57 protein-coding genes and 1 tRNA gene (1 of these 58 cut by a window edge) are annotated in these 56164 nt (G+C 62.6%); 37 read left to right on the top strand and 21 right to left on the bottom strand.

Annotated features, from left to right (window positions below; genetic code table 11):
* The 3 genes from FJ546_RS19805 to FJ546_RS19795 all read left to right on the top strand — a co-directional run.
* Positions 1 to 151, top strand: the 3' portion of a protein-coding gene (locus FJ546_RS19805; RefSeq protein ID WP_140890863.1) for a GNAT family N-acetyltransferase. 413 nt of this gene lie to the left of the window's left edge; 151 of the gene's 564 nt are visible here — the last part of the coding sequence; the start codon falls outside the window, past its left edge; the stop codon is at positions 149 to 151.
* A 99-nt stretch (positions 152 to 250) separates the two neighbouring features.
* Complete coding sequence (locus FJ546_RS19800; protein ID WP_140890862.1) at positions 251 to 808, top strand: OmpA family protein; 558 nt, start codon at positions 251 to 253, stop codon at positions 806 to 808.
* Between the two features lie 182 nt (positions 809 to 990).
* Entirely contained in the window at positions 991 to 1458 is a 468-nt protein-coding gene (locus tag FJ546_RS19795; protein ID WP_140890861.1) for a DUF1203 domain-containing protein, read from the top strand.
* 239 nt (positions 1459 to 1697) lie between these two features.
* Here the strand turns inward: FJ546_RS19795 and ald are convergent, their stop codons facing one another.
* Positions 1698 to 2813 (bottom strand): alanine dehydrogenase, encoded by a 1116-nt coding sequence (gene ald / locus FJ546_RS19790; RefSeq protein ID WP_010909316.1) that lies wholly within the window; start codon positions 2811 to 2813, stop codon positions 1698 to 1700.
* Between the two features lie 157 nt (positions 2814 to 2970).
* Between ald and FJ546_RS19785 the strand changes: the two genes are divergently transcribed.
* Positions 2971 to 3444, top strand: coding sequence for an Lrp/AsnC family transcriptional regulator (locus tag FJ546_RS19785; protein WP_010909317.1), 474 nt, complete (start codon positions 2971 to 2973; stop codon positions 3442 to 3444).
* 15 nt (positions 3445 to 3459) lie between these two features.
* Here the strand turns inward: FJ546_RS19785 and FJ546_RS19780 are convergent, their stop codons facing one another.
* Complete coding sequence (locus tag FJ546_RS19780) at positions 3460 to 4110, bottom strand: 5-formyltetrahydrofolate cyclo-ligase (RefSeq protein WP_140890860.1); 651 nt, start codon at positions 4108 to 4110, stop codon at positions 3460 to 3462.
* Between the two features lie 162 nt (positions 4111 to 4272).
* Here FJ546_RS19780 and FJ546_RS19775 point away from each other — a divergent pair, with 162 nt between their 5' ends.
* Complete coding sequence (locus FJ546_RS19775) at positions 4273 to 5538, top strand: NAD(P)/FAD-dependent oxidoreductase (protein WP_140890859.1); 1266 nt, start codon at positions 4273 to 4275, stop codon at positions 5536 to 5538.
* 150 nt (positions 5539 to 5688) lie between these two features.
* Positions 5689 to 7668, top strand: coding sequence for a bifunctional 2',3'-cyclic-nucleotide 2'-phosphodiesterase/3'-nucleotidase (locus FJ546_RS19770; protein WP_140890858.1), 1980 nt, complete (start codon positions 5689 to 5691; stop codon positions 7666 to 7668).
* 30 nt (positions 7669 to 7698) lie between these two features.
* On the opposite strand, the gene FJ546_RS19765 is transcribed toward FJ546_RS19770, so the two are convergent.
* Positions 7699 to 8505 carry a DUF1353 domain-containing protein gene (locus FJ546_RS19765; protein ID WP_140890857.1) on the bottom strand — a complete coding sequence of 269 codons (807 nt, stop codon included), beginning with the start codon at positions 8503 to 8505 and terminating at the stop codon, positions 7699 to 7701.
* A 92-nt stretch (positions 8506 to 8597) separates the two neighbouring features.
* A complete protein-coding gene (locus tag FJ546_RS19760; protein WP_140890856.1) occupies positions 8598 to 9854 on the bottom strand; it encodes a cyclopropane-fatty-acyl-phospholipid synthase family protein in 1257 nt (418 codons plus the stop codon).
* Between the two features lie 282 nt (positions 9855 to 10136).
* Between FJ546_RS19760 and FJ546_RS31925 the strand changes: the two genes are divergently transcribed.
* From FJ546_RS31925 to FJ546_RS19735, 6 genes are all read left to right on the top strand, one after another.
* Entirely contained in the window at positions 10137 to 10271 is a 135-nt protein-coding gene (locus tag FJ546_RS31925; protein ID WP_281405653.1) for a hypothetical protein, read from the top strand.
* A gap of 169 nt (positions 10272 to 10440) precedes the next feature.
* On the top strand, positions 10441 to 10731 hold the full coding sequence (locus FJ546_RS19755) for a Dabb family protein (protein ID WP_140890855.1): 291 nt from the start codon (positions 10441 to 10443) through the stop codon (positions 10729 to 10731).
* A 93-nt stretch (positions 10732 to 10824) separates the two neighbouring features.
* Positions 10825 to 11715, top strand: coding sequence for a VOC family protein (locus FJ546_RS19750; protein ID WP_140890854.1), 891 nt, complete (start codon positions 10825 to 10827; stop codon positions 11713 to 11715).
* Positions 11712 to 12587, top strand: coding sequence for a 3-deoxy-8-phosphooctulonate synthase (gene kdsA / locus FJ546_RS19745; RefSeq protein ID WP_140890853.1), 876 nt, complete (start codon positions 11712 to 11714; stop codon positions 12585 to 12587). Before FJ546_RS19750 ends, kdsA begins: the two co-directional genes overlap by 4 nt.
* Positions 12588 to 12673: 86 nt before the next feature.
* Positions 12674 to 12877, top strand: a complete 204-nt coding sequence (locus FJ546_RS19740) for a dodecin family protein (protein ID WP_095775775.1) — start codon at positions 12674 to 12676, stop codon at positions 12875 to 12877.
* Positions 12878 to 12960: 83 nt separating this feature from the next.
* Positions 12961 to 13326 carry a PRC-barrel domain-containing protein gene (locus FJ546_RS19735; protein WP_032933411.1) on the top strand — a complete coding sequence of 122 codons (366 nt, stop codon included), beginning with the start codon at positions 12961 to 12963 and terminating at the stop codon, positions 13324 to 13326.
* Between the two features lie 61 nt (positions 13327 to 13387).
* Here the strand turns inward: FJ546_RS19735 and FJ546_RS31920 are convergent, their stop codons facing one another.
* Entirely contained in the window at positions 13388 to 13513 is a 126-nt protein-coding gene (locus FJ546_RS31920) for a hypothetical protein (protein ID WP_140890852.1), read from the bottom strand.
* Positions 13514 to 13712: 199 nt separating this feature from the next.
* Here FJ546_RS31920 and eno point away from each other — a divergent pair, with 199 nt between their 5' ends.
* From eno to FJ546_RS19675, 10 genes are all read left to right on the top strand, one after another.
* Positions 13713 to 14987 carry a phosphopyruvate hydratase gene (gene eno / locus FJ546_RS19725; protein WP_140890851.1) on the top strand — a complete coding sequence of 425 codons (1275 nt, stop codon included), beginning with the start codon at positions 13713 to 13715 and terminating at the stop codon, positions 14985 to 14987.
* Positions 14988 to 15307: 320 nt separating this feature from the next.
* Positions 15308 to 15631, top strand: coding sequence for a septum formation initiator family protein (locus FJ546_RS19720; protein ID WP_140890850.1), 324 nt, complete (start codon positions 15308 to 15310; stop codon positions 15629 to 15631).
* Between the two features lie 193 nt (positions 15632 to 15824).
* On the top strand, positions 15825 to 16862 hold the full coding sequence (gene pdhA / locus FJ546_RS19715; protein WP_140890849.1) for a pyruvate dehydrogenase (acetyl-transferring) E1 component subunit alpha: 1038 nt from the start codon (positions 15825 to 15827) through the stop codon (positions 16860 to 16862).
* 14 nt (positions 16863 to 16876) lie between these two features.
* The gene (locus FJ546_RS19710; protein WP_140890848.1) at positions 16877 to 18274 is read left to right on the top strand and encodes a pyruvate dehydrogenase complex E1 component subunit beta; all 1398 of its coding nucleotides are present in this window, start codon (positions 16877 to 16879) and stop codon (positions 18272 to 18274) included.
* Positions 18275 to 18292: 18 nt separating this feature from the next.
* Positions 18293 to 19669, top strand: coding sequence for a pyruvate dehydrogenase complex dihydrolipoamide acetyltransferase (locus FJ546_RS19705; protein WP_140890847.1), 1377 nt, complete (start codon positions 18293 to 18295; stop codon positions 19667 to 19669).
* Between the two features lie 263 nt (positions 19670 to 19932).
* The gene (locus FJ546_RS19695; RefSeq protein ID WP_140890846.1) at positions 19933 to 20568 is read left to right on the top strand and encodes an SGNH/GDSL hydrolase family protein; all 636 of its coding nucleotides are present in this window, start codon (positions 19933 to 19935) and stop codon (positions 20566 to 20568) included.
* A gap of 16 nt (positions 20569 to 20584) precedes the next feature.
* Positions 20585 to 22030, top strand: a complete 1446-nt coding sequence (lpdA, locus tag FJ546_RS19690; protein ID WP_140890845.1) for a dihydrolipoyl dehydrogenase — start codon at positions 20585 to 20587, stop codon at positions 22028 to 22030.
* A 99-nt stretch (positions 22031 to 22129) separates the two neighbouring features.
* Positions 22130 to 22387, top strand: a complete 258-nt coding sequence (locus FJ546_RS19685) for a GlsB/YeaQ/YmgE family stress response membrane protein (protein WP_140890844.1) — start codon at positions 22130 to 22132, stop codon at positions 22385 to 22387.
* 137 nt (positions 22388 to 22524) lie between these two features.
* Positions 22525 to 23490, top strand: a complete 966-nt coding sequence (gene lipA / locus FJ546_RS19680) for a lipoyl synthase (protein ID WP_140890843.1) — start codon at positions 22525 to 22527, stop codon at positions 23488 to 23490.
* Between the two features lie 10 nt (positions 23491 to 23500).
* Positions 23501 to 23959 (top strand): type II toxin-antitoxin system RatA family toxin, encoded by a 459-nt coding sequence (locus FJ546_RS19675; RefSeq protein WP_140890842.1) that lies wholly within the window; start codon positions 23501 to 23503, stop codon positions 23957 to 23959.
* On the opposite strand, the gene FJ546_RS19670 is transcribed toward FJ546_RS19675, so the two are convergent.
* Together FJ546_RS19670 and FJ546_RS19665 are read right to left on the bottom strand one after the other, a co-directional pair.
* Positions 23956 to 24444: a CinA family protein gene (locus FJ546_RS19670; RefSeq protein ID WP_140890841.1), complete on the bottom strand. Its 489-nt coding sequence runs from the start codon at positions 24442 to 24444 to the stop codon at positions 23956 to 23958. The genes FJ546_RS19675 and FJ546_RS19670 overlap by 4 nt on opposite strands.
* A complete protein-coding gene (locus FJ546_RS19665; RefSeq protein ID WP_140890840.1) occupies positions 24441 to 25664 on the bottom strand; it encodes a bifunctional 2-C-methyl-D-erythritol 4-phosphate cytidylyltransferase/2-C-methyl-D-erythritol 2,4-cyclodiphosphate synthase in 1224 nt (407 codons plus the stop codon). Before FJ546_RS19665 ends, FJ546_RS19670 begins: the two co-directional genes overlap by 4 nt.
* Before the next feature lie 243 nt (positions 25665 to 25907).
* Between FJ546_RS19665 and dusB the strand changes: the two genes are divergently transcribed.
* The 8 genes from dusB (at position 25908) to hflX (ending at position 36044) form a co-directional block, all read left to right on the top strand.
* Positions 25908 to 26936 (top strand): tRNA dihydrouridine synthase DusB, encoded by a 1029-nt coding sequence (gene dusB / locus FJ546_RS19660; protein WP_140890839.1) that lies wholly within the window; start codon positions 25908 to 25910, stop codon positions 26934 to 26936.
* Positions 26933 to 28075 carry a nitrogen regulation protein NR(II) gene (locus FJ546_RS19655; protein ID WP_140890838.1) on the top strand — a complete coding sequence of 381 codons (1143 nt, stop codon included), beginning with the start codon at positions 26933 to 26935 and terminating at the stop codon, positions 28073 to 28075. The genes dusB and FJ546_RS19655 overlap by 4 nt, the downstream gene beginning before the upstream one ends.
* Entirely contained in the window at positions 28072 to 29532 is a 1461-nt protein-coding gene (gene ntrC / locus FJ546_RS19650) for a nitrogen regulation protein NR(I) (RefSeq protein ID WP_010909344.1), read from the top strand. Before FJ546_RS19655 ends, ntrC begins: the two co-directional genes overlap by 4 nt.
* 128 nt (positions 29533 to 29660) lie before the next feature.
* Positions 29661 to 31946, top strand: coding sequence for a PAS domain-containing sensor histidine kinase (locus tag FJ546_RS19645; protein ID WP_140890837.1), 2286 nt, complete (start codon positions 29661 to 29663; stop codon positions 31944 to 31946).
* On the top strand, positions 31936 to 33297 hold the full coding sequence (locus FJ546_RS19640; RefSeq protein WP_010909346.1) for a sigma-54 dependent transcriptional regulator: 1362 nt from the start codon (positions 31936 to 31938) through the stop codon (positions 33295 to 33297). The genes FJ546_RS19645 and FJ546_RS19640 overlap by 11 nt, the downstream gene beginning before the upstream one ends.
* 100 nt (positions 33298 to 33397) lie before the next feature.
* Entirely contained in the window at positions 33398 to 34261 is an 864-nt protein-coding gene (locus FJ546_RS19635) for a D-amino-acid transaminase (RefSeq protein WP_140890836.1), read from the top strand.
* 145 nt (positions 34262 to 34406) lie between these two features.
* Complete coding sequence (gene hfq, locus FJ546_RS19630) at positions 34407 to 34652, top strand: RNA chaperone Hfq (RefSeq protein ID WP_006202172.1); 246 nt, start codon at positions 34407 to 34409, stop codon at positions 34650 to 34652.
* Positions 34653 to 36044, top strand: coding sequence for a GTPase HflX (gene hflX, locus FJ546_RS19625; protein WP_140890835.1), 1392 nt, complete (start codon positions 34653 to 34655; stop codon positions 36042 to 36044).
* A gap of 61 nt (positions 36045 to 36105) precedes the next feature.
* Here hflX and mazG read toward each other — a convergent pair whose 3' ends face one another.
* Together mazG and FJ546_RS19615 are read right to left on the bottom strand one after the other, a co-directional pair.
* Positions 36106 to 36930, bottom strand: coding sequence for a nucleoside triphosphate pyrophosphohydrolase (gene mazG, locus FJ546_RS19620; protein WP_140890834.1), 825 nt, complete (start codon positions 36928 to 36930; stop codon positions 36106 to 36108).
* An 80-nt stretch (positions 36931 to 37010) separates the two neighbouring features.
* Positions 37011 to 38195, bottom strand: a complete 1185-nt coding sequence (locus tag FJ546_RS19615; RefSeq protein ID WP_140890833.1) for an amino acid aminotransferase — start codon at positions 38193 to 38195, stop codon at positions 37011 to 37013.
* Between the two features lie 177 nt (positions 38196 to 38372).
* Here FJ546_RS19615 and FJ546_RS19610 point away from each other — a divergent pair, with 177 nt between their 5' ends.
* From FJ546_RS19610 to FJ546_RS19590, 5 genes are all read left to right on the top strand, one after another.
* Entirely contained in the window at positions 38373 to 38966 is a 594-nt protein-coding gene (locus FJ546_RS19610; protein ID WP_140890832.1) for a histidine phosphatase family protein, read from the top strand.
* An 87-nt stretch (positions 38967 to 39053) separates the two neighbouring features.
* Positions 39054 to 39605 (top strand): sigma-70 family RNA polymerase sigma factor, encoded by a 552-nt coding sequence (locus FJ546_RS19605; RefSeq protein WP_140890831.1) that lies wholly within the window; start codon positions 39054 to 39056, stop codon positions 39603 to 39605.
* Positions 39602 to 40375, top strand: coding sequence for an anti-sigma factor (locus tag FJ546_RS19600; RefSeq protein WP_095775750.1), 774 nt, complete (start codon positions 39602 to 39604; stop codon positions 40373 to 40375). The genes FJ546_RS19605 and FJ546_RS19600 overlap by 4 nt, the downstream gene beginning before the upstream one ends.
* 23 nt (positions 40376 to 40398) lie before the next feature.
* Complete coding sequence (locus FJ546_RS19595) at positions 40399 to 41115, top strand: Bax inhibitor-1/YccA family protein (protein WP_140890830.1); 717 nt, start codon at positions 40399 to 40401, stop codon at positions 41113 to 41115.
* A 164-nt stretch (positions 41116 to 41279) separates the two neighbouring features.
* Positions 41280 to 42164, top strand: a complete 885-nt coding sequence (locus tag FJ546_RS19590) for an aldose 1-epimerase family protein (RefSeq protein ID WP_140890829.1) — start codon at positions 41280 to 41282, stop codon at positions 42162 to 42164.
* 82 nt (positions 42165 to 42246) lie between these two features.
* On the opposite strand, the gene FJ546_RS19585 is transcribed toward FJ546_RS19590, so the two are convergent.
* The 8 genes from FJ546_RS19585 to FJ546_RS19550 all read right to left on the bottom strand — a co-directional run bounded on the left by FJ546_RS19585 (position 42247) and on the right by FJ546_RS19550 (position 51100).
* Positions 42247 to 43158 carry an agmatinase gene (locus tag FJ546_RS19585; protein ID WP_140890828.1) on the bottom strand — a complete coding sequence of 304 codons (912 nt, stop codon included), beginning with the start codon at positions 43156 to 43158 and terminating at the stop codon, positions 42247 to 42249.
* Between the two features lie 405 nt (positions 43159 to 43563).
* Positions 43564 to 44382 carry an MBL fold metallo-hydrolase gene (locus FJ546_RS19580; RefSeq protein WP_140890827.1) on the bottom strand — a complete coding sequence of 273 codons (819 nt, stop codon included), beginning with the start codon at positions 44380 to 44382 and terminating at the stop codon, positions 43564 to 43566.
* Between the two features lie 3 nt (positions 44383 to 44385).
* Positions 44386 to 45180 carry a TatD family hydrolase gene (locus FJ546_RS19575; RefSeq protein WP_140890826.1) on the bottom strand — a complete coding sequence of 265 codons (795 nt, stop codon included), beginning with the start codon at positions 45178 to 45180 and terminating at the stop codon, positions 44386 to 44388.
* Complete coding sequence (gene metG / locus FJ546_RS19570; protein ID WP_140890825.1) at positions 45180 to 46733, bottom strand: methionine--tRNA ligase; 1554 nt, start codon at positions 46731 to 46733, stop codon at positions 45180 to 45182. Before metG ends, FJ546_RS19575 begins: the two co-directional genes overlap by 1 nt.
* 90 nt (positions 46734 to 46823) lie before the next feature.
* A complete protein-coding gene (locus FJ546_RS19565; RefSeq protein WP_140890824.1) occupies positions 46824 to 47879 on the bottom strand; it encodes a DNA polymerase III subunit delta' in 1056 nt (351 codons plus the stop codon).
* Positions 47876 to 48550 carry a dTMP kinase gene (gene tmk, locus FJ546_RS19560; protein ID WP_181167999.1) on the bottom strand — a complete coding sequence of 225 codons (675 nt, stop codon included), beginning with the start codon at positions 48548 to 48550 and terminating at the stop codon, positions 47876 to 47878. Before tmk ends, FJ546_RS19565 begins: the two co-directional genes overlap by 4 nt.
* Before the next feature lie 76 nt (positions 48551 to 48626).
* Complete coding sequence (locus FJ546_RS19555) at positions 48627 to 49793, bottom strand: D-alanyl-D-alanine carboxypeptidase family protein (RefSeq protein ID WP_140890822.1); 1167 nt, start codon at positions 49791 to 49793, stop codon at positions 48627 to 48629.
* An 83-nt stretch (positions 49794 to 49876) separates the two neighbouring features.
* The gene (locus FJ546_RS19550) at positions 49877 to 51100 is read right to left on the bottom strand and encodes a septal ring lytic transglycosylase RlpA family protein (protein ID WP_140890821.1); all 1224 of its coding nucleotides are present in this window, start codon (positions 51098 to 51100) and stop codon (positions 49877 to 49879) included.
* A gap of 276 nt (positions 51101 to 51376) precedes the next feature.
* On the opposite strand from FJ546_RS19550, the gene FJ546_RS19545 reads away from it, so the two are divergent.
* A tRNA-Ser gene (locus FJ546_RS19545) sits at positions 51377 to 51466 on the top strand.
* A 173-nt stretch (positions 51467 to 51639) separates the two neighbouring features.
* On the opposite strand, the gene dcm is transcribed toward FJ546_RS19545, so the two are convergent.
* Positions 51640 to 52845, bottom strand: a complete 1206-nt coding sequence (dcm, locus tag FJ546_RS19540) for a DNA (cytosine-5-)-methyltransferase (RefSeq protein ID WP_140890820.1) — start codon at positions 52843 to 52845, stop codon at positions 51640 to 51642.
* Position 52846: 1 nt separating this feature from the next.
* Positions 52847 to 54001, bottom strand: a complete 1155-nt coding sequence (locus FJ546_RS19535) for an HNH endonuclease (RefSeq protein ID WP_140890819.1) — start codon at positions 53999 to 54001, stop codon at positions 52847 to 52849.
* A gap of 63 nt (positions 54002 to 54064) precedes the next feature.
* Here FJ546_RS19535 and FJ546_RS19530 point away from each other — a divergent pair, with 63 nt between their 5' ends.
* On the top strand, positions 54065 to 54511 hold the full coding sequence (locus tag FJ546_RS19530) for a very short patch repair endonuclease (protein ID WP_140890818.1): 447 nt from the start codon (positions 54065 to 54067) through the stop codon (positions 54509 to 54511).
* 762 nt (positions 54512 to 55273) lie between these two features.
* Here the strand turns inward: FJ546_RS19530 and FJ546_RS31280 are convergent.
* Together FJ546_RS31280 and FJ546_RS19520 are read right to left on the bottom strand one after the other, a co-directional pair.
* Positions 55274 to 55639 carry a hypothetical protein gene (locus FJ546_RS31280; RefSeq protein WP_181167998.1) on the bottom strand — a complete coding sequence of 122 codons (366 nt, stop codon included), beginning with the start codon at positions 55637 to 55639 and terminating at the stop codon, positions 55274 to 55276.
* 24 nt (positions 55640 to 55663) lie between these two features.
* A complete protein-coding gene (locus FJ546_RS19520) occupies positions 55664 to 55897 on the bottom strand; it encodes a hypothetical protein (RefSeq protein ID WP_010909424.1) in 234 nt (77 codons plus the stop codon).
* Positions 55898 to 56164: the final 267 nt, after the last annotated feature.

Raw genomic sequence — 56164 nt, 5'->3', positions numbered from 1 at the left:
AAAACGGGTGACGGTGCAGACCTGCACGCTGGACCATCCGGCAGCTCTGCCGCTTTACCAGAAGCTCGGCTTCAAGCCGGTCGCGCAGAAGAAGGAGGTCGTGCATCCGCTGCCTTTCGCCGAGCGCTCGGCCAGCGTCATGCGCCCGTGACATTGGCCGGAACCTGAACCGGCCGTTCATCGGCGCTTCAGCCTGCCTTTGGCATCTTGCCCGCATCATCAATGCGGCCGAGGCCGAAGGAGAATAGATATGCTGACACGCCGTACAGTCGTCGCCGCGCTGATCGCAGCGATTGCCATGCCGAGCCTTGCCGCCGCCCAGGCGACGACGCCTTCGGCCGCGACGATCGAGCGCAAGCTCGAGGCGGCGCCCCGGGTGAAGCTGCGGCCGAACGAGCGTGTCACCATCCGTGAATTCAAGCGCCGGCCGGATTTGCGCCGCATGGCGCGCTCGATCGACATCCAGTCGATCAATTTCGCCTTCGGCTCGGCGGCTATTTCCAGTTCGCAATACGACAAGATCGAGAATATCGCCGACGCGCTGCAGCGCATCCTGCGCCGCGATCCCGGCGCCCGCGTGCTGATCGAAGGGCATACCGATGCCGTCGGTTCCTTCCAGTCGAACCAGATCCTGTCCGAACAACGGGCTGCTTCGTTGAAACGTACGCTGGTGCGCGAATTCGGCGTGCCCGGCTATGCCCTGGAAACCGTGGGCTACGGCGAGGAGTTCCTGCTCGTGCCGACGCAGAACGAAAACTGGCAGAATCGCAGGGTGACATTGCGGCGCTTCGACGATTTCATTCGGTGAACCAGGGTTCGATCAGCTTTAATTGGCTGGCTTACTTTAATCGGGTGGGCGCTATCGATGATGCTTTTTGATCTATGGGAGGGACCGACATCGGATCGGTCCCTCGATCGCTTGGCAAGAATCGGGTGGGAAGCATTGGCCCGAACACATAATTTCCGGTCAGCAAACCGGAGGTTTTCACCATGGCCATTCAGTTCAAAGCGCTGCCCAGCGAACAAGTCAGGACGCTGCAACGCGGCGGTCCCAATGCTTACGGCCAGACGCCAGGGCGGAGGATTTCCGACGGCGACGGCATGCCTTGCCGGCATTGCCTGAAGAACATCGCCGCCGGCGATGCCTATCTCATCCTTGCCTACCGCCCCTTTCCGGAGCTTCAGCCCTATGCTGAAACCGGGCCGATCTTTCTGCATGCGGAAGAGTGCGAGCGTGCGGCCGAGACCGAATTGCTTCCCGAGGTCCTCGAAAGCCCGGACTACATCGTGCGCGGCTATGGCAGGGATGATCGAATCGTCTACGGCAGTGGCGGGGTCATTCCTACCGACGCAATTGCGGCACGCGCCGCGACTTTGTTCGAGCGCGACGACATAGCCTACGTGCATGTCCGCTCGGCGCGTAACAACTGCTACCAGTGCCGGATTGAGCGGGCCTGAAACGCAAAGGATTGCGCTCGGGAAGCCTGTCGTACTCCCGTCGCATAGATGCGATAGAACGCGGGTGTCGATCGATTGGCCGACCGCGGATGAACCGGCGGCAATCTCGATATCGAGGAAGCGGGGCTTTGGCTCCGCTTTTTTGTTGCCTTGGGTCCGGCACAAAAGCCTTCAGCGCAAAAAAACCCGCCGGCGAGGACCGGCGGGCAACAATAGCAAGTTGACTTTTTCTGGGTGTATCAGGCGGCCAGAACAGCTTTCGGCTCGACCAGCTCGTAGCCGAGCGCTTCGGCGACCGCCCGGTTGGTGATCTTGCCCTTGTGGACATTGAGGCCGTTGCGCAGGTGATGGTCGTCGACCAGCGCCTTCAGGCCCTTGTCGGCGAGCTGCAGGCCGTAGTGCAGCGTCGCATTGTTGAGGGCGTGGGCCGAGGTGACTGGCACCGCACCTGGCATGTTGGCGACGCAATAGTGGATGACGCCATCGACCTCGTAGGTCGGCTCGGCGTGAGTCGTCGCATGTGAGGTCTCGAAGCAACCGCCCTGGTCGATAGCGACGTCGACCAGCACCGAGCCCTTCTTCATGCCCGACAGCATTTCGCGGGTGACAAGCTTCGGTGCTGCGGCCCCGGGGATCAGCACGGCGCCGACGACGATGTCGGCCGAGAAGCATTCCTCCTCGAGCGCCTCGACTGTGGAGTAGCGGGTGTGCACACGGCCGGCGAAGAGGTCGTCGAGCTGGCGCAGGCGCGGGATCGAGCGGTCGATGATGGTGACATCGGCGCCAAGGCCGGCGGCCATGCGGGCCGCGTGCAGACCGACGACGCCGCCGCCGAGCACGGTGACCTTGCCGGGCAGCACGCCGGGCACGCCGCCGAGCAGCACGCCGCGGCCGCCATTGGCCTTCTGCAGCGCCGTGGCGCCGGCCTGGATCGACAGGCGGCCGGCGACTTCCGACATCGGCGCGAGCAGCGGCAGGCCGCCACGATCGTCGGTCACGGTTTCGTAGGCGATCGCCGTGACGCCCGAAGCGAGCAGGCCCTTGGTCTGCTCCGGATCCGGAGCCAGATGCAGGTAGGTGTAGAGGATCTGGCCGTCGCGCAGCTGAACCCACTCATTGGGCTGCGGCTCCTTGACCTTGACGATCATGTCCGACTTGGCGAATACGTCGGCGGCGGTCTTGGCGATGGTGGCGCCGGCGGCGCGATAGGCGTTGTCATCGGCACCGATGCCGGCGCCGGCGCCGGCTTCGACCAGAACTTCGTGGCCGTGCGCCACATATTCGCGGACCGAGCCTGGTGTGAGGCCGACACGATATTCGTGGTTCTTGATTTCCTTGGGGCAGCCGACGCGCATTTTCTTCTCCTTATCCGGGCCCTTTTGGGCTCACTCCCTGTATTGTCGGAGTGAACCATGAATCAGCTCGCAAGTGTTTGCGAATGCGCTTGCGCGGGCAGGCCTGTTTCGATAATCCTTGCGCAAAATAGCAGGATATTCGCAGGATTCACGAAAAATGCCGCTCGACAGGATCGATATCGCCATTCTTGAGACTTTGCAGAAGGACGGCAGGATACCCAATGCGGCGCTCGCCGAGAAGGTTGGCCTATCGCAGTCGGCCTGTTCGCGCCGGCTCGACAATTTGGAAAAATCCGGAACCATTCGCGGCTACCACGCCCGGCTGTCCAATGCCGCGCTCGGTCATCAGATGACGGCGATCGTGCATATATCGCTGTCGGGCCAGTTTGAGAAGACGCTGTCGGATTTCGAAGCAGCGATCAAGCGTTGCCCCAATGTCTTGTCCTGCCACCTGATGTCGGGCGAATACGACTATATCCTGCGCATCGCGGCGAAAGACCTGGTCGACTATGAGCGCATCCACAAGGAATGGCTATCGGCCATGCCGCATGTGACCAAGATCAACTCGTCCTTCGCCTTGCGCGAAATCGTCGATCGCACCGCCATGGGCATGAAGCCGGAGATGGCTTGAGCTTGCCAGCCTGCTTCAGGCTTCAGTGACGATCCGATTCATCGGAATGTCGTGCGGCTGCGGATAGATGGTGGCTATGCGCTGCAGTTCGTAGCCGACGCCGATGACCAGCGGCTTGGACGGTATGGCGGCCAGCGTGCGGTCGAAGAAGCCGCCGCCATAACCCAGGCGATAATTTGCCGGATCAATGCCGACGATCGGCGCGATGACGACGTCCGGCAGCACCGGATCGCCCTCGGCCGGGATCGGGATATTCCAGACGCCCTTTTCCAATCGGTCGCCCGGTTTGTAGGCACGGAAGATCAGGGGGTGTCCTTTCTCGACGACGATGGGCAACGCCGTGCTGCCGCCGCGCTCGTTGACGGACGCCATCCATGGCCGCAGATCCGGTTCGCCGCGAAACGGCCAGTAAAGGCTGACCATGCGGCCGCGGATCTCGCCTATGATCGTGTCGAGCCCCTCGGCGATGCGCCGGGACATTGCCGTTCGCGCATCGGCCGAAACAGCAAGGCGGGCCGCGATCAGCCGCTCGCGTTCGGCCTTGCGCCAGCGCCGCACGTCGGTCCAGTCGGACAGCGGCGCCCGGAATTCCGGATCGAGCTCGTGCATGAAACAGGGCGGCGAGGCATACAGTGCCGGACCCTGGTCGTCATGATCGTTGGCCATGCGTCACCTCATAGCGTGTTCGCTGACGCTATACCTCGCGACACGATACAACTTGTGCATTCACGACATGGGACGGCGAGTCCCGGGCATTATCCTTCTGTTGTTGCATTGCACAAAAATACCTACATCCGGGACAGGCATCTTGCCATCAGGGTGAATGAGATGAACCAGGTCAGCCACCATGTTGTCGTCGTCGGCGCGGGGTTCGGCGGCCTCGAACTCACCCACGCGCTGGCTGGACAGCCCGTGCGGATCACCATGATCGACAAGCGCAACCACCATCTTTTCCAGCCGCTGCTCTACCAGGTGGCGACGACCGCGCTGGCGACCTCCGAGGTTGCCTGGCCGATCCGCCATCTCCTGCGCAAACGCAAGGACGTGACGACGCTGCTGGCCAATGTCACCGGCGTCGACCGTACCGGCAAACGCGTGTTGCTCGATGACGGCAGCACGGTCGCCTATGACACGCTGGTGCTCGCCACCGGCGCCCGTCACGCCTATTTCGGCCATGACGAATGGGAGCCTTTCGCGCCAGGCCTGAAGACGCTGGAGGACGCCACCACCATTCGCCGGCGCATTCTCACGGCCTTCGAGCAGGCGGAGCGGGAAACCGATCCCGCCAGACGCCAGGCGCTATTGACCGTTGCGATCGTCGGCGGCGGGCCGACTGGCGTCGAACTGGCCGGCACCATCGTCGAGCTGGCGCACGACACGCTGCGCGGCGAGTTCCGCAACATCGACACGCGGCAAACGCACGTGGTGCTGATCGAGGCCGGTGATCGCATCCTGGCCAATTTCGCGCCAAAACTCTCCGAATACGCCAGCAAGGCGCTCGAACGGCTCGGCGTGACGGTCGAGTTCGGCCGGCCCGTCACGCGCTGCGACGCCGAAGGTGTCGTGTTTGGCGAAAAGCAGCTGGCAGCCCGAACGATCCTGTGGGCAGCTGGCGTTGCAGCTTCGCCCGCCGCCGAATGGCTGGGAGCGAAGGCGGACCGCGCGGGCAGGGTGCTCGTCGAGCCGGACCTCAGCGTGCCTGGCAGCCCCGAGATTTTCGTCATCGGCGACGCCGCCCTTGTGCTGCGGCCCGATGGACGGCCGGTACCTGGCGTGGCGCCTTCCGCCAAGCAGGAGGGTCGCCACGTCGCCGCGACCATCAAGTCCAGGCTCGGCGGTGACAACACCGCGCGGCCATTTCACTACAAACATGCCGGCGATCTGGCGACGATCGGCAAACGCGCCGCCGCGATTGATTTCGGCTGGATCAAGCTCACGGGCTGGCTCGCCTGGTGGCTGTGGGGCATCGCGCACATCTATTTCCTGATCGGTTTCCGCAACCGGCTTGCGGTTTCCCTGAGCTGGCTATGGATCTACATGACGGGCCAGCGCAGCGCCCGGCTGATCACCCAGGGTGACAACGACAAGACCTGACTCTTCTCCACTGCCCCATTCATCCGCCCGTCATCTGGTGCTGATGGATTGACGTGCGGAGGCGCGCGACTTCTTGAATGGACTTGAGCTGATTTCGGCGCGAAGTTCGTCTGGGGGCAGGGCGTGCCACGTTGTCAAAGAGGAGAAAACATGTCGCAACTGCTCCATCCCGTCTCCCGCCGCGGTTTCCTCGCCGGCGCCGCAGCTACAGGGGCGCTGATCGTGCTTCATCCCTTCTCCGCCCGCGCTCAAGCCAACCAGGCGCATCTTCGGATCATGGAGACCACCGACATCCATGTAAACGTGCTGCCTTATGATTACTACGCCGACAAAGCCAACGACACGATGGGCCTGTCGCGCACGGCGTCGCTGATCGACACAGTGCGCAAGGAGGCCGTCAATTCGATGCTGATCGACAATGGCGACCTGCTGCAAGGCAACCCGATGGGCGACTACATCGCCTACGAGAAGGGCCTGAAGGACGGTGATCTGCATCCGATCATGAAAGGCATGAACCTGCTGGGCTATGAGTGCTCGACGCTCGGCAACCACGAGTTCAACTACGGCCTCTCCTTCCTGGACAAGGTGCTGGCGGGCGCCAATTTCCCCTTCGTCTGCGCCAATCTGATCCGCGGCACCGAGCTTGCCGCCAACCCGCGCGACGACAAGCTCTATCTCAAGCCCCATGTGATCCTCGACAAGAAGATCAAGGACGGTTCGGGCGCCGAGCAACCGATCAGGATCGGCATCATCGGCTTCGTGCCGCCACAGATCATGGTCTGGGATCTCAAGAATCTCGAAGGCAACGTCAAAACGCGAGACATCGTCGAGGCGGCCAAGGCCTGGGTGCCGCAGATGAAGGAAGAGGGCGCCGACATCGTCATCGCGCTCTCGCATTCCGGCATCGACGTGAAGCAGGGCGACATGATGGAGAACGCCTCGTTCTTCGTTGCCGGCGTCGATGGCATCGATGCCGTGTTCACCGGCCACCAGCATCTGGTGTTCCCCGGCAAGAAGGACTTCCAGTCGCTCGAAGGCGTCGACACGCAGAAAGGCACGCTGCAGGGCAAGCCTGCTGTGATGGGCGGTTTCTGGGGCTCGCATATGGGTCTGATCGACCTGATGCTGGAGCGTGACGGATCGAAATGGAAGGTCGTCTCCGCGACCTCCGAGGCGCGGCCGATCTTCGAGCGCGTCGACAACAAGAACAAGCCGACTGTCCCCGACGACAAGCGCGTCATCGCCGCCCTCGAACAGGACCACCAGGCGACCCTGGCCTATGTGCGCCGTCCGGTCGGCAAGACCTCCGCGCCGCTCTATTCCTATTTCGCGCTGGTCGCCGACGATCCGTCGGTGCAGGTCGTCAGCCAGGCGCAGACTTGGTACTTGAAGGATATTCTCAAAAGTACGCAGTGGAAGGATGTGCCGCTGCTGTCGGCCGCTGCTCCCTTCAAGGCGGGCGGGCGCAACGGCGCCGACTACTACACCGACGTGCCGGCCGGCGACATCGCCATCAAGAACGTCGCCGACCTCTATCTCTACCCAAACACGGTGCGGGCCGTTGAGATCACGGGGGGCCAGGTGAAGGAATGGCTGGAGATGTCGGCCGGCATCTTCAACAGGATCGAGGTGGGGAAGGCCGACCAGGCCCTCATAAACACCGATTTCCCATCCTACAATTTCGATGTCATCGATGGCGTCTCCTACAAGATCGATCTGTCGCAGCCCCCGAAATATGACACCAAGGGCGGAGTGGCGAATGCCGGCGCCAATCGCATCGTCGAGTTGATGTTCGACGGCAAACCAATTGATCCCAATCAGAAATTCGTCGTTGCGACCAACAATTACCGTGCCGGCGGCGGCGGCAATTTCCCCGACATCAATGCCTCGAAGATCATCTACGAGGCGCCGGACACCAACCGCGACGTCATCGTTCGCTACATTGTAAGCCAGGGCACGATCAACCCGTCGGCCGACGGCAACTGGTCGTTCGCACCGCTGCCGGGAACCAGCGTCGTGTTCGAGACAGGCGTAAAGGCAAAGGATTTCATTGCCGATGTGAAGGCGCTGAAGATCGAACCGGCGGGCGAGGGCGAAGCGGGGTTCGCAAAGTATCGCATTGCTCTTTGATCGCGCACAGTGAAAGAGATGGAAGATAATTTACTTTGTCAAAACGTTCCACCTTGGCCCAAGTAAATCGACGGCAGCCAATAAGGTCGTAGCTTGTTGTTCTGGGACTTGAGATGCGATCAAGGCCTCGTAATACATCTTGTTCACGTTCTTGACGGGTGAAGTTCTTTTTGATACCTGGTATTGGTAAAGCGCTGTCGCCGGCGCAATTTTTCCATTTATAGGCGATCCAACGGTGGACCAAAGACTGCGGGGGATTGCTGTCCCGTCGATCACAGTGCCCCGTGGTAGAGGCCACTTAACGCCTGAGCTATCGGTGAAAATCAAGTCATCCGCCGTAAGGAAGCTATCCCTAAGAGGATCCTTAATAAGCGCAAAACTGCCAGAAAAAGACTTTTGACTAAGTGTCCATTGGCCGGCTGTCTGATCGTTCACATCGGCTGCACTGGCTGCCACAGAAACGACTTGAGCCTCCCTGACGAAAATCGATAGAAGTTCATCGCGATCATGCGAGGAAGGCAATATGCCAATAAGAGCGACGAGCGCGCGCCCCTGCCGTTCATTCTGATGATCAGAGGATAGATATTTCTCCGCTCTATCGTAGATGTCCCGATATCTCTCAAAGTCGAATTTTGAAGTGTTTAAGGCGCTTTCGATTTCTGAAAGTTTTTCGGAATTTTTTCGTGTAGCCTCACTCAGGGAGTATGTTTTCAAACTTACGTATATCGTACAGATTGAAATTAATACCCCAACTATAATTTGCAAGTTTTCCCAGCTAGATCGCTTGACTGAAATAGAATTTCGCCGCACGACGGACCGAAGCTGGTCGTCTTGCATCGCGCCCTCCAATAAAGCTGTTAAACGGATCCATTTGCTGGGGAACTTTTTATTGAGATCGATGACTGCGATCAAGAATTAAATAGGGTACGCTACGCCTTGTAGACCACTTGCCGCACATCGATGTAGCTGGCGCGGAAACCGGCTTCGCAATAGTGCAGGTAGAACTCCCAGAGCTTCTTGAAGCGGTCGTCGAAGCCGAGCGGCACGATCTTCTCCCAGGATCCCCAGAAGCGGTTGCGCCATTCGGCGAGCGTGCGCGCATAGTCGTTGGGAAACACCCGCTCACGCAGATGCGCGAGGCCATGGTCCTTGCCGAGCGCCTTCAGGATCGACGGTGTCGGCAGCATGCCGCCCGGGAACACATAGCGCTGGATGAAATCCGGCCTGGCGCGATAGGTGTCGTAGGAGGCCTCGTTGATGGTGATGATCTGCAGGCCCGCGGTGCCGCCAGGCCTCAGGCAGGACTTCATCTTCGAGAAGAACACCGGCCAGTATTTCTCGCCGACCGCTTCGAACATCTCGATCGACGCAATGCGGTCGTAAGTCCCTGTTTCGTCGCGGTAATCCTGCAACTTGATGTCGACCTTGTCGGCGAGCCCGGCCTTGGCGATGCGTGCCTTGGCGAAATCGTGCTGTTCGCGGCTGATCGTCAGCCCGGTTACGCGGCAGCCGATTTCGCGTGCCGCGAATTCGGCAAAACCGCCCCAGCCGCAGCCGATCTCCAGCACATGGTCCTTTCCGCCGATGCCTGTATCCCTGGCCAGCGCCCGATATTTGGCGGTCTGGGCGCTCTCCAGGTCGTTGGCGCCATTCGCGTAGAGCGCCGAGGAATAGGTCATGCTCGGATCGAGCCACTCCTTGTAGAAAGCGTTGCCGAGATCGTAATGCGCCGAGATGTTACGCTTCGAACCGGTGCGTGTGTTCTCGTTGAACCAGTGACGGATGCGCTGGACGGTGTTGATGAGCCAACTGGCGCCGCCGGCGACGCGTTCGCCGATCGCCGAATTGACCACGAACAATTCCAGGAAGCTGGTGACGTCGGGGCTTTCCCAATCGCCGTCCATGTAGGATTCGGCAACGCCGATCGTACCGCCGGAAAAGGCGCGGCCTGGAAGGCGCCAGTTCTTGAGCACCAGCTCGGCGTCCGGGCCGGGTCCCTTGCCGCCAACCAGAACGGCGCGGCCGTCCGGCATCCTGACCTTGAGCGAACCGCGCGGCAGATTCATCGCCGCCGACAGCACCATGCGCGCCTTGGCCGGCAGGCCCTTGACGATCTCGGCGAAATTGAACTCGTCGAGCCTGACCGTTTCGCCCGGCGCTACGCTATGGTGGTCCCCGTCTGCCATTTCATGCCCCTGGATTTCCGTGGTGCCGACACAAATTGCCGGGTCACGGTTCTCTTGGATCATTCGCCAGGTTCGAAAGCCTTGCCTGGTCCGGGTAGCTCCCAGTGCTTCCCAGCGAATGCCCGCCACAATCTTCCACGTGATGAGGGGCAACTTCAAGAGGCAGGCCACTGGCTGGGCTGTGCCACGTGGCGTCTGGCATCTGCGCCTTTGGTCAAGTTGCTGCTGTCCACAATCCAAAACGTCTATGGCCGTCGCAGCGCATGTGCGATAGCTTTAGCCATGCGTTATGTAATCGTCATTGCGGCAATCGCGTTTTTCCTGATCTGGGACGGTCTCTACAACCAGGGCCGGTATCTCGACGTCTCGGTCAGGGAGCTCAACCACGTCGTGCGTTACGTGACCGGCAAGGCCTGAATTTCCCTCCCGAAGAGCGCAGCCTGGCGCGTCGCACGACGTGCCCGTCGCCGCGGGATTACACCCGCATCGTTTGGGGCGCGTCGCAAGGACGCGTGGCGCCATGAACGGTTGACGCGACGAAACCGCCGTCACAAAAGACCCCAGCATTCAGATCGAGGAGGCGGGATTGATCCGGCATATCGTTTTCTTCAGCGCGCGGCGCAAGGAGGATGTGGAGGCAGTGCGCACCGGCCTGCTGGCACTCGGCAAAATTCCGCATTCCCGTCTCTTCGAGGTCACTTTGAACACCAAGGTCGACCCGCTGTCGGATGAAATTGATGTCGTCGTCTACGCCGAGTTCGCCGACGACGCGGCGCTGGCCGCCTACAAGGCGCATCCGCTCTATGCGCAGACCACAGCCAAGGTCAAACCATTGCGCGAACTGCGCTATTCCGCCGATGTCGCGGCCGGCAGCTGATCCCGGGCGCGGTTCTGGATCTCGACAAGTGCCTGCGGCCGCCGACCGGCAACGGCCTTGAACCGCGCTCCCGAATGATGCACACCGCGCCCTATGACCGACAGCACAACCACCGGCACGCATCCGCTTGACCATCTCGTTCTGCCGACGCAGAACCTCGATGTGGCGCGAGCCCGGCTCACTGCGCTGGGCTTCGTCGTTGCGCCGACCGGTATCCATCCTTTTGGAACGGTAAACTGCTGCGTCTTCTTCGCCGATGGCACGTATCTGGAGCCCATCGCGATTGGCGATGAGCAGGCAGCGATCGACGCGACGGCCGCCGGCAACGTCTTCGTCGCGCACGACCGCCTCTATCGCGACAGCCGTGGCGATGAGGGGTTTTCGGCCGTGGTTCTGGCGACCGACAATGCCGATGCCGACCATGCCCGCTTTGCAGGCGCCGGTCTGTCGGCGGGAGACATGCTGAGCTTTTCGCGCGCTTTCACCGATACATCGGGCAAGAGCGATATCGCATCGTTCAAGCTCGCCTTTGCCGCGACCCGCGGAGCAACCGACGCGTTCCTGTTTGCCTGCCAGCGGATCAATGCGCCCGACGTGGACCGTACGGCTTTGCAGGCCCACGCCAATGGCGCCACCGGCATTTTGGAGGTGGTGGCGATCAGCGACCAGCCCGCCGAACAGTATAGGCTGATTTCCATCGCGGCGAACGATCCTGCTGCCAGCGGCGAGGGCGGGGCGTTTTTCCTGCCAAACGCAACCTTGAGCGTGCTCGACCCCAAATTCTTCACCGCTCGCTTTGGCATTCCGGCGGGTTCGTCCACAAAGCTGCGCTTCGCCGCGATCGTCTTTGCTGTCCGCAGCATCGATGCCACGTCGAGCCTGCTTGCAGCCAATGCTATCCGGCACGATATAGCGGGCACTGATATTGTCGTGCGGCCGGCATCCGGACAGGGCGCGGCTTTCATCTTCCGGGAGATAAAATGAACAAGCCCCAAGTGCCCAATTCGATGGCCCCCAATTCGATGGCCCCCAATTCGTCGGTAACGGTCGGCAATGTCGTGTTCGACAACAAGGCGGCCTTGGCGCTGATCGCCGGCCCATGCCAGTTCGAGTCGCGCCAGCATGCCTTCGACATGGCTGGCGCGCTGAAGGAACTGACGGCCAAGCTCGGCATCGGCCTCGTCTACAAGACCAGCTACGACAAGGCCAACCGCACCTCGCTGTCGGCAACGCGCGGCGCCGGCATGGACGCCGCACTTCCGGTCTTCGACGAGTTGCGCAAGGAATTTTCGCTCCCCGTGCTGACCGATGTCCACACCGAGGAACAGTGCGCGATCGTCGCGCCGCATGTCGATGTACTGCAGATCCCAGCCTTTCTGTCGCGCCAGACCGACATGCTGGTCGCCGCCGCGAAAACGGGCAAGGTGATCAACGTGAAGAAGGGGCAGTTCCTCGCGCCCTGGGATATGAAGAATGTGGTCGCCAAGATCACCGGTTCCGGCAACGCCAATGTGCTCACCACCGAGCGCGGCGCGTCCTTCGGCTACAACACGCTGGTGTCTGATATGCGCGCGCTGCCTGTCATGGCCGAGATCGGCGCGCCGGTGATCTTCGACGCCACGCATTCGGTCCAGCAGCCAGGCGGGCAGGGCGGCTCGTCCGGTGGCGAGCGCCGCTTTGTCGAGACGCTGGCCCGTGCGGCCGTCGCCGTCGGTGTCGCCGGCGTCTTCATCGAGACCCATCAGGATCCTGACAATTCGACCTCTTCCGATGGACCCAACATGCTGCCGCTGAAGGATATGCCGGCTCTCCTGGAAAGGCTGATGGCTTTCGACCGGATCGCCAAGGGCCGCTGAGCCCCGCGCTTCCTGCCCGTGCTTGTGGTCGGGAGGGGCCGGTTGTACGCTTGGCCGGCAAATGAGCGCTTTGCCAGGAGGAAGCCATGTCCGTCGCCCGCGTCACCGAAATCACCTCGTCGTCGAAGAAGAGCTTTCAGGACGCCATCGAGAAGGGAATCGCCCGCGCTGCGAAAACCCTGAAGAACGTGGAAGGCGCCTGGATCCAGGATCAGAAGATCGTCGTCGAGGACGGCAAGATCGTTGCCTATCGCGTCAACATGAAGGTGACTTTCATCCTCGCGGAGTGATTGGCCGACGCCGAAAAAGTCGGGAACTTTCAACCGCGCCCCTCATTGTCAAAGCAGAGTTCAACGACAGCGAGGAGCAGATCATGACAACCCAGACAGGCCACACCGAAGCCATTGCCGCTTCGCGCGTCATCGGCACGTCGGTCTACAATACTGAAGGCAGGAGCATCGGCAGCATCGAGGACATCATGCTCGACAAGACGTCGAACGGCATCATGTTCGCGGTGATCGGCTTTGGCGGTTTTCTCGGCATCGGCGAGAAGTACCACGCCATCCCTTGGGCCAGTCTCGACTACGACGAGAACAGGGGCGGTTACGTCGTGCCCTTCTCGAAGGAGCAGCTGAAAGCAGCACCCGCCTATTCGATCAACGAATTGGCCGGCGCGGATGGCGAGGCGGCGCGAGACGCATCCTATGAGTATTACAAGGTCACGCCCTACTGGCATTGATGCAGCCACGATCAAAAAGGGCCCCGTCTCGACGGGGTCCTTTTTGATTCAACGCGAATGCCTATTCGCTGGTGCTCAACGCCGACAAAGGCGCAACAGCCTTTGGTGGCGATTGCTGTGTGTCGCACGACGTCAGCAGCGCCGCCGCGATTAGGAACAAACTGACGATACCGCTCAACTCGGACATGGCGAAACTCCTCCTGTTTCGCCCCGCGCGACAACAGCCATAACCCGAAATGGATGTCCGGGCGCATGACTTATGATGACAGAAATTTGCGCTTCGTGAATCGGGCTGGTGGCACTATTCGGCCATGGCCGGATTGCCTTTTGCGTCGCTTTGGCTAAGACGGGCGCGACCTTTCGTCAGATCAATCGGGGACATCGCAATGACCGCCATCATCGACATTGTCGGACGTGAAATCCTGGACAGCCGTGGAAACCCGACCGTCGAGGTCGATGTCGTACTCGAAGACGGTTCGATGGGCCGCGCCGCGGTGCCGTCGGGCGCCTCGACCGGCGCCCATGAAGCCGTCGAGCTTCGCGACGGCGGCGCCCGCTATCTCGGCAAGGGCGTGCTCAAGGCCGTAGAGGCGGTCAATGGCGAGCTGTTCGAGGCGATCGGCGGCATGGAAGCCGAGAACCAGATCCATATCGACCAGACCATGATCGAGCTCGACGGAACGCCCAACAAGAGCCGGCTCGGCGCCAATGCCATTCTCGGCGTTTCGCTGGCGGTGGCCAAGGCCGCTGCCGACGCTGCCGGCCTGCCGCTCTATCGCTATGTCGGCGGCACCAAGGCGCATATCCTGCCTGTGCCGATGATGAACATCATCAATGGCGGCGCCCATGCCGACAATCCGATCGACTTCCAGGAATTCATGATCCTGCCGGTCGGCGCGCCGACTTTGCGCGAAGGCGTGCGCTGGGGCTCGGAAATCTTCCACACACTGCGCAAGAAGCTGAAGGATGCCGGCCACAACACCAATGTCGGCGACGAGGGCGGCTTTGCCCCGAACCTGAAGAGCGCCCCGGTGGCGCTCGATTTCATCATGGAATCGATCGAAAAGGCAGGCTTCAAGCCGGGCGAGGAAATCGCGCTCGGCCTCGATTGCGCCGCCACCGAGTTCTTCAAGGACGGCAATTACGTCTATGAAGGCGAGAAGAAGACGCGCGATCCCAAGGCCCAGGCCAAGTACCTCGCCAAGCTCGCCGCCGACTATCCGATCATCTCGATCGAGGACGGCCTAGCCGAGGACGACTGGGAAGGCTGGAAGTATCTGACCGACCTGATCGGCAAGAAGACGCAGCTGGTCGGCGACGACCTCTTCGTCACCAACACGGCGCGTCTGCGCGACGGCATCCGCATGGGCGTTGCCAATTCGATCCTGGTCAAGGTCAACCAGATCGGCTCGCTGACGGAAACGCTCGATGCCGTCGAGACCGCGCATAAGGCCGGCTACACCGCTGTCATGTCGCACCGTTCGGGCGAAACCGAGGATTCGACCATTGCCGATCTCGCCGTCGCCACCAATTGCGGGCAGATCAAGACCGGCTCGCTCTCGCGCTCCGACCGGATGGCCAAATACAACCAACTGATCCGCATCGAGGAAGAGCTTGGCAAGCAGGCGCGTTACGCCGGCAAGTCGGTAATCAAGACCTGATCCGAAACATTGAGCTCGGATACTGCGCGAAGGGCGGGAATCATTCCCGCCCTCAGACTGCTGACAAACCTCCGCACGTCTCGAAATCACCCAAGATTCACGGAACGTCTCAGATTCAGATCGCGAACAAACCGGAATCAAAACCCCTCGATTTTGACTGCTGTCAAAAACCGAGGGGTTTGTAATCAATCTGAGGGCGGGAATCATTCCCGCCCTCTTTCATTTCGCTTGTCGGGACCGGTCACCGTAACCGTCCGTTAAGCACAATCAGGCGAAAAAGGTTCCGGGTCGTTTGAGTTTGCGGTCATGGGGATTCGGTCATGTGGACGCGTCAGCACAAGCAGAGAAATACCGGCCGGCTGATCATCCCCTCGCTTTGCGTGGTGTTTCTGGCCTATTTCGGCTTCCATGCCTATCACGGCGAGTTCGGCATCAATTCGAAATATCAGCTGGAAGCCCAAACGGTTGCGCTGCAGGCTCAGCTTGATGCGATCAAGGCGCGCCGGATGGAACTCGAACGGCGCGTTCGGCTGATGCATGACGGCACGCTGGAGAAGGACATGCTTGACGAACAGGCGCGCAGGGCGCTCAATCTGTCCCAGGCCGATGAAATCACCATCATGCTGCCGGCCTCGTCGAGATAACTGAATTTCAGTTAATCGACAATATTTTCAATGATTTTAATCGCTTAGGCGCATGCCAGCTATGCAAATTCGTCATGGCGCAACGCTCTAACGCGTGTTAGCCTTGCATAAATCGGTGGGGAGAGCTGATCTTCCCAGGGCGGATTTCATCCTGCCCTAATGTCCGCAAAGAGACGCCAACAGGGAGTGATGCATGGCCACCGCAGCCAGAAAAGCGCCTGCCAAATCCAAATCCGAAGCCAAATCAGGGCTTTCCGCGCCCAAGCCTGCTGAATTCACCAAGGATGAGGAGCTTGCTGCGTACCGGCACATGCTGCTCATCCGCCGCTTCGAGGAAAAGGCCGGCCAGCTCTACGGCATGGGCTTCATCGGCGGCTTCTGCCATCTCTATATCGGCCAGGAAGCTGTCGTCACCGGCATGAAGATGGCGCTGATCGATGGCGACCAGATGATCACAGCCTATCGTGACCACGGCCACATGCTGGCCATGGAGCTTTCCCCGCGCGGCGTCATGGCCGAACTGACCGGACGCCGCGGCGGCCTGTCCAGGGGCAAGGGCGGCTCCATGCACATGTTCTCCAAGGAAAAGCATTTTTACGGCGGCCACGGCATTGTCGGCGCGCAGGTGTCGCTCGGCACGGGCTTGGCGTTCGCCAACCGCTACCGCGACAACAACAACGTTTCGCTGACCTATTTCGGCGACGGCGCGGCCAACCAGGGCCAGGTCTATGAAAGTTTCAACATGGCCTCGCTGTGGAAGCTGCCGGTGATCTACATCATCGAGAACAATCGCTACGCCATGGGCACCTCGGTGTCGCGCTCGTCGGCCGAAACCAATTTCTCGCATCGCGGCGCCTCGTTCAAGATTCCCGGTATCCAGGTCGACGGCATGGATGTGCGCGCGGTCAAATCCGCCGGCGATCAGGCGACCGAATGGTGCCGCGGCGGCAACGGGCCGATCATCCTCGAAATGCAGACCTATCGCTATCGCGGTCACTCGATGTCCGACCCGGCGAAATACCGCTCGAAGGAGGAAGTGCAGAAGATGCGCTCCGAGCACGACCCGATCGAACAGGTCAAGGCGCGGTTGACCGAGAAGAAGTGGGCAACCGAGGACGAGCTCAAGACCATCGACAAGGAGGTTCGCGACATCGTCGCCGACGCCGCCGAATTTGCCCAGAACGACGCGGAGCCGGATCCGTCCGAGCTCTGGACCGATATCGTATTGTAAGGGAGGGCCAGGACATGCCGATCGAAATTCTCATGCCCGCTCTCTCGCCGACCATGGAAGAGGGCAATCTTTCCAAGTGGTTGAAGAATGAGGGCGACAAGGTCGTCGCCGGCGACGTCATCGCCGAGATCGAGACCGACAAGGCGACGATGGAAGTCGAAGCCGTCGACGAAGGCACGCTGGGCAAGATCCTGATCGCCGCCGGCACCGAAGGCGTCAAGGTCAACACCCCGATCGCCGTCTTGCTGCAGGATGGCGAAAGTGCCGCCGACGTCGGCAAGTCCGCCGCGCCCGCCAAGGCGGAAGCACCCGCGAAGGCAGAGGCGCCAGTCGAGGACAAGGCGGAAGCCGCCAAGCCGGCCGCGGCGCCTGTTGCGGCGGCGCCGAAGACCGAGATTGCCGCAGACCCGGATGTCCCCGCGGGCACCGAGATGGTCTCGACCACGGTGCGCGAAGCACTGCGCGATGCCATGGCCGAGGAAATGCGCCGCGACGGCGATGTCTTCGTCATGGGCGAGGAGGTCGCCGAATACCAGGGCGCCTACAAGATCACCCAAGGGTTGCTGCAGGAGTTCGGGCCGCGTCGCGTCGTCGACACGCCGATCACCGAGCATGGGTTTGCCGGCGTCGGCGTCGGTGCGGCGATGGCCGGATTGAAGCCGATCGTCGAGTTCATGACCTTCAACTTCGCCATGCAGGCGATCGACCAGATCATCAATTCGGCCGCCAAGACGCTCTACATGTCCGGCGGCCAGATGGGCGCGCCGATCGTGTTCCGCGGACCGAACGGGGCCGCCGCCCGCGTCGCCGCCCAGCACTCGCAGTGCTACGCCGCGTGGTACAGCCACATTCCGGGCCTGAAGGTGGTGATGCCGTATACGGCCGCCGACGCCAAGGGTCTGCTCAAGGCGGCCATCCGCGACCCGAACCCGGTCATCTTCCTCGAGAACGAAATCCTCTACGGCCAATCCTTCGACGTGCCGAAGCTTGATGATTTCGTGCTGCCGATCGGCAAGGCCCGCATCCACAAGCAAGGCAAGGACGTCACCATCGTTTCCTTCGGCATCGGCATGACCTACGCGGTCAAGGCCGAAGCCGACCTGCGCGGCATGGGAATCGACGCCGAGATCATCGATCTGCGCACCATCCGCCCGCTGGACCTCGACACCATCATCGCCTCGGTCAAGAAGACCAACCGGCTGGTCGTGGTCGAAGAAGGCTATCCGCAGAGCTCGGTCGGCGACCATATCGCCAACCAGGTCTCGCAGCGCGCCTTCGATTTCCTCGACGCGCCGGTCATCACCATTGCCGGCAAGGATGTGCCGATGCCTTATGCGGCCAACCTCGAAAAGCTGGCCTTGCCGAATGTCGGCGAGGTCATCGAGGCGGTCAAAGCCGTCACGTATCGCTGAACCGGCCGGGAGGACAAAATGCCAATCAACATCACCATGCCGGCGCTCTCGCCCACGATGGAAGAGGGCAATCTGTCGAAGTGGCTGGTCAAGGAAGGCGATAAGGTTTCGCCGGGCGATGTCATCGCCGAGATCGAGACCGACAAGGCGACGATGGAGGTCGAGGCCGTCGACGAGGGCACGGTCGCCAAGCTCGTCGTTCCCGCCGGCACCGAAGGCGTCAAGGTCAACGCGCTGATCGCCGTGCTTGCCGCTGAGGGCGAGGATGCGGGCGCTGCCGCGAAAAGCGGTGGCGGTGCCGCACCGGCGAAAGCCGAAGCGCCGAAAGCGGACGCTCCCAAGGCTGACGCACCAAGGGCTGAGGCACCAAAGGCTGAACCTGCTGCCGCAGCCGCTCCGAAGGCAGAGCCGGCTCCGGTCGCCAATGGCCATGCGACTGGCGAGCGCACCTTTGCATCGCCGCTTGCGCGCCGCATCGCCAAGGAGGCCGGCGTCGATGTATCGGCCATGACCGGCACCGGCCCGCATGGCCGCGTGGTGAAGGCCGATGTCGATGCCGCGATTGCCGGTGGCAGCGCCAAGGCAGTGCCCGCCGCCAAGGCTCCTGCCGGTGCGCCTGCCGCCGCTGCTCCGGCGGTGAAAGCGATGTCGGACGACCAGGTGCTGAAGCTGTTCGAACCCGGCTCCTACGAACTCGTCCCGCACGACAACATGCGCAAGACCATTGCGCGCCGCCTGGTCGAGGCCAAGTCGACCATTCCGCATTTTTATCTCACGCTCGACTGCGAGCTCGATGCATTGCTGGCGCTGCGCACGCAGATCAATGCCGCCGCCCCGATGAAGAAGACCGACAAGGGTGACGTGCCTGCCTACAAGCTGTCGGTCAACGACATGGTCATCAAGGCGATGGCGATGGCGCTGAAGGCGGTGCCTGATGCCAATGCCTCGTGGACCGAAAGCGCCATGGTCAAGCACAAGCATGCCGATGTCGGCGTCGCCGTGTCGATCCCCGGCGGCCTGATCACGCCGATCATTCGGCATGCCGATGAAAAGACGCTGTCGACCATCTCCAACGAGATGAAGGACCTGGCCAGCCGCGCCCGCAGCCGCAAGCTGAAGCCGGAAGAGTATCAGGGCGGCACGACGGCCGTCTCCAATCTCGGCATGTTCGGCATCAAGGATTTTGCCGCCGTCATCAACCCGCCGCATGCGACGATCCTGGCGGTCGGTGCCGGCGAGGAGCGGGCGGTGGTCAAGAATGGCGAGATCAAGATAGCCACCGTGATGTCGGTGACGCTGTCGACCGACCATCGCGCCGTTGACGGGGCGCTCGGCGCTGAGCTGCTGGTTGCCTTCAAGCGGCTGATCGAGAACCCGATGGGCATGCTGGTCTAGGAAAGGAAAAGGCTGTGCGGAAGTTCTTCACCAGCCTTTTTGCCTTTTTCATTTCCTGGCTTGCCGGCGGTTTGGTGGCGCTGGGACTGGCCACCGCAACGCCATGAACACCAGAATGTATTCTTCCCGGGCGTGCGTAAGTTGGGAAGTGACCTTCCAATCGTCGCCGGCCTGGTCTTGCCAAGCTTGGCCACGGTGCTGGTTCACTGGCTGTTCGTACGCTGGCGGTTGGGGCGCGGTTTGATGAATGCACAGGTGAACGCATGAAGACGGTGCTTTGCTACGGCGACTCGCTGACCTGGGGTTACAACGCCGAAGGCGGGCGCCATGCGCTGGAAGACCGCTGGCCAAGCGTCCTGCAGACTGGGCTTGGCAGTGGCGTCCAGGTTATCGCCGACGGACTCAATGGCCGCACCACGGCCTTCGACGACCATCTGGCAGGTGCCGATCGCAACGGCGCGCGGCTGTTGCCGACGGTGCTGACGACGCATGCACCGATCGATCTGATCATCATCATGCTCGGTGCCAACGACATGAAGCCTTGGATCCACGGCAATCCGGTCGCGGCCAAGCAAGGCATCCAACGGTTGATCGATATCGTGCGTGGTCATGACTATCCGTTCGACTGGCCGGCGCCACAGATACTCATTGTGTCGCCGCCCGTTGTAAGCCGCACCGAAAATGCCGACTTCAGGGGCATGTTTGCCGGTGGCGATGAGGTGTCGAAGCAGCTCGCCCCGCAATATGCGGCGCTCGCCGACGAAGTCGGCTGCGGCTTCTTCGATGCCGGTACGGTGGCGCAAACCACACCCCTCGACGGCGTCCATCTCGATGCCGAAAACACGCGAAACATCGGCAAGACGCTGACATCGGTCGTGCGCGTCATGCTGGAATTGTGATTGAAGGAGAAAATCCGTGGCTGAGAACTACGACGTCATCATCATCGGCTCCGGCCCCGGCGGCTATGTCACGGCGGTGCGTTCCGCCCAGCTCGGCTTCAAGACGGCGATCGTCGAGCGCGAGCATCTCGGCGGCATCTGCCTCAACTGGGGCTGCATTCCGACCAAGGCGCTGCTGCGTTCGGCCGAGATCATGCACTATTCCGACCATCTGAAGGACTATGGCCTGAAGCTAGACGGCAAGGTCAGCGTCGACACCTCGGCCGTCGTTGACCGCTCGCGAAAAGTCTCGCTGCGGCTCAATGGCGGCGTTGCCTTCCTGATGAAGAAGAACAAGGTCGACGTCATCTGGGGCGAAGCCAAGCTGTCGAAACCCGGCGAGGTCGTCGTCTCCAAGACAGCCAAGAAGCCGATGGAACCGCAGCCGCCGGTGCCGAAGGGCGGCAAGGGCGAGGGCACCTACACCGCCAAGCACATCATCCTGGCGACCGGCGCCCGCCCGCGCGCGCTGCCGGGCATCGAGCCGGACGGCAAGCTCATCTGGACCTATTTCGAGGCCATGGTGCCAAAGGAGATGCCGAAATCGCTGCTGGTGATGGGCTCGGGCGCCATCGGCATCGAATTTGCTTCCTTCTACCGCACCATGGGCGCCGAGGTGACGGTGGTCGAACTGCTGCCGGCGGTGATGCCGGTCGAGGACGCCGAGGTCTCGAAATTCGCGCAAAAACAGTTCGAGAAGCAAGGCATGAAGATCATCCTCGAAGCCAAGGTGACCAAGGTCGAGAAGGGCGCCAACTCGGTCACCGCGCATGTCGAGATGAAGGACGGCAAGGTCGAGAAGATCACCGCCGACCGCATGATCTCGGCCGTCGGCGTCCAGGGAAATATCGAGAATCTCGGCCTTGAAGCGCTCGGCGTGAAGACCGACCGCGGCTGCGTCGTCGTCGACGGCTACGGCAAGACGAACGTACCGGGCATCTACGCCATCGGCGATGTCGCCGGCCCGCCCATGCTCGCCCACAAGGCCGAGCATGAGGGCGTCGTGTGCGTGGAAAAGATCGCCAATTTCCCCGGTGTGCACGCCATCGACAAGCTCAAGATCCCTGGCTGCACCTACTGCAACCCGCAGGTCGCCTCTGTCGGCCTGACCGAAGCCAAGGCCAAGGCGGAAGGCAAGGATATCCGCGTCGGCCGCTTCCAGTTCGCCGCCAACGGCAAGGCGATCGCGCTTGGCGAGGACCAGGGCTTCATCAAGACGATCTTCGACAAAAAGACCGGCCAGCTGCTCGGCGCCCACATGGTCGGCGCCGAGGTGACCGAACTGATCGAGGGTTTTGTCGTGGCGATGAACTTGGAGACGACCGAGGAAGAGCTGATGCACACCATCTTCCCGCATCCGACGCTGTCGGAGATGATGAAGGAAAGCGTGCTCGACGCCTATGGTCGCGCCTTGAACGCATGATAGATTCGCCGCAAGAGACTCAGCCGCGAAAGCCCTGGGAGCTCGACGGCAAGGCAGTTCGTTTCCGCATGCATTTTTACGCGCGCAAGGAGAAGACATATGCACTTGAACGGCGTGGGCTGGATCGCAGCCATCATCATCGGCGGCCTGGCAGGCTGGTTCGCCGAAATGATCATGAAGAGCAACACTGGCATTTTCATGAACATTATCATGGGCATCGTTGGCGCGGTCGTGTTGAACGCCATCCTGCAGGCGCTCAATTTCGGCCCGTTCGGCGTCGGCTGGACCGCCTATCTGATCACCGGCTTCATCGGTGCCTGCCTGCTGATCTGGGTCGGTCGCCTGGTGCGCCGCTAGTCGGGGCCGGTCCCGGCTATGCGAAAACGGTTGTAGCGGCATGCGCCGCTGCAGCCTTTTTCTTTGTGCCGAAAAGTCCTAGATGACCATAGAGTGACGATCGCCGACGGGCGGTCGCGAGAAAAGCCAGGGTCCAGATGGTTACTGTCCTCGACACGATCGCCAACGCGCCACGGCTGCGGCACCCCGAGAAGGCGCACAAGCCCGACCAGGAGGTGTTGCGCAAGCCGGACTGGATTCGCGTCAAGGCGCCGGTCTCCAAGGGCTATGCCGAGACACGCGAGATCGTCAAGTCGCACAAGCTGGTGACGGTCTGCGAAGAGGCTGGTTGCCCCAACATCGGCGAGTGCTGGGAAAAGAAGCACGCCACCTTCATGATCATGGGCGAGATCTGTACGCGCGCCTGCGCCTTCTGCAATGTCGCCACCGGTATTCCGACCGCACTCGACCCCGACGAGCCGGCCCGCGTCGCGCATGCCGTCAAGCAGATGGGGCTGAGCCACGTCGTCATCACCTCCGTCGACCGCGACGATCTTGCCGATGGCGGTGCGCAGCACTTTGCCGATGTCATCCGCGCGATCCGCGCGGCAACGCCGTCGACCACGATCGAAATCCTGACGCCTGATTTCCTGCGCAAGGACGGCGCCCTGGAGATCGTGGTGGCGGCCAAGCCCGACGTCTTCAACCACAATCTCGAAACCGTGCCGTCGAACTATCTGAAGGTTCGGCCGGGTGCCCGCTATTTCCACTCGATCCGGCTGTTGCAGCGGGTCAAGGAACTCGATCCGTCGATCTTCACCAAATCCGGCATCATGGTCGGCCTGGGCGAGGAGCGGAATGAAATCCTGCAGTTGATGGACGATCTGCGCACGGCCAATGTCGACTTCATGACCATCGGCCAGTATCTGCAGCCGTCGAAGAAGCACCATCCGGTGATCCGCTTCGTCACGCCCGAAGAGTTCAAGTCCTTCGAGACGATCGGCCGGACAAAGGGTTTCCTGCTGGTGGCATCGAGCCCGCTGACGCGCTCATCGCACCATGCCGGCGACGATTTCGCCCGGCTGCGCGCGGCGCGGGAAGCACAGCTTCAGAAGTCGGTCTAGCGCTGGTTGAATGCCGAAATTCGAAGCCACCCGCCGCGTCGCCCATACGTCGCAACAGATGTTTGCGCTGGTAGCCGATGTCGAGGCCTATCCGCAATTCCTGCCGCTTTGCGAGGCGCTGACGGTACGCTCGCGCAAGGAGCGTGACGGGCGTACTGTTCTCCTGGCCGACATGAGCATCGGCTACAAGGCGATCCGCGAGACCTTCACGACGCAGGTGCTTTTGAAGCCCGACGAGAACGCCATCGACGTGAAGTATATCGATGGTCCGTTCAAATATCTGAGCAATGTCTGGCGTTTCGAACCCGATGGCGCCGGCTGTGCCGTTCGCTTCTTCATAGACTATGAGTTCAAGAGCCGTATCCTGGGCGCGCTGATGGGCACCATGTTCGACCGTGCCTTCCGCATGTTCGCCGAGGCTTTCGAAAGGCGTGCCGACGTCATCTATGGCGTCGCGTCGTCGTCCTAATTCCGGCCAAGCGCCCGCAGTCCAAGTTCCAGGGCGTGCCCGACCGTCTCACGGCGGATGAAATCGCGGCCTTTGTCGGCAAACTGCCTGTGTTCGGCCGTCACGGTTTGACCTTCCAGCCCGACGCCGAACCACACCGAGCCGACAGGCTTCTGCGCCGAACCGCCGCCTGGCCCGGCAATACCGGTGACCGCAAGAGTTAGTCCCGCTCGCGAACGGGCAAGTGCTCCGGCCGCCATCTCGATTGCCGTCTCACGGGACACCGCGCCATGCGCGTCGAGCGTGGCCGCTGAAACGCCAAGCATGTCCATCTTGGCGTCGTTGGAATAAGTAATGAAGCCGCGATCGACCACGGCCGAGGAACCGGCAATGTCCGTCAGCGCGGCGATGATCATGCCGCCGGTGCAGCTTTCCGCCGTCGCCACCATGATGCCGCGTTCGCGGCAGGTCTCGAACAGGGCAATGGCCAGTTCGGCGTTGCTCATTCCGGCACCTCGCCGGGGAACACCACGCTGGCGGTGGCGATCGCCGCAATGCCTTCTTCGCGACCGACAAAGCCCAGTTTTTCGTTGGTTGTCGCCTTGATCGAGATGCGGTCGGCGGAAATCCCCAGCATCCGCGACAGGGCTGCCGTCATCGCGTCGCGATGCGGCCCGACGCGCGGCGCCTCGCAGATCAATGTGACGTCGGCATTGGCGATGCGTCCGCCGCGCTCGCGCACAACTTTGGCCGCGTGTTCGACGAAGATCCGCGACGCCGCACCTTTCCACTGCGGATCGGACGGCGGAAAATGCGTGCCGATGTCGCCGGCGCCGCAGGTTGCCAGCAGCGCGTCTGTCAAGGCGTGCAGGCCGACATCGGCATCGGAATGACCGGACAGTTTCTTGTCATGTGGAATGGCGACGCCGCATAGTGTGACGTGATCACCGGGCTCAAAGGCGTGGACGTCGTAGCCGTTGCCGGTGCGGGTGTCGGGGAAATGTGTGCGTTCGCTGGAAAGCCGCTGGTGCGCCATGGCGATGTCCCGTGCCCAGGTGAGTTTGATATTGTCCGGCGAGCCCGGAACGAGATTGACTGGAATCTGCGCCCATTCGGCGATGGCCGCGTCATCGGTGAAGTCCAGCCTGCCTAGTTTGTGGGCCCTGTCGTGCGCGGCAAGGATCGGCCCGTAGGGAAAACCTTGCGGCGTTTGCGCCGCGTGCAGCCCGCTGCGGGAAACGGTCTCCGCGACCACGCCGGCGGCCGACTCGCGCTTCAGCGTGTCGGCGACGGGCAGGGCGGGCAACGCTCCTTCGTTCTCGCCGATGGCGGCGATGGTGCGGTCGATCAACTCCGCATCGACGAACGGGCGGACGGCGTCGTGAATCAGAACCTGGTCCGGCGCGTGGTCCTTCAGCGCCAGCAGCCCGAGCCGAACGGACTCCTGCCTGGTCGGTCCGCCAATGATGGCAGTAACGCGCTGTGCCTGGGCGCCCGCCGCTTGCCGGAACAATTCGTGGTCGTCGGCGTGGATGGCGACAACGATCCGGCCAGTTCGCGGATGGGCCAGAAACATCTCCAGCGTGTGCGCAATGACAGCGCGGCCGCCAATGTTCTGGTACTGCTTGGGTCCGTTGGCCTGCCCGGCACGAGCGCCGCGGCCGGCGGCGACGATCACCACCGCAACCCCACCTGTCGCGCTCGAGCTTTCACTTCCGTCAGTCATGGCGATTGGCTTAGCGCACGATCCTCAAAAGTGTAATTGGTTTTCCGAAAAGATCGTGCGTCAAATATGAACTCAAAAGCCCCCTTCACACGCCATGAAGGACGCGCGGCGCCTCGGTCACGGCAAATCCCTAAGGTCTGGAATTTTCCCAATTGCGCCTCAATGTGACGTCATTCCGCGTTGCACATTGCGGCTGATATGGCTAGAGAATGTGCAACGAATGGACATGCTTGGTTTTTGTGCATGGTTAACTCAACCAGATTGGCAGCGCCTTTGATCGTCGGCGGCGTGGAAATCCGCAACCGCGTATTCCTCGCGCCGATGTCGGGAATCACTGACGAGCCTTTCCGGCAGCGCGCCCATGCGCATGGCGCGGGCCTGGTCGTGTCCGAAATGGTGGCAAGCGGCGAACTCGCCAAGGGTAGGGCCGGCTTCGACCTGCGCATACGGCATTCCGGCCTGCCGGTCCATATGGTGCAGCTGGCCGGCCGCGAAGCGATCCATATGGCCGAAGGCGCACGGATCGCCGCAGGCGAGGGCGCCGACATCATCGACATCAACATGGGCTGCCCGGCCAAGAAGGTCACCGGTGGTTATGCTGGCTCGGCATTGATGCTGGATCTTGACCATGCGCTTTCGCTGATCGAGGCCGTGGTCGGCGCGGTCAAGGTGCCGGTGACGGTCAAGATGCGGCTCGGCTGGGACGAAGGCGCGCTCAATGCGCCCATCCTCGCGCGCCGTGCCGAGCAGGCGGGCGTCAAGATGGTGACGGTGCACGGCCGCACGCGCTGCCAGTTCTATCAGGGCAAGGCCGACTGGCGCGCCATCGCCCGTGTCAAGGAAGCCGTGTCCATTCCGGTCGTTGCCAATGGCGATGTCTGTTCCCCGGCCGAGGCAGCCGCCATTCTCGACCAATCCGGCGCCGACGCTGTGATGGTCGGTCGCGCGCATTACGGCGCGCCCTGGATCGCCGGTGGCATGGCGGCAGCGACGGCAGGCCAAACGGCGACCAATGTGCCGCAGACTCCCACGGCTCTGGCCGACTATATCGTCGGCCACTACGAGGACATGCTGGCGCTTTATGGCGTCGAGAGCGGTTTGCGCCAGGCGCGCAAGCATCTGGGCTGGTATCTCGATCGCCATGCCGTTGGCGTCGCCGACGACCACCGAAAGGCCATCCTGACGACGTTCGATCCGGCCCGCGTCATTGCCTTGCTGCGCAATGTGTTTTCGCGCGATCCGCAACCCGTGAGCGTGCGGAGCGCCGCATGAACGCCACCGCTGGCCAGGGAACTGAAATGGTGGATGCCGCCCAGATCGTCCTCAACACCATCCGCCGCCCGGTGATCATGATCAGCGAGGACGGGTTCATCACCTTCGCCAATGCCGATGCCGAGGATTTCTTTCGCTCCAGCGCGACCATGCTGGCACGCAACACGCTGTCCAAGCTCGTCCCCTTCGGCAGTCCGCTGCTGACCCTGGTCGATCAGGTGCGCGAGCGTCGGGCTCCGGTCAACGAGTATCGGGTCGATGTGTCGTCGCCACGTCTCGGCATCGAGAAGGTCGTCGATCTCTATGTCGCGCCAGTGTCGGAATTCCCGGGCTCCGTCGTGGTCATGTTCCAGGAACGGTCGATGGCCGACAAGATCGACCGGCAGATGACGCATCGCGGTGCCGCACGCTCTGTGACCGGCCTGGCAGCGATGCTCGCCCACGAGATCAAGAACCCGCTCTCCGGCATCCGCGGCGCCGCGCAACTGCTCGAACTGTCCGCCTCCGACGAAGACCGCGCACTGACCCGCCTGATCACCGACGAGACGGACCGCATCGTCTCGCTGGTCGATCGCATGGAGGTGTTTTCCGACGAGCGGCCGATCGATCGCTATCCCGTCAACATCCATGTCGTACTCGACCATGTGAAGGCGATCGCAAAGAACGGTTTTGCGAAGAAAATCAGAATATTGGAGGACTATGATCCATCATTGCCTCCGGTATTCGCCAATCGCGACCAGCTGATCCAGGTGTTCCTGAACCTGGTCAAGAACGCCGCCGAGGCAATAGGCGGCGACCCGCATGGCGAGATCGTGCTGTCGACCGCCTTCCGGCCCGGCATCCGCGTTTCGGTTCCAGGCACGCAGGATCGTGTGTCGCTGCCGCTCGAATTCTGCGTGCGCGACAATGGCTCCGGTGTCTCGGAGGATATCCTGCCGATCCTGTTCGATCCCTTTATCACCACCAAGCCGAACGGCTCGGGGCTGGGCTTGGCGCTGGTCGCCAAGATCGTCGGCGAGCATGGCGGCATCATCGAATGCGAATCGACCCCGCGCGGGACCACCTTCCGCATCCTGATGCCGGCCTGGAAGGAAACGCCGTTCGGCGCTGAAGAAGACGGTGAAGGAGACCGCAAATGACCGCTCGCGGCAATATTCTCGTCGCCGATGACGATGCGGCGATCCGCACCGTGCTCAACCAGGCTCTCTCGCGCGTCGGCCACGAGGTGCGCGTCACGTCCAACGCCTCGACCTTGTGGCGCTGGGTGGCGGCGGGCGAAGGCGACCTTGTCATCACCGACGTCGTGATGCCGGACGAGAACGCCTTCGACATGCTGCCGCGCATCAAGAAGGCGCGGCCGGAGCTGCCCGTCATCGTCATGAGCGCCCAGAACACGTTCATGACGGCAATCCGTGCATCAGAGACCGGCGCCTATGAATATCTGCCGAAACCGTTCGACCTGACCGAGCTGCTCAATATCGTCAATCGGGCGCTGTCGGAGCCCCGCCGGCCGAAGATCGATGCGCGGCCCGATGAGCAGCCCGAAACGATGCCTCTGGTCGGCCGCTCGGCGGCCATGCAGGACATCTATCGCATGCTGGCGCGCATGATGCAGACCGACCTGACGGTGATGATCTCGGGCGAATCCGGCACCGGCAAGGAACTGGTGGCGCGCGCGCTGCATGAATATGGCCGCCGTCGCGGCGGACCGTTCGTTGCCATTAACATGGCGGCGATCCCACGCGACCTGATCGAATCGGAACTATTCGGCCACGAGAAGGGCGCTTTCACCGGCGCCCAGAACCGCTCCACCGGCCGCTTCGAGCAGGCCGAGGGCGGCACGCTGTTCCTCGACGAGATCGGCGACATGCCGATGGAGGCGCAGACGCGCCTGCTGCGTGTGCTGCAGCAGGGCGAATACACGACGGTCGGCGGCCGCACGCCGATCAAGACGGATGTGCGCATCGTCGCCGCCACCAACAAGGATCTGCGCACCCTGATCAACCAGGGATTGTTCCGCGAGGATCTGTTCTATCGTCTCAATGTCGTTCCGCTGAGGCTGCCAGCGCTGCGCGAGCGCTCCGAGGACGTGCCTGATCTCGTGCGCCACTTCTTCAAGCTCGGCGAAATGGAAGGGCTGCAGACCAAGCGCATCTCGTCCGGCGGCATCGAACTGATGAAGCGCTACCCGTGGCCGGGCAATGTGCGCGAACTGGAAAACCTGGTTCGCCGGCTGGCCGCGCTCTATTCACAGGATGAAATCTCCGCCGAAATCATCGAGGCGGAGTTGAAGACCGGCGAGCGCCCAGTGGTGCCTGGCGGCGGCAACCTGATTCCCGACGACCTTTCCATCGGCCAGGCGGTGGAGCATTTCCTGCAGCGCTATTTCGCTTCGTTTGCCGGCGAATTGCCGCCCGCCGGGCTCTACCAGCGCATCCTGTCCGAAGTCGAATATCCGCTGGTCCTGGCCTCGATGACGGCAACCCGCGGCAATCAGATCAAGGCCGCGGAACTGCTGGGGCTGAACCGCAACACGCTGCGCAAGAAGATTCGCGAACTGGGCGTCAACGTCTATAAATCGTCGCGGCCGGGCTAAGCGCTGATCTGACACACTGTTTTCAGGGGACTGAGCGGCGAAAGATTTCCGCCATTGTCACACTTGTTGCATAATCGCCACAATGCGTTGCATAGATCGGACGCAATCATTGGCTCCCAGACGGCGACATGGCTCCGCAGGCACCTGTACTCAACCAACCGCTATTCAGCGAACCCGGCGCGCGCGACGGGCGCCGCTTGCTGGCGCTGCCTGGCGTGGTGGCGGTCGTCGGCGCCCTGGTCATGGCGGCCATTTCATTCACCATCCTGGTTGGCGCGACGCCGATCGCGCCTGACGCCAGGACGACCTGGGCGCTGATCGCGCTCAACGCCGCTTTCGTGCTGTTCCTTATGGCGCTGGTCGGGCGCGAGGTGCATCGCATCGTCATGGCGCGCCGGCATGGCAAGGCGGCCTCGCGGCTGCATGTGCGCATCGTTGCCATGTTCGCGCTGGTTGCCGCCATTCCCGCCATCATGGTGGCCATCATCGCCTCGATCACGCTCGATATCGGCCTCGATCGCTGGTTCGAGATTCGCACCAAGACGATCGTCAATTCCTCGTTATCGATCGCCGATGCCTATGTTCAGGAAAATGCCCGCAACTTGCAGGGCACAACGCTGTCGATGGCCTATGATCTCGACGCGTCGCGAACACTCTACGGCCTTGATCGCACAGGCTTTCTCGACCTCCTGAACAAGGAGGCGGTGGGCCGGTCGCTGGCCCATGCGGCATTGATCAAGCCCGACGGTTCGTTTGTCATGAGCGCGCAGACCGATGCCGATTTCGCCATGCCGGAACCGCCGGAAGGCGCAGTCAGCAGCGCCACCGACGGCAAACCGGTGCTGATAGAGCCGCGCACCCGCAACATCATGGGCGCCATCGTCAAGCTGCGCGAGATTGAGGGCCTCTACCTCTACACCATCCGCCTTGTCGATCCCGAAGTGATCAAGGCGCGGCAGATCGTCAGGTCCAACACCGATGAGTATCGCAATCTCGAAGACAACAGGCGCACCTCGCAAGTGGCCTTCGCGCTGCCCTATCTGTCGCTGACCCTGATCATCATCTTGTCGGCGATCTGGACCGGCATCGCCGTCGCCGACCGTCTCGTGCGGCCGATTCGCCAGCTCATCGGCGCTGCCGACGAGGTGGCGACAGGCAATCTGGACGTCGCGGTTCCGGTCAGGCCTTCCGACGGCGACGTCGCCTCGCTGGGCGACACCTTCAACAAGATGCTGCTGGAGCTGAAATCGCAACGCAACGAGATCCTGTCGGCAAAAGACCTGATCGACGAACGGCGGCGCTTTTCCGAAGCCGTGCTTGCCGGTGTCACCGCCGGCGTCATCGGCGTCGATCCCTACGGCATCGTCACCATCGTCAACCGGTCGGCCGAATCCATGCTGGCCATCTCCGCCAGTGCCGCACTCGGGCAGAACCTTTCCGCCATTCTGCCGCATGTTGGCCGTGTCTTCGAGATCGGCCGGCAGTCGGGCAAGCCCGTCTACCGAGAGCAGGTGACGTTCTTCCGCGCCGGGACCGAGCGTACTTTCAACGTGCAGATCACCGTCGAGGCGGGCGATGACGGCTCGGAGGAGAAATCCTACGTCGTGACCGTCGACGACATCACCGATCTGGTCCAGGCGCAGCGTTCTTCCGCCTGGGCCGATGTGGCGCGCCGCATCGCCCACGAGATCAAGAACCCGCTGACGCCGATCCAGCTTTCGGCCGAGCGCATCAAGCGCCGCTATGGCAAGGTCATCACCGAAGACCGTGAGGTTTTCGACCAATGCACCGACACCATCATCCGGCAGGTCGAGGACATCGGCCGCATGGTCGACGAATTCTCCGCCTTCGCGCGCATGCCCAAGCCCGAGATGAAGGCCATCGATCTGCGCGAATCGCTGCGTGAGGCGTCCTTCCTGGTCGAGGTCAGCCGCGCCGACATCACCTTCGAGCGGATTTTCGGCAACGAACCGCTCAAGGGCACGTTCGACAGCCGCCTTTTGGCGCAGGCTTTCGGCAATGTAATCAAGAACGCCGCCGAGGCGATCGATGGACTGGAACAAAAGGACGGTTCGCACGGCATAATCCGGATTCAAGCCGGCCGTCAGAATGGCGCGATTCGAATCGACGTCATCGACAATGGCAAAGGCCTGCCGCGGGAGAATCGCCAACGATTGCTCGAGCCCTATATGACCACGCGCGAGAAGGGCACCGGGCTTGGTCTCGCTATCGTCAAGAAGATCGTGGAGGACCATGGCGGCAGGCTGGAACTTCATGACGCGCCTGCGGACTTCCATGGCGGCCGCGGGGCGATGATCAGCATCATCCTGCCGCCCGCGGCCGTCACGCCGTTGCGCGGCGAAGGCAAGACGGAACACGAAAGAGAAACTGAAAAGGTCGGTAATGGCGTCTGATATTCTCATCGTCGATGACGAGGAAGACATCCGCGAGCTCGTCGCAGGCATACTGAGCGACGAAGGTCACGAAACCCGTACGGCATTTGACGCCGACAGCGCGTTGGCGGCCATTGCCGATCGGGCGCCGAGGTTGATTTTCCTCGACATCTGGCTGCAGGGCTCGCGCTTGGACGGCCTGGCGCTGCTCGACGAGATCAAGACCATGCATCCCACTCTGCCGGTGGTGATGATCTCCGGCCACGGCAACATCGAAACGGCGGTTTCGGCCATCCGCCGTGGCGCCTATGATTTCATCGAGAAGCCGTTCAAGGCCGACAGGCTGATCCTCATCGCCGAGCGTGCGTTGGAAACCTCGAAGTTGCGGCGCGAGGTTTCCGACCTCAAGCAGCGCAGCGGCGAGACCTTCGACCTGATCGGCATGTCGTCGGCGATGAGCCAGCTGCGCCAGACCATCGAGCGCGTGGCGCCGACCAACAGTCGTGTGATGATCATCGGCCCGTCCGGATCAGGCAAGGAACTGGCGGCGCGGGCCATCCACACGCTGTCGGCCCGCAAGGGCGCGCCGTTCGTGACGCTGAGCGCTGCCAACATCACGCCCGAGCGCATGGAGATCGAACTGTTCGGCACCGAATCGAACGGTGTCGAGCGCAAGGTCGGCGCGCTGGAAGAAGCCCATCGCGGCATCCTCTACATCGACGAAGTGGCCGACATGCCGCGCGAGACGCAGAACAAGATCCTGCGCGTGCTGGTCGAGCAGCAGTTCGAGCGGGTAGGGGGCACCAAACGGGTCAAGGTCGATGTCCGCATCATCTCCTCGACCTCGCAGAACCTGGAAGCCATGATCGCCGACGGGCGTTTCCGCGAGGATCTCTACCATCGCCTGGCGGTGGTTCCGGTGATGGTGCCGGGGCTGGCCGAACGGCGCGAGGATATCCCCTATCTCGTCGACAATTTCATGAAGCAGATCGCCCGCCAGGCCGGCATCAAGCCGCGCCGTATCGGCGACGATGCGCTTGCCGTGCTGCAGGCGCACAATTGGCCGGGCAACGTGCGTCAGCTGCGCAACAATGTCGAGCGTCTGATGATCCTGGCGCGCGGCGATGACGTCGATGCGCCGATCACCGCGGACCTTCTGCCGTCCGAGATCGGCGATGTCATGCCGCGCACGCCGAATCAGTCCGACCAGCACATCATGGCGCTGCCGCTGCGCGAGGCGCGCGAACAGTTCGAGAAGGACTATCTGATCGCCCAGATCAACCGCTTTGGCGGCAACATCTCGAAGACCGCCGAGTTCATCGGGATGGAGCGCTCGGCGCTGCACCGCAAACTGAAGTCGCTGGGCGTCTGACGCGCGGGACCTGTGCTGAACAGCGCGTGGTCCAAGCATTTGCCGGTTACGGCGGCGGCGGAATCGCATAAGAAAGCCCGAGATTTTTCAGGGGTCGCCAATGCCGCGCATTGCCTATGTCAACGGGCGCTATGTCGCTCACGCGAACGCTTCCGTGCATATCGAGGATCGCGGCTATCAGTTCGCCGATGGCGTCTATGAGGTCTGCGAGGTGGCGCGCGGCTTCATCGTCGACATGCCGCGCCATCTTGCCCGGCTCAACCGCTCGCTGACCGAATTGTCGATTGCATGGCCGGTCGCGCGCAACGTGCTGCCGCTCATCCTGCGCGAAGTGGTCAACCGCAACCATGTCGTCAACGGCCTGGTCTATGTGCAGGTAACGCGCGGTGTCGCCAGCCGCGAGTTTGTTTTCCCGTCGGCGGACACCAAGCCGTCTTTGGTGGTTACTGCCAAAAAGGCCGATCCGGCGGCTGGAGCAAAGCGAGCGGAGACCGGGATCGCGGTCATTACCGTGCCAGAGAATCGCTGGGACCGGGTCGATATCAAGACCGTCGGACTGCTGCCCAATGTATTAGCCAAGCAAAAAGCCAAGGAGGCCGGCGCGCAGGAGGCATGGTTCGTCGACACCGAAGGCAACGTCAAGGAAGGCGGCTCGTCTAACGCCTGGATCGTCACCAGGGACGGCGTCCTGGTTACCAGACCAGCCGATCACGGCATCCTGCGCGGCATCACCCGCACGACCATGTTCGAGGTCGCGGCAAAGCTCGGCCTGAAGATCGAAGAGCGCGGTTTTTCCGTCGCCGAGGCCAAGGCGGCGCGCGAGGCGTTCATCAGTTCCGCCACGACGATCGCCATGCCGGTCGTGGCCATTGACGGCGATCCTGTGGCCAACGGGCACCCCGGCTCAGTGACACTTTCGTTACGGCAGGCCTTTTTTGACATTGCGGAAAAAAGTCCAGCCTGATAACCGCACAGGTGGAATGAACATCAATATATCTCGTTCTGCTTGTCGTTACTGACGACAAGACGGTGTTTGCGCGCTTGACATGTGCCCGACAATTTGGCGCATTGGCTTGCAAACCGAAGGGGATCGGCGAAAGACAAGAACAATGGCGGAACGATCGCAAAACCTTCAGGACCTGTTCCTGAATTCAGTTCGCAAGAGCAAGAACCCGCTCACCATCTTTCTCATCAACGGCGTGAAGCTGACCGGCGTGGTCACTTCGTTCGACAATTTCTGTGTGCTGCTGCGCCGCGATGGTCACTCCCAGCTCGTCTACAAGCACGCCATTTCCACGATCATGCCGAGCCAGCCGGTTCAGATGTTCGATGGCGAGGAAAGCCAGGGCGCCTGATTGGCACGTGAGAAGGACGCGGACGGCACGGTTCGCGGAAAACCAGCGCATCATCCCGGGACGGAAGCCAAGGGGCCGACCCGGGCTGTCGTCATTGTGCCCGTGCTTACCCGTCAGCCGCGCGGCGACGACGACACCAACCGCCCGCGGCTGACGCGTTCGGTCGACGCTCGCCATGACGAGGCGGTCGGCCTTGCGCGCGCCATCAATCTCGACCCTGTCCATACGGCTGTCGTGACGGTCAACGATCCGCGTCCAGCAACCTTGCTCGGCAGCGGCAAGGTCGAAGAGTTCGCTCAGATCGTCAAGGACAACGACGCCGAGCTGGTCATCGTCGACCATCCGCTGACCCCGGTGCAGCAACGCAATCTCGAGAAGGAAATGCATGCCAAGGTTCTGGACCGAACCGGGCTGATCCTAGAAATCTTTGGCGAGCGCGCCCGCACCAAGGAAGGCACGCTGCAGGTCGAGCTTGCCCATCTCAACTATCAGAAGGGCCGCCTGGTCCGCAGTTGGACCCACCTTGAACGCCAGCGCGGTGGCGCCGGCTTCCTCGGCGGTCCCGGCGAAACCCAGATCGAATCCGACCGGCGGCAGTTGCAGGAAAAGATCATCAAGCTGAAGCACGAGCTGGAAACGGTGCGTCGCACCCGCGACCTGCATCGCGCCAAGCGCAAGAAAGTGCCGTTCCCGGTGGTGGCGATCGTCGGCTACACCAATGCCGGCAAGTCGACGCTGTTCAACCGGCTGACCGGGGCGGACGTGCTGGCGCAGGACATGCTGTTCGCCACGCTCGATCCGACGCTGCGCCGCGTGCGCCTGCCGCATGGCACGCCGATCATCCTGTCGGACACGGTCGGCTTCATCTCCGACCTGCCGACGCATTTGATCGCGGCTTTTCGCGCCACGCTGGAAGAAGTGGTCGAAGCCGATCTCGTCATCCATCTGCGCGACATTTCCGATCCCGACACGGCCGCCCAGGCCGAGGATGTCGAGCGCATCCTGGCCGACCTCGGTGTCGACGCCGGTGACACCAAGCGTGTGATCGAAGTCTGGAACAAGATCGATCTGCTGGACGAAGGCAACAGGAGCCGCCTGCTTGCCGATGCCGCAGACGGCAGCAAGGGTCCGCCGATCGCCATATCGGCGGTGACCGGCGAGGGCATCGATGCGCTTAAGGCGCTCATCGAGACGCGCATGGCGGGCGAGCTCGAAGGTCTGACGGTGACGATCGAGCCGGCACAGTTTGGCCTTGTCGATTGGCTGTATCGCAATGGCGATATCGTTTCGCGCACCGACAATGAAGACGGCAGCGCCACCATCTCGCTCAGGGCTACACAAAGCGCCCGCGAAGAGATCGAAAGCCGATTGCGTCGCAAAAACAACGGCTAGGCCGGAGCAATTATAGGAAAAGTGTAAACGCGTTTCCGTCCCGAATTGCCGATCTACAGGCCTACTTCGCGCTCTTCGCTTCCTGCCAGAGCGCTTCCATCTCGTCCAGGGTGGCCTTCTCCAGTGTGTTGCCGGACTTCTCAAGAGCCTGCTCGACATAGTGGAAGCGCGAGCGGAATTTTTCGTTGGTGCCGCCCAACGCGGCTTCCGAATCGAGCTTGAGATGACGGCCGAGATTGACGACGGCGAACAGCATGTCGCCGAACTCGTCCTTGATCGAGGCCGTCTCGCCCTTCGCCAGAGCCTCGCGCAACTCGCCGATCTCCTCCTCGATCTTGTCGAGGATGGGGGCTGCCTCGCTCCAGTCGAAGCCGACACGGGCAGCCTTCTCCTGAAGTTTTAGCGCCCGCGTCAAAGCGGGCAGGGCGACCGGAACACTGTCCAGAAATCCCTTGCCATTGTCTTCGGGATCGAGGCCGCGCGCGAGACGGCCTTGCCGTTTCTCCGCCTTCTCCTCGGCCTTGATCTTCTCCCACATGCCCTTGGCCATGCCGGCGCCTCGGGCTTCCTCGTCGCCGAAGACATGCGGGTGGCGCCGGATCATCTTGGTGGTGATGGCCTGGACGACATCCGGGAAGGCGAATTCGCCCGCTTCCTCGGCCATTTGCGCGTGGTAGACGACCTGCAACAGGAGGTCGCCGAGCTCATCGCGCAGATCGTTGAGGTCACCGCGCGCGATGGCATCCGCCACCTCGTAGGCTTCCTCGATCGTATAGGGCGCGATGGTCGAGAAATCCTGCTCGATGTCCCAGGGGCAGCCGGTTTTCGGCGCGCGCAGCGCGGCCATGATCTCGATCAGGCGCGAAATGTCTTTGGATGGCGTCATGCGGCGGATGCTATCCTGCGACCCGACGCACGGCCAACACTGTCAGCCGGCGAGGGGGCCTTGTCCACAGCTGAGCCGCTTCAGTCAAGCACGGAGACGATCGCCTTGGCGAGGTCGTCCATGCCGTCCTCCGGCAATCCAGCGACGTTGATGCGGCTATCGCCGACCATGTAGACGCCGTGCTCGGCACGCAAACGCTCGACCTGCGCTTCCGTGAGACCAAGCCGCGAGAACATGCCGCGATGGCTGGCGACGAACTCGAAGCGGTCGGAGTTGGACTGCCGGCGCAGCGCCTCGGCGAATGCCACGCGAAGCCTCAGCATGCGCAGGCGCATCTCTTCCAACTCGGCTTCCCAGTCGGCGCGCAGGCTTGCGTCTTCCAGCACGATGCGCACCGCCGCCGCGCCATGGTCCGGCGGCATTGAATACATGGCGCGTGCGGCCGACAGCATCTGGCTCATCGCCACGTCGGCCTGCGCGCTGTCCCCGGCCAAGACCATCGCCGCGCCGACACGATCGCGATAGACGGCGAAGTTCTTCGAGCAGCTCGAGGCAACAACCATTTCCGGAACTTTCGCCGCCAGAAGGCGCAGGCCGAGGGCGTCGGCCTCGAGGCCGTCGCCAAAGCCCTGATAGGCGATGTCGACGAATGGCAGCAGGCCGCGCTCGACGACCAGATCGGTGACGGCCTGCCACTGCCCCGCGTCGAGGTTGGCGCCGGTCGGGTTGTGGCAGCAACCATGCAGCAGCACCACGTCGCCGCTCTCGGCCGTCCGCAACGCCGCCAGCATGTCGTCGAAACGAACAGCACCGGAGGCCGCGTCGAAATAGGGATACTCGCGGATCTGCAGGCCGGCTGCGCGCATCACCGGCATGTGGTTCGGCCATGTCGGGTCCGACAGCCAGATCGTGGCGTCCGAACGCGTTCGCTTGAGCAGCTCCGCCACCAGGCGAAGCGCACCGGAGCCGCCGGGCGCCTGTGCCGCCCGGATGCGCGTCATGTCCGCGCCGGGGCCGAAGGCAAGCTTGGCCATCACCGCGTTGAAGCCGGTGTCGCCGGCGAGCCCGAGATAGGTCTTGGTGTCCTGGCTGTTCAGCAGCCGCTTTTCGGCCTCATGCACGGCGCGCATCACCGGCGTCTTGCCGTCGCGATCCTTGTAGACGCCGACGCCGAGGTCGACCTTGTTGGGACGCGGATCGGCGCGATAGAGGCCGATCAGGGCCAGGATCTTGTCGGCGGGAGCTGGCTGCAGGTCTTCGAACATCGTTATGGTTCCGTTGGCGCGGCGGAGTGATACGCAAATCGAAGGCGCTTCGCCAGCGGTTTTAATTGCGCAAAACGGAGGGCGGCACCCCAGGGGCGCGGTCTTTCGAAACGATAGCAGCTATTCTAATTGCAGCGTATGCGTCGCTTCGAAAGCGGCTCAAGGAATGACTGCCTCATGCTCGTACGGCTGACGATGATCTGCAACGGCGCCACGGCCGCCACCCGGCGGGGTTCGTTTCCGCTCGATGAGCCGCTGGAGCCGCGCTCGCTGACGCAGGCGAAGGCGATGCGCGGGACGCTGCGCCGCGCCGACCGCGCATGGACAGCTCCCGCGCTTCGCGCCCGCCAGACCGCCGAGGCGCTATCGCTGGACGCATCGGTCGAACCGCTCCTGGCGGACCAGGATCATGGAAGCTGGGCCGGGAAGAGTTTTGAAGACGTGCAGGCACAACAGCCCGGCGACATCGCCGCTTGGCTGACCGACCCCAACGCAGCGCCGCACGACGGCGAGTCGCTGGCCGACGTTGGCCGCCGGGCTTCCGAGTTGATGGACCGCTTGATGGCCGAGCGTGGCCACACCATCGCGCTTACCCATGCCAGCGTCATTCGCACCGCGATCGTGCATGTTCTGCGTGCTCCGCTTGCCGCCTATTGGAAGATCGATATCGAGCCGCTGAGCATCACCGATTTTCGCAGCGACGGCCGCAGATGGGTGTTGCGCGCTTGCGGTGTGACGACGCCCAAATCGGCAAAACCACTTCGTCCCTGAGAGCCAGGCAGGCGAGGGCACCGCAAACGCGACCCTCGAGCGAAACCGGGCAAGAAAAATGGCACGGGTCGGGATTAATATCCCCACATGCTCCGTAAACAGGGCATGAAACGGTCGATGCCACGCTTTGACATCATAGGACAGCTCGGATCGCTGCGGCGCTATGCGCAGTCGCTGACGCGCGACAGCGCGGATGCCGAGGATCTCGTGCATGACGCGCTGGTGCGCGCCTATGAGCGGCGCGGCACCTTCCGCTCGGGCGCAAACCTGCGTGCCTGGCTGCTGTCCATCGTCCACAACGCGTTTATTGACCGCATGCGCTCGCGCCGCTCGGAAGTCGTGCGCATCGAACAGGCCGGATACTTCGCCGACGCCGCTACGCCGGCGCCGCAGGAACATTCGGTGCGCTTGGCACAGGTGCGGGACGCCTTTTTCAACCTGCCGGAAGAGCAGCGCTCGGCGCTGCATCTGGTCGCCATCGAAGGGCTTTCCTACCAGCAGGCGGCCAATGCCACCGGCGTGCCGCTGGGCACGCTGATGTCGCGCATCGGCAGGGCGCGCGCGGCACTGCGCCAGATGGAAGACGCCACCCCGGCGCGCGGAAGAAATCATCTCAGGATCGTGGGAGGTGAGCCATGAGCGCTCTTGTCGACCCTGTGACGGAAACCGACCTCGACGCCTATGTCGACGACCAGCTGGATGTCACCCGCCGCATCGAGGTCGAAGCCTTCCTGTCGACTCGCCCGGAGGCCGCCGCGCGCGTCATGTCGGATCTGCGGACCCGCGATGAACTGCGCGTGGCGCTTGCCGGCTCCAAGGGCATGGCGCGGCCGGCCACCGCTGACGCGGCGCGGCGGCTGGAGAGGGGACTTGTCCGTGGCCGCATCTTCGGCGTGCTGCAGCGTGCTGCTGCCGTTGCCGCCTTCGTTGCAGCCGGCTGGCTGGCAAACGGCATCATCGGGCCGATGTCGGTAACCAAGGTCGTCGCGTCGCCGCAGCCGCCCGCCTATGTCGACGAGGCGGTGCGCGCGCACCGGACGACGCTGGTGCGCGAGACCATGCCCTCGCAGCCGGAAGCGCCCAACTACAGTGCCGGCGAGATCCGTGCGGCGACCGCGATCGTCATGCCGTCACTGCCAAAGGACTGGAAGGTGCGCGACGTGCAGATCTACCCGTCGCGCTTCGGCCCGAGCGTCGAGATGGCTGTCGACACCAAAGATATGGGCCTGGTGTCGCTGTTTGCGATCCGGCCGGGAACCTTCGACGTGGTCAAGCCGACCGTCGCGCCGTCGGGCGACATTTCCTCGGCCTATTTCCAGATCGGCGAGGTCGCCTATGCGGTGGTCGCGAGGAGCGGGGTCCATGATCTCGACCGCGCCGCCGAGACGCTTGCCAGAACGCTTTACTGACCGATCCACAAAGGAGACTGCAAATGAACACGCCCAATCTGGGATATCGCGTCGGCGCCGGCGCCCAGGCCGGAGCCGTCTTTGACGAGGGCCTGCGCCAGCATATGCTGCGCGTCTACAACTATATGGGCCTTGGCCTCGTGGTCACCGGCCTGGTCGCCTTCCTGGTGTCGTCGACGCCGGCGCTCTACGTGCCGATCTTCTCCAGCCCGTTGAAATGGGTGGTGATGCTGGCGCCGCTCGCCTTCGTCATGCTGTTTTCGTTCAAGATGCAGACCATGTCTGCGGCCAGCGCCCAGGCGATGTTCTGGGCCTTCTGCGCGGTGATGGGCCTGTCGCTCGCCTCCGTGTTCCTGGTCTTCACCGGCACCAGCATCGCGCGCACCTTCTTCATCGCCGCCACCATGTTCGGCGCCACCAGCCTCTACGGCTACACGACCAGGCGCGACCTGACCCAGTTCTCGTCCTTCCTGATCATGGGCTTGATCGGCGTGGTGATCGCCAGCATCGTCAACATCTTCCTCGGTTCGACCGCGCTGCAGTTCGCCATTTCGGTGATCGGCATCGCCGTCTTCATCGGCCTGACCGCCTGGGACACGCAGACGATCAAGGAACAATATGCCGAGAATTTCGACGCGGAATCGCGCCAGAAGCTGGCTGTTTTCGGTGCTCTCTCGCTCTACCTGAACTTCATCAACATCTTCCAGCTGCTGCTGAACTTCACCGGTGAGCGCGAGTAGCGACTGTTCGCCACGGGCAAGGGTGGGGTTCTCGCCCTTGATGCGGACAGGTGGCCGGAGGAGAGATCCTCCGGCCACAATTCGTTCGGGCCGCACCTTGAGTCCCCAAGAGGTTTTGCTAGTCTGCCGCCGCACCAGCCTTCAACACCGGCCCGCGAGGACATGTGGCACAGGACAGCCAAACGCTTCATGGCGACGGCATCTCGGCTGTTGTAACAGGGCAGGGCGCCGAACTGGTTTCGCTGCAGGATGGGCGGGGATTTGAGTTTCTGTGGCAGGCCGGGCCGGAGTGGCGGCGCCATTCGCCGGTGCTGTTCCCGATCGTTGGTCGGCTGAAGAGCGATCGACTGCGTCATCGCGGCCGAACCTATCCGATGACGCAGCACGGCTTCGCTCGAGACAAACCGTTCGCCTGGCAGGAGAGGGGACCCCGCTCCTGCACGCTGGTGCTCACCGACGACGCCGACACGCGTGCGCATTACCCCTTCGCCTTTCGCCTTGCCGTCACCTATACGCTGGACCGACAGCAGCTCGATGTGACCCTGCAAGTGACCAACACCGGCGACGAGAAATTGCCGGCCTCGATCGGTGCTCATCCTGCATTCAACTGGCCGTTGCTGCCGGAGTTGCCCAAGGAGGCCTATCGGCTGACCTTTGCCGCGAGTGAGCCGGGGCCGGTTCGTCGCCTGAAGGACGGCCTTCTCGTCTCGGAAACGCGACCGACGCCCATCGATGGCAGAACGCTTGCGCTGTCCGAACGACTGTTCGATGACGACGCCGTGATCCTGGATCGGCCCGCCAGCACCAGTGTGCGATATGCAGCCGAGCGCGGTCCGGCGATCGAAATGTCATGGCAGGGAGCCGAAGAGCTGGGTATCTGGTCCAAGCCCGGCGGTGCGCCCTTCCTGTGCATCGAGCCCTGGCATGGTATTGCGAGCCCGGCCGATTTCGACGGCGAGTTCAGCGACAAGCCCGGCGTGATGCTGATCGAACCGGGGGCGAAGCGTTCGCTAAGCTACCGGATCGGTCTGGAGCAGGGGCGGCGGTAACCGACCGAGCTGCAGAGCCACAGCGTGCATCGGCGCATTTCAGCGGCCGGCGCCACGTGACGGGAAGGTTTTGCGATGGGTTTCAAACCTGCCGGGCGATGGTGCCGATCACATTGACGAGAAGGCGCGCGGCGGTCTGGGCCGACAGGCCGCCAATGTCGGCGGGCGGATAGAGCTCGACAAGGTCGAATCCCGCGATCCTGGCCCGCTTGCCGAGGCCGGCGATCAGGTCGATCGCCTGCGTGTAGGTGAGGCCGCCGGGGGTACGCGCCGCCACGCCCGGCATGATGCCGGGATCAAGGCTGTCGCAGTCGAAAGTGACGACCACCCGTGCGCCTTCCGGAACATGCCTGAGCGCCGCCTCCACACCTTGAGCATGAACCTCGCGCGCGGTCACGAAACGGCTGCCATAGTGCCGCGCGGCTTCGATTTCAGCGAGGCGCGCGCTGCCGACGCCGCGCAGGCCTACTTGCACCATGCCCGCGACATGCGGCATCTCGCTTGCCCTTCGCATCGGGCTGGAATAGCCGTGGCGTTCTCCATGCACCTCGTCGCGCCAGTCGATATGGGCGTCGATCTGCAGGATCCAGATCGGTCCGTGATCCGCAAAGCCGGCAAGGAATGGAATGACGACGGAATCGTCACCGCCAAGCAGGATCGGCACGGCCGGCAACGCCAGGACCTCGCGCGTCTTCGCCTCGATCCGGGCCCTGTTTTCGGCATTGTCGTGCAGGATGGTCGAGATGTCGCCGGCATCGACGCAGCAGACCGGCTTGCCGTCGAACAACGGGCCGTCAAGATCGAAGTCCCAGTGCCCGACAAGCGGTGCGTCGTCCTGGCTGGCCGCACGGATGGCGTTGGCCGCCAACGCATGGGCGCTGCTGTCCTTGCCGGGATAGGTGCTGCCGTGGCCGGCGCCGAAGATCACCGCACGAGGCGTGCGGCCCTCCGCGAGGCGATCGGGAAGAGCGAGAAAGGAAGGTGAGGCGGTCATTTGTTGATGGTCCTGAGTTCCAGCGCGACCCCAGGCTAGTTGCTTCGTCGCTTCGATGCCATCACGGAAAATCGCCTGCGGGCTAGAGCTCGACAGGATGAGTTTGCGGATCACGCATGGGGCAAAGCGGGCCTTCGGTTCTTATGACCTGAATGGAGGAGCCACAGGGATAACTTTGGCGGCAAAGGGCCTTGTCCAACGTCCAGCGTTTACGATGTCCGCAAGTCGCATAAGATAGATTATGGAACTTATGTGTTGGCCAGCATCTGGGAATTGCCGCTGATTTTCAGAATCCTCGTGACTATCGCAGCGAGAAATGGGTCGTGCATCACGGGCTATGAACGGATTGGAGCGCTGCGATATTCGCCCCAAAGCGCAGAGCACCTTCATGAGAGCCCGTTCGTATCACGCTGATTCATAGGGAATTTCGATCACCATGCCGTCATAGGCCGGGGCGACGTTGGCCGGCACTTCGCCCTTGACCGTGGCATAGTCGAGCGGCACGTGCATGTGGGTCAGCACGGCATTCCTCGGTGTCAGCCTCTCGATCCAGCCGAGCGCCTGGCCTAGCGACAGATGGCTGGGATGTGGGTTGTATTGCAACGCGTCGATGACCAGAATCTCCAGGCCGCGCAGCCGCTCGGCGGTGGCGTCGGGAAAATCGCTGATATCAGGGCAATAGGCCAGCCCTCCAACGCGGAAGCCGAGCGAGATGATGTCGCCATGAATCTGCGGCAGCGGTTCGAGGGCGAGGGCACCCCCCTCGCCTTCGATCATGACGGGCTTTGCGTGGTCGATGATATGCGCCCGCACGATCGGCGGATAAGAACTGCCCGGCGGCGTCTCGAAGCAATAGCCGAATGCCTGCCGCAGGCGCAGCATCGTCGGCTGGTCGGCATGGATGTCGATCAGGTGGCGCTGCTCGAGCACATAGCCGCGCAGATCGTCGATGCCGTGAATATGGTCGGCATGTGGGTGCGTGTAGACGACGGCGTCGATGCGTTTGACCGACGCAAGCAGCATCTGCTCGCGGAAATCCGGCCCGGTGTCGATGACCACGGTGGTACGGCCGCCATCGGCCGCAATCCGTTCGACCAGCGCTGCCGTGCGCATGCGCCGGTTCCTCGGATTGGTCGAGTCGCAATTGCCCCAGTCGCCGGTGATGCGCGGCGTACCTGGCGACGAGCCGCAGCCGAGAATGGTGAGGCGCAGCCGGTCAGTCATCGTTCAGCCGCTCAGCTCAGCAGGTCGCGGCATCTTGCCGAACAGGCGGAAGAAATTGTTCGTCGTCAGATCCGCGATTTCAGCTTCGCTGACACCAATCGTCTCCGCCAGCACCTTGGCGGTGTGCGCGACATAGGCCGGCTCATTGCGCTTGCCGCGAAACGGGATCGGCGCCAGATAGGGTGCGTCGGTTTCGACGAGCAGCCGGTCATGCGGCACGTCGGCGGCGATGGCGCGCAATTCGGCAGAGTTCTTGAAGGTCAGGATGCCCGAGAACGACACGTAGCCGCCGAGCGAGACGCCCACCTCGGCCAGCCGGCGTCCGGAGGAGAAACAATGCAGGATGAAGGGGAAGATGCCTTTCCCTGTTTCGTCCTCGAGAATGGCTGCCATGTCGTCATCGGCATCGCGCGAATGGATGACGAGAGGCAGGCCGGTCTCGCGAGCGGCGGCAATGTGATTGCGAAAGCCCTGCGCCTGCGCATCGCGCGGCGCCTTGTCGTAGAAATAGTCCAAACCCGCTTCGCCGATTGCCACCACCTTCGGGTGTGCCGACAGGCGGATCAGCTCCGCCGACGTCACGTCCAACTCTTCCGCCGCATTGTGCGGATGGGTACCGATAGAGCAGTAGACATCGTCGAAAGTTTCCGCGATTTCAAGTATTTGCTGAAACCGCTTCACGCGGGTCGAGATCGTTACCATACGGCCAATTCCGGCCGCTTTGGCGCGGGCGACAATGGCCGCCCGCTCCTCGGCGAAATCTGGAAAATCCAGATGGCAGTGGCTGTCGACAAGCATCAGGTGTTCGCGCTCGGCTGTTCGACGTAACGTGGAAACACGCCTTCCGGTACCGGCAAGGCAGTGCCCGGCACCAGCGCATGGGAGGCGTGGACATGCGCGAAATCACGTTTGTCCGCGGGCACCGCCAGCAGGTCGAGCAGCTTCGCTGCCGATCCAGGAATGAAAGGCTGGCACAGCACCGCCACGCGCCGCACCAGTTCGGCGGTCGTCCACAGCACCGTTTCCATCCGTTCCGGATCGGTTTTCTTCAGCGCCCATGGTGCCTGTCCAGCGAAGTATCGATCGGCTTCCGCCACCACATCGAAGATCGCCGCCAGTGCCAAATGAATGCCTTGCCCGGCCATGGCTTTGCGCGCGGTGGCCAGAGCGGTCACCGTCTGATCCAGGATCGCGCTGTCGGCTTCCGTCAAATCGCCGCGCTTCGGCACCACGCCGCCGCAGTTCTTGGCGATCATCGACAGCGACCGCTGCGCCAGATTGCCGAGGCCATTGGCAAGATCGGCGTTGGTGCGGTTGACGATCGCTTCATGGCTGTAGCTGCCATCCTGGCCGAACGGCACCTCGCGCAGGAAAAAGTAGCGCACCTGGTCGAGACCGTAATGCTCGATCATAGTGAACGGGTCGATGACGTTGCCGACCGATTTCGACATCTTCTCGCCACGGTTGAACAGGAAGCCGTGGCCGAAAACCCGCTTCGGCAGCGGGATGCCGGCCGACATCAGGAAGGCCGGCCAGTAAACCGCATGGAAGCGCACAATGTCCTTGCCGATGATGTGGGCATCGGCCGGCCAGAAGCGCCATTTCTCATCGTTTTCATTGGGATAGCCAACACCGGTGATGTAATTGGTCAATGCGTCGACCCAGACATACATCACATGCTTGTCGTCGCCCGGCACAGGCACGCCCCAGTCGAAGGTCGTGCGCGAGATCGACAGATCCTTCAGTCCCGATTTGACGAAACTCATCACCTCGTTGCGGCGCTCGGCGGGGCCGATGAAGTCGGGCTGGCTTTCATAAAGCGCGATGAGCTTGTCCTGGTAGGCCGAGAGGCGGAAGAAATAACTCTCTTCCTCGACCCATTCAACCGGCGTTCCCTGCGGTCCGTAGCGGACATTGTCGGGACGGACCTCCGTCTCCTCCTCGCCGTAATAGGCTTCGTCGCGCACCGAGTACCAGCCGGCGTAGCCGCCCTTGTAGATGTCGCCATTTGTGTCCATCGCCTTCCAGATCGCCTGCGAGGACGCATAGTGCCGCTCTTCCGTGGTGCGGATGAAATCGTCGTTGGAGGCGTTGAGCGCGGTCGCCATGCGCTTGAAATCGGCCGAGTTGCGATCGGCCAGCTCGCGCGCCGAAATGCCTTCGCGCTTCGCCGTCTGCAGCATCTTGATGCCGTGCTCATCGGTGCCGGTGAGGAAGAAGACCTGCTTGCCGTCGAGGCGCTGGAAGCGCGCAAGCGCGTCGGTGGCGATCAGCTCGTAGGCATGGCCGATATGCGGCTTGCCGTTTGGATAGGAAATCGCGGTCGTGATGTAGAATGTGTCGCGTGACATGAAAGAACCGTCATGAATGTCCGAATGAATGTGAGGCGGTGGATATCGCATCGAGACAGCGATTGCCATCCCGACACGAGGCTGGGCCAGTCACATTCGCATTGCGGAATTCAGGCGGTCGATCATGATCAAGGCGTGCTGCTTCTTGTCGAGATTGTAGGTATCGGTTTCAGATATCGCGTCCAGCGCCTCGTGCCAAGTGTCCGACAGCGTTTTCGCCCTTGCGAGGTCGCCTGCGAGCGCAGCCTGGCTTGCAGCATCCGATAAAAGGTCGAGCGCCCGGCGGTTGAAGATATCGAACTGGATCGCCTGGTCGCGGCCGGCGACGGCTTCGGCGAGCCGATAGGCGCCGCCTATGTCGTTTTTTCCCTTCGCCACCAGCGCGTCGAGCGTCGAGGCGATCTCCAGCCCGCCATATTGCGTCAAAAGGATCGCGTTGCGGGCGCTGCCCCCTGCCCGCTCGACCAGTGCCGCCCGCGCGGCCGGATCGTCCGGCGGCGGCGGCTCGGCTGTTTCCAGCACCGCCATCAACTCGTCGGCGTGGAGCGGTGTCAGGCGTATCACCTGGCAACGTGAGCGGATCGTCGGCAGCAGGCTGCCCGGCGCATGGACGATGAGAATGAACAGCGTTCGCGCCGGCGGCTCCTCAAGATTCTTCAGCAAGGCATTGGCCGCATTGGCATTCATGTCGTCGGCCGGATCGACGATGACGACCCGGTAGCTGCCGTCATGCGAGGTCATCGACAGGAAGCGGCTGACCCGGCGGATCTCGTCGACGGTGACGACCGTCTTGAAGCTCTTGGTCTTGTCGTTCATCGGCCGGGTCAGATGCAGCACGCCCGGATGCGCCCCGGTCGCGATCTGGCGAAACAGCGGTGAGGCCGGATCGGGACTGGCAAGACTTTCCGGCGCCTGCTCGAAGGCCGGGTGCTTCAAGAGATGGTGCGCCAGGTGGAAGGCCAGCGTCGCCTTGCCGATGCCGACCGGTCCGGCGAAGATCAGCGCATGCGGCAGCTTTCCCGATCGATAGGCGGCGGCGAGCATGTCGGCCGCCTGCCTGTGCCCGACCAGACGAGGCGTTTCGGACGGTTCGGGCACGCCGTCCAGCGTATCATGCTGTTCCGGCGCGATGCGTTCGAAGATCATACGGGTGCGGCCTGCCTGTTGCGCGCGGGCGTCCTCGCCTCCAGCGCCGCGAATACGGCCGCGGTGACGACATCCTCCACCGTATTGGGATCGGCGGAGGCATCGACGACGATGCAGCGTTCCGGCTCGGCCGTGGCGATCGCCAGAAAAGCCTCGCGCCGGGCCTGATGAATGGCCAGCGTTTCCTTCTCGAAGCGGTCGGCGTCGGCCTCGCTGCCGCGCCGCAGCGTCGCGCGCCTGAGGCCCTCGGCCGGATCGATATCGAAAATCAGCGTCATATCGGGCATCATGCCATTGATGGCGACCTGTTCCAGCGCCGCCATGAACGCCGGGTCGATCCCGCCGGTGACGCCCTGGTAGACGCGCGAGGAATCCAGGAAGCGGTCGCAGAGCACGATGGAGCCGCGCTCGACGGCCGGCCGGATGACCTGCTCGACATGGTCGGAGCGCGCGGCGGCAAAGAGCAGCGCTTCCATCTTCGGTCCGAATGGCTCGGCGGCACCCGAAAGCAGCACATGCCGGACCGCTTCGGCGCCCGGCGAGCCGCCCGGTTCGCGCGTCAGCAGGACATCATACTTCTTGGCGCGCATCTTTCTCGCCAGCCGCTCGATCTGCGTCGACTTGCCTGCGCCCTCGCCGCCTTCGAAGGTGATGAAAAATCCGCGCGCCAATCGAGAGGGCCTTTGTCCAGGTGGATTGTTGCGCTCTAGATAGTCCGCGTTCGGGAAAACGTCCATGCCGTCGGTGCTATCGCAGCCAGCCGATCGCCAGTTCCTTGACGGCATCGAGCGCGCGCTGCGGCAATGTGCCGACGCCGATCGATTCGGCTGCGAAAAGCGGCGTCTCCTGGCTCAGCGTGTCGCCGATCCAGACGCGCAGCGCACCCACCGGCTGGCCCTCCTCCACGGGCGCCGCAACCGGGCCGGTGTAGACGATCCTGGCCGCCAGCTTGTCGCGGTTGGTGATCGGCAGGAAGATGTCGATCGGTCCTTTTGCCTTGAGCATCACGCCGGATTTCGCACCGCCGAAAACCTGGGCCTCGCCGACCACCTCGTCCTTGGCGAAGATCTCGGTCTTCTCGAAGGAGCGCGCGCCCCAGTCGAGCAGCTTTCGCGCCTCCTCGGCACGCTCCTTGTCGTTGGCCAACCCGCTCATCGCCATGACCACCCGCGTGCCGTTGTGAGCGACCGAAGCGACGATGCCGAAGCCGGCCCCCTCGCTGGCACCGACGGCCAGACCGTCGGCGCCGATGTCCATGGCCAGCAGCGGATTGCGGTTCTTCTGCGAGATCTTGTTCCAGGTGAAATCCTTCAGCCCGTAGTAGCGGTAGAAATCCGGATAATCGCGCCACAAATGCAGCGCCAACTGCGCCAGCTCGCGCACCGTCGTCTGCTGGCCGTCGGCCGGCAGGCCGGTCGAATTGACGAAGGTCGATGTTTTCAGGCCGATCTGGTGGGCGCGCTCGGTCATTTGCGCGGCAAAATTGTCCTCGGATCCGGCCATGCCTTCGGCGATGACGATGCAGCCGTCATTGGCCGCCTGCACCGTCACGCCCTGGATCAGGTCTTCGAGCCGGATCGCGGATTTGAGCTTGGCGAACATCGTCGATGTGCCCGATGGCGCGCCGCCCTTGCGCCAGGCGTTTTCGCTGACCACGAACGTGTCGTCGAGCTTGAGACGCCCGGACTTGATGGCGTTGAAAACCACCTCCATGGTCATCAGCTTGGCCATCGAGGCCGGCGGGATCGGCTTGTCGGCGTCTTTCGAGAACAGCACCGTGCCGGTGTCGGAATCGATCATGAAGGCCTGTGTGGCCTTGGTCTCGAAAAGCTGCGCTTGGGCTGGTGCGAGGCAAAGCAGCAGCAAAGCCAGTCCCAGAAAGCCGGCAAATGGCGGAAAGGCGCGCAACTGCATGAAATCTCGACCCGTTTGCCGGTTTTGGCACAGCCAAGCTATCAGGGTTTTTTCCGCCGGATCAACCGCCCGGGCAAAATAGATCAGTTGCGCACAGCCAGCGCATCGGGTGCGCCATGCGACCATGCCGCCTGCAGCAACTCGTCCAGGCCGCCATGGCCATTGGGATAGAGATTGACGGCATACCAGTCGTTGCCGTCGAGATCGGAACGCTGGATTTCCGTTCGGCCGAAGGGCTGAAGTGCCGTCGCCACGCGCCTGGCTTCGGCGGCGTCGTCGAACGTGCCGGCGGCGACATAGTCGGCATTGGACGGCGCCGCTTGCGGATTGGACTTCTTCCACGACCTCAGGATGTCGGCGGGTGACATGCCGCTGTCGTCCAGCGCGGCAAAGACGTCGCCGCGCTGCACGCGCTCATCCGCATAGGACAGCGAGGCCACCGCGAATGGCGACTGCGGCGGCAGGCCGATTTCCGGGCGCTCCGGCACGATCGGCCCGAAGTCAGGCAGTGCCAGATCGCCGAAAGCCGGCGCCTGCGCCGACAGAGACGGTTGCGCCGCCTCGCCGGAATCCGTCAACTGACCCGGGAACGGCACGGCGGCCGCGCCCACAGGCACGCTTGGCGACGGTCCGTTCATGGCGACCATGACGCCGGTCGGCAGGCCATCCGACGGATCCGGAATCCTGTTGCCTGGATGATAGGAGGCCATCAGATATCGGTCGTCATTGCCGTCGAGCGGCGCGCGACCGACATATTCGACCTTGACCTTCGCCGTGCCGACCTTGTCGTAGTCGAGCATCTGCGCCGCACGCTCAGAGACGTCGATGATGCGGCCCTCATGATACGGCCCGCGGTCGTTGACGCGCACGATGACCGAACTGCCGGTTTCGAGGTTGGTGACACGGGCGTAACTGGGCAGCGGCATGGTCGGGTGCGCGGCCGTCAGATGCGTCATGTCGTAGACTTCGCCATTGGCGGTCAGCCGGCCATGGAAGGCGTCGCCATACCAAGAGGCCAGGCCGACCTTGGCGTAGTGCCGATCTTCCTTGGGATAGTACCACTTGCCGCGCACCTGGTAAGGCTTGCCGAGTTGGTCGCGACCACCGCCGCGCCGCATGAAGCCGGCGCGCGGGCTCGCCTTCACGCCATATTCGGTTTCGGCGAAATATTCCTTGGAGCGATGCTTGGGATTGACCATCGCCTTCGGCTCGGGCTGCGACGCGCAAGCCGCCAGCAAGGCAGCCGACGCAGCCAACAGCGTAAGCGTGGAAGCGCGACGAAGACGCGGGCGCGTCGTAGCCTGCATTATCCTGAAATCCCCTACAGTCTCAATCAAGACGCCGTCGTATGAACAGCAGAGGAGCCAAAGCACTCGCTCGACAAGACCAACGGCACCCTGAACCCCGATCCTTTGTGCGCAGGAATTGTTTATCACGGTATTAATTGATTGTGGCCGGAACCGGGCAAGATTGTGGCGGCGCCCTGCTGCGTGGTTCAGTGAAGGAACACGCGCGGCCACGCATGCCGGTTGACAGGCCTTTGCCGGGCACACTAGAGCAGTCGAATGTGATGGACAGTCACTGGAGGGATGGCCGAGCGGTTTAAGGCACCGGTCTTGAAAACCGGCGTGGGCGCAAGTTCACCGTGGGTTCGAATCCCACTCCCTCCGCCACAACCTCTTGGTTTGTCTACGCAAAATTCGTTGACGAACCCACAACCCTGAAGCAGACTCCCTGCAACATTTTGGGATGCCACTGCAACAATGGTGCAACAGCTATCCTGTTGCACCGAGACCCGATTCGAGCCACTTGGGGATGAATTCCCGTGACCGCGAGAATCAGGCGTTCAGAAGTATGCCTTCACCAACTGTGTGGCGACCTCAGCTGCGAGCACCGGAGGCACCGCGTTCCCGACCTGCGTGAACTGCCGAGCGGTCGGCCCGACGAAGGCGTAGTCATCGGGGAAGGTCTGCAGCCGCGCGCATTCCCTGACGCTCAGGGTGCGCGGAATCTCAGGGTGCAGGTGCGAGCGGCCGCCGCCGTTGGTGCCTCCCGCAATGACCGTCTTTGACGGCTTGTCTGGCGTGAGCCGATCCACGCGGCCGAGATGGTCCCGCTGGCCGTAGTCGAGGACCATGTAGCGGGCGATCGACCCGGCCTTGTGGCGGCGCGTCTCGTGGTTGAAGGCGCCCGATTTGGGCAGATCGTCGAGGACGCTGGCCGAGCCGAAGTGATGCTGCTTTTGTGGTGGGACGAACGTGCCCGCTCCCCGCGATCCCACGACGAACATGCGCTGCCTGTACTGGGGAACGCCGTGGTCGGCGGCGTCGACGACAATAGGCTCGGCAACCGTGTATCCGGCGCGCTTCAACTGCGCCACCGCCACCGACAGCTGCTCTCCGCCGTCGAGGTCGCGCAGCCCCGGCACGTTCTCGATGACGAACGCCTTGGGCATGAATTCAGTCACGAGATTCACGAAGTCGAAAAGGAGATTGCCGTTCTTCTCGTGGCTGAAGCCCACGCGCTTGAAGTTGTCGCCCCACCGCGCGAAGCGCTGGTTGGCGGCAATGGAGAACGGCTGGCAAGGCGGCCCCCCGACGAATACCCCGTCGAACGGCTTGGTTACCAGTGGCGACAGCGCCTCTGCGACTTCCTCGAATTTCGAGACGTCGCCGGAATGGAAGGGAGGTCCGAACACGTTCCAGTGGGGCCGGTTCTTGTGGAGAGTGCGGCAGAAGATCTCGTTGTGCTCGAAGGCGGCGACCTGGCTGAAGCCGACGGCTTCAAGTCCGAGGTCCATCCCGCCGCAACCCGTGAAAAAGCTCGCCACCGGGACGCCATCGGCGATCTTGTCGAAGGATTCTAGCTTGCGGGGTTTCTTGCCGGACCACGACCGGGAGCGGGAATTCCGGTAGATGAGATCGTCGATGCTGAGTCCTTGGACCTCCATGATCTCGCAGATGTCGGAATCCTCGGCTGCGACCGATATCAGCTTCTCCTGGAAGCGATATCCCTGTTCCGCTGTCGCCGCCTTCGGATTCCGCTTCAGCATGTCACGTCCCCTCGTATGCTTTCTTGGCTTCCCCGTAGACGGCCCTGGCCTGGCCAGCGTCCTCGAAGTCCTTCTTTTTGTTCTTCTTCATCCACATGTCGTAATAACGATGCACCGCTCGATGACAAGTGGGGCAGTTGGCTACGAGGTCGTCGAGAATCGTGCCCTTGGCGTTGGTTCGCGCACCGGAACAAAGCGGCAACAGATGATGGATGTCAAGTATCCGCGTCGCCCATGGATAGGATTCTTCCGTATTGGTGCCGCAGAAATCGCACACGGGAGAAGGATTCGCGACGAAGAAGGCCTGCCTGATTTTGGCGTTCCGCTCGATCGTGAGGTGGGTCTTCTGGACACGGCCGCCCTCGACGAAGCCAGCTTCCTCCGTATCGCTTAGCACCGTATTCGGATACTCGAAAACGAGATCGGCGATGGCGTTGCCGTAGAGGGCGGTTATCCTCTGGATTTCTGCGTCGCCGTCCGCCAGCCGCGTCCCGCCGACGGGCGACAGCTGCTCGAACAGCTCAAGCGAGTCCTTCTCGTCAAGGGAGACGGTGACCGATGTGCGGTTAGTGCTGAGGTACGAAATCTGGGAAAGCACCCGAATACTCTCGTTCGCCTGCCGCTGCCCCTGAATCGGGGCATACGCCTTCCTGGCTATTCCGAGATACGCCGTCTGGTCCTCGTCGCCGACGAAGCCGGAGGCAGCGTAGGCGGCGACGATGGCGCTTATGTCTGTGGTCAGCAAACCCTCGTTCGCGCGCGTCAGCACGTACTTCAAGGCGAACAGCAGCGGATATCGGGGTGCGACGGTGTTGTCCCATCCTGAGAGAGCCGGAGACGGGTCCGTCGTCGCCTCAGCCAGGAAATGGAAGAACTCGTCCGTGGTGATCTTCCCGTCCTCGGCGAGCAGCTTCGCGAGCGGAGTCGGCTTCGAACTGGTCCCGGACGACGTTGCCAGCATCATCAGCTTAAAAGTGCGCGAGTAGTTGCGCCAGGGCTTGTAGCCAGGCTTATTCGGAAGGAACGGGAGCCCGGTCGCCTTCGACATGTCGTCCACGTCCACGGCCTTCAGGTCGTGCTTCACCGCGAATTTTGCTATTTTGCGAAGCTCGTCGAACTGGAAATAGTCCAGCCGCCCCTGATCCCAATTCCACATAGGAATCCCTCCCGGGCCGCCCGAATCCTTGAGCGAATCCCTAGAAGACTTCATAACCCCTACATGGATACTGAGAAAGATCCCACGGGCGCGAGCACGAGGACGCCGTCAGTCGATCCGGAGCGGAGCCGACGGATGGCCCTCATCCGCTCGAAGGACACTAAGCCGGAGGTGTTTGTCCGGCAGGTAGCGCACAGGCTGGGATATCGCTTTCGCCTGCATCGGAAGGACTTGCCCGGCCGTCCGGACATGGTGTTCCCATCGCGTCGAGCGGTCGTGCTTATCCATGGCTGCTTCTGGCACGGACATGACTGCCCGAAAGGCCAGCGCCACCCGAAGACGAACGTCGACTACTGGCGACGCAAGATCGCCGGGAACATTGAGCGCGACCGGGCCTCGCTGGATGCGCTGTTGACGGGCGGCTGGCGGGTCATGGTCGTTTGGGAGTGCGAAATCTCGCTGAAGCGCCGCGCCGAGCTCGAGGACCGCCTGCGCGACTTCCTGGGCTAGCACCTATCAGTCCTCGCGCAAGCCCTTGTAGGGGTTGCAGAAGCGATGGTGGAACCCCTCGGAGCTGATTTCCCGGCCGCAGCTGACGCACACCCGCATCGCAGGGGTATGCGCACTTGGGGCGTTAGGTCGCCGATCTGCAGTTCGGCCATCCGCATGCGTACGGACGTTTCCGTCCTGCGGAGCATGAAGGCGATCCTGCCCGCTCTGACGCCATGGCCCACCAGCTCGCCCAGCAGGGTTTCCTCGTCCTGTCCACAGCCGTTCGTCGCCGGCCGCGACGTCCAGGCGGTCGACGTCCAGGTCAGGAGTGATCCGCTTGCGGGTTATCCTGCAGCTACCGTTCCGGCGCTGCGGCCCCTGGCCTCCGCGATGGAGCGGTAGCTGAGTCCCAGGCCCAGCATGAAATTGGCCAGTGACTTCTCCCCCTCCGTCCAGCGTGGCCTCCCCTCCGTGGTTCTGAGCGGAGCCGCCTGATCGGGGTGTTCTTTCCACATGACATGCCGCATCACGGTTGACGCAAATCTCGATACCGCCAGGTTTGTAAAGGTGGACATCATCGTCGCGCAATTCAATGCCGCGTTGCCCCCTGTTGCGTTCGCCGGCTCAGGGGGGCAGGTACGCCTAAGTTATTGTCCGCCAACTTTTGATAATGTTGGGACCGAATCCTTTACGGTCAGCACAGCGAGCGCTCGCAATACATTCGCTTGTGCGCGTGCCTCGTCGGCAGCCTCCGCCTTAGCCGCCTGCTCGGCACACAGTTCAGCGCGCCATGCCGACGATGCCTTCGGCCTTGTGCGGAGAGCCGGCGGGCGCCGGCAAGGTGGTGTTCCGCACATCATCATCCGTCACCCTTGTCGAGGCGACGGCACCCGGTATTGGCGTTGCCGAACTCCCCGCTACCGCGCTGACGCCGAGCCGGAGCTGGTGCGGATCATGCCCGAGCGCTCGACCGATTTCGACGTCTGGCTGGTCGCCCATGCCGATCTCTACAAGACCGCGCGGATCCAGGCGTTGATCCGCGAACTGGTCGGGGCGTTCGATCCAGCCGTTGGGGCGATACCATAGTGTCGGTTTGCCGGGCGGCCTATCCACGGCGATGAGCGCGTGGCGGCGCGGCGACGACACGCCCGTGCGATGCCTGGCGATTGCTCAATCCGACGGCTGGGTACGCTCCGCGATGGCGAATGCCTGCAGGTTCTTGGCCTTGCCGATGTCCTGATCCGCATTTGCGATGATCGAAAAGAAGGCCGCTCTGGCGATGTCCTTCTTCGAGGCCTTGGGGTGCGCTTTCTGGGCTGCCTTGACAAGCTGCTTGGGAGACATGTCGGGCGTGACGATCCTCATGAGGGTGTCGCCGATCGCGCTCATTTCACTTGCGTCCATGACGGGGTGTCCTGTGCTGCTGACCGTAGACCACGATAGCAAGGATTACTCGCGACTGCCAAGATGGTAGCTGAAATAGAAAACCCCGCCGGCAGGGAACCGGAGGGGTTGGTCCTGGGAGGACGCACGGCGCACGCTGCGTTCGTCGACCGCGCCTTGTCTTCATATCGCCCGGTTGCGACACCGATGTGACACTCTGGTCATCGGCTCAATTCCATGCTCGGCCATGCGCAGGGCTCGGACGCCGGCATCAAGCCTTTGGAAAGG

The organism is Mesorhizobium sp. B2-4-19 (genome assembly GCF_006441315.1).
Classification (GTDB): Bacteria; Pseudomonadota; Alphaproteobacteria; order Rhizobiales; family Rhizobiaceae; genus Mesorhizobium.
This window is presented reverse-complemented; position numbering and strand designations above follow the sequence as displayed.

Bases quoted from the DNA above. Each gene is read 5' to 3' on its own strand.
- FJ546_RS19800 (WP_140890862.1), top strand. From the start codon at position 251: ATGCTGACACGCCGTACAGTCGTCGCCGCGCTGATCGCAGCGATTGCC.
- FJ546_RS19795 (WP_140890861.1), top strand. From the start codon at position 991: ATGGCCATTCAGTTCAAAGCGCTGCCCAGCGAACAAGTCAGGACGCTG.
- ald (WP_010909316.1), bottom strand. From the start codon at position 2,813: ATGCGCGTCGGCTGCCCCAAGGAAATCAAGAACCACGAATATCGTGTC.
- FJ546_RS19785 (WP_010909317.1), top strand. From the start codon at position 2,971: ATGCCGCTCGACAGGATCGATATCGCCATTCTTGAGACTTTGCAGAAG.
- FJ546_RS19780 (WP_140890860.1), bottom strand. From the start codon at position 4,110: ATGGCCAACGATCATGACGACCAGGGTCCGGCACTGTATGCCTCGCCG.
- FJ546_RS19775 (WP_140890859.1), top strand. From the start codon at position 4,273: ATGAACCAGGTCAGCCACCATGTTGTCGTCGTCGGCGCGGGGTTCGGC.
- FJ546_RS19770 (WP_140890858.1), top strand. From the start codon at position 5,689: ATGTCGCAACTGCTCCATCCCGTCTCCCGCCGCGGTTTCCTCGCCGGC.
- FJ546_RS19765 (WP_140890857.1), bottom strand. From the start codon at position 8,505: ATGCAAGACGACCAGCTTCGGTCCGTCGTGCGGCGAAATTCTATTTCA.
- FJ546_RS19760 (WP_140890856.1), bottom strand. From the start codon at position 9,854: ATGGCAGACGGGGACCACCATAGCGTAGCGCCGGGCGAAACGGTCAGG.
- FJ546_RS31925 (WP_281405653.1), top strand. From the start codon at position 10,137: ATGCGTTATGTAATCGTCATTGCGGCAATCGCGTTTTTCCTGATCTGG.
- FJ546_RS19750 (WP_140890854.1), top strand. From the start codon at position 10,825: ATGACCGACAGCACAACCACCGGCACGCATCCGCTTGACCATCTCGTT.
- kdsA (WP_140890853.1), top strand. From the start codon at position 11,712: ATGAACAAGCCCCAAGTGCCCAATTCGATGGCCCCCAATTCGATGGCC.
- FJ546_RS19740 (WP_095775775.1), top strand. From the start codon at position 12,674: ATGTCCGTCGCCCGCGTCACCGAAATCACCTCGTCGTCGAAGAAGAGC.
- FJ546_RS19735 (WP_032933411.1), top strand. From the start codon at position 12,961: ATGACAACCCAGACAGGCCACACCGAAGCCATTGCCGCTTCGCGCGTC.
- FJ546_RS31920 (WP_140890852.1), bottom strand. From the start codon at position 13,513: ATGTCCGAGTTGAGCGGTATCGTCAGTTTGTTCCTAATCGCGGCGGCG.
- eno (WP_140890851.1), top strand. From the start codon at position 13,713: ATGACCGCCATCATCGACATTGTCGGACGTGAAATCCTGGACAGCCGT.
- FJ546_RS19720 (WP_140890850.1), top strand. From the start codon at position 15,308: ATGTGGACGCGTCAGCACAAGCAGAGAAATACCGGCCGGCTGATCATC.
- pdhA (WP_140890849.1), top strand. From the start codon at position 15,825: ATGGCCACCGCAGCCAGAAAAGCGCCTGCCAAATCCAAATCCGAAGCC.
- FJ546_RS19710 (WP_140890848.1), top strand. From the start codon at position 16,877: ATGCCGATCGAAATTCTCATGCCCGCTCTCTCGCCGACCATGGAAGAG.
- FJ546_RS19705 (WP_140890847.1), top strand. From the start codon at position 18,293: ATGCCAATCAACATCACCATGCCGGCGCTCTCGCCCACGATGGAAGAG.
- FJ546_RS19695 (WP_140890846.1), top strand. From the start codon at position 19,933: ATGAAGACGGTGCTTTGCTACGGCGACTCGCTGACCTGGGGTTACAAC.
- FJ546_RS19685 (WP_140890844.1), top strand. From the start codon at position 22,130: ATGCACTTGAACGGCGTGGGCTGGATCGCAGCCATCATCATCGGCGGC.
- lipA (WP_140890843.1), top strand. From the start codon at position 22,525: ATGGTTACTGTCCTCGACACGATCGCCAACGCGCCACGGCTGCGGCAC.
- FJ546_RS19675 (WP_140890842.1), top strand. From the start codon at position 23,501: ATGCCGAAATTCGAAGCCACCCGCCGCGTCGCCCATACGTCGCAACAG.
- FJ546_RS19670 (WP_140890841.1), bottom strand. From the start codon at position 24,444: ATGAGCAACGCCGAACTGGCCATTGCCCTGTTCGAGACCTGCCGCGAA.
- FJ546_RS19665 (WP_140890840.1), bottom strand. From the start codon at position 25,664: ATGACTGACGGAAGTGAAAGCTCGAGCGCGACAGGTGGGGTTGCGGTG.
- dusB (WP_140890839.1), top strand. From the start codon at position 25,908: ATGGTTAACTCAACCAGATTGGCAGCGCCTTTGATCGTCGGCGGCGTG.
- FJ546_RS19655 (WP_140890838.1), top strand. From the start codon at position 26,933: ATGAACGCCACCGCTGGCCAGGGAACTGAAATGGTGGATGCCGCCCAG.
- ntrC (WP_010909344.1), top strand. From the start codon at position 28,072: ATGACCGCTCGCGGCAATATTCTCGTCGCCGATGACGATGCGGCGATC.
- FJ546_RS19645 (WP_140890837.1), top strand. From the start codon at position 29,661: ATGGCTCCGCAGGCACCTGTACTCAACCAACCGCTATTCAGCGAACCC.
- FJ546_RS19640 (WP_010909346.1), top strand. From the start codon at position 31,936: ATGGCGTCTGATATTCTCATCGTCGATGACGAGGAAGACATCCGCGAG.
- FJ546_RS19635 (WP_140890836.1), top strand. From the start codon at position 33,398: ATGCCGCGCATTGCCTATGTCAACGGGCGCTATGTCGCTCACGCGAAC.
- hfq (WP_006202172.1), top strand. From the start codon at position 34,407: ATGGCGGAACGATCGCAAAACCTTCAGGACCTGTTCCTGAATTCAGTT.
- mazG (WP_140890834.1), bottom strand. From the start codon at position 36,930: ATGACGCCATCCAAAGACATTTCGCGCCTGATCGAGATCATGGCCGCG.
- FJ546_RS19615 (WP_140890833.1), bottom strand. From the start codon at position 38,195: ATGTTCGAAGACCTGCAGCCAGCTCCCGCCGACAAGATCCTGGCCCTG.
- FJ546_RS19610 (WP_140890832.1), top strand. From the start codon at position 38,373: ATGCTCGTACGGCTGACGATGATCTGCAACGGCGCCACGGCCGCCACC.
- FJ546_RS19605 (WP_140890831.1), top strand. From the start codon at position 39,054: ATGCTCCGTAAACAGGGCATGAAACGGTCGATGCCACGCTTTGACATC.
- FJ546_RS19600 (WP_095775750.1), top strand. From the start codon at position 39,602: ATGAGCGCTCTTGTCGACCCTGTGACGGAAACCGACCTCGACGCCTAT.
- FJ546_RS19595 (WP_140890830.1), top strand. From the start codon at position 40,399: ATGAACACGCCCAATCTGGGATATCGCGTCGGCGCCGGCGCCCAGGCC.
- FJ546_RS19585 (WP_140890828.1), bottom strand. From the start codon at position 43,158: ATGACCGCCTCACCTTCCTTTCTCGCTCTTCCCGATCGCCTCGCGGAG.
- FJ546_RS19580 (WP_140890827.1), bottom strand. From the start codon at position 44,382: ATGACTGACCGGCTGCGCCTCACCATTCTCGGCTGCGGCTCGTCGCCA.
- FJ546_RS19575 (WP_140890826.1), bottom strand. From the start codon at position 45,180: ATGCTTGTCGACAGCCACTGCCATCTGGATTTTCCAGATTTCGCCGAG.
- metG (WP_140890825.1), bottom strand. From the start codon at position 46,733: ATGTCACGCGACACATTCTACATCACGACCGCGATTTCCTATCCAAAC.
- FJ546_RS19565 (WP_140890824.1), bottom strand. From the start codon at position 47,879: ATGATCTTCGAACGCATCGCGCCGGAACAGCATGATACGCTGGACGGC.
- FJ546_RS19555 (WP_140890822.1), bottom strand. From the start codon at position 49,793: ATGCAGTTGCGCGCCTTTCCGCCATTTGCCGGCTTTCTGGGACTGGCT.
- FJ546_RS19550 (WP_140890821.1), bottom strand. From the start codon at position 51,100: ATGCAGGCTACGACGCGCCCGCGTCTTCGTCGCGCTTCCACGCTTACG.
- dcm (WP_140890820.1), bottom strand. From the start codon at position 52,845: ATGCTGAAGCGGAATCCGAAGGCGGCGACAGCGGAACAGGGATATCGC.
- FJ546_RS19535 (WP_140890819.1), bottom strand. From the start codon at position 54,001: ATGTGGAATTGGGATCAGGGGCGGCTGGACTATTTCCAGTTCGACGAG.
- FJ546_RS19530 (WP_140890818.1), top strand. From the start codon at position 54,065: ATGGATACTGAGAAAGATCCCACGGGCGCGAGCACGAGGACGCCGTCA.
- FJ546_RS19520 (WP_010909424.1), bottom strand. From the start codon at position 55,897: ATGGACGCAAGTGAAATGAGCGCGATCGGCGACACCCTCATGAGGATC.